Annotated in this window: 39 protein-coding genes and 1 pseudogene (1 of these 40 running past the window's edge); 26 read left to right on the forward strand and 14 right to left on the reverse strand. The window is 46.3% G+C overall.

The annotated features are described in order from the left end of the window. Positions 1–366: 366 nt before the first annotated feature. From QT992_RS10075 to QT992_RS10085, 3 genes are all read left to right on the forward strand, one after another. Positions 367–1,776 (forward strand): adenylate/guanylate cyclase domain-containing protein, encoded by a 1,410-nt coding sequence (locus QT992_RS10075; RefSeq protein ID WP_333342614.1) that lies wholly within the window; start codon positions 367–369, stop codon positions 1,774–1,776. Positions 1,777–2,013: 237 nt separating this feature from the next. Further along, positions 2,014–6,231: a CheR family methyltransferase gene (locus QT992_RS10080; RefSeq protein ID WP_333342617.1), complete on the forward strand. Its 4,218-nt coding sequence runs from the start codon at positions 2,014–2,016 to the stop codon at positions 6,229–6,231. A gap of 519 nt (positions 6,232–6,750) precedes the next feature. After that, positions 6,751–7,491: an HAD family hydrolase gene (locus tag QT992_RS10085; RefSeq protein WP_333342619.1), complete on the forward strand. Its 741-nt coding sequence runs from the start codon at positions 6,751–6,753 to the stop codon at positions 7,489–7,491. A 292-nt stretch (positions 7,492–7,783) separates the two neighbouring features. Here QT992_RS10085 and QT992_RS10090 read toward each other — a convergent pair whose 3' ends face one another. After that, a complete protein-coding gene (locus QT992_RS10090) occupies positions 7,784–8,275 on the reverse strand; it encodes an N-acetyltransferase family protein (protein ID WP_333342624.1) in 492 nt (163 codons plus the stop codon). Between the two features lie 216 nt (positions 8,276–8,491). Beyond that, on the reverse strand, positions 8,492–9,562 hold the full coding sequence (tsaD, locus tag QT992_RS10095; RefSeq protein WP_333342622.1) for a tRNA (adenosine(37)-N6)-threonylcarbamoyltransferase complex transferase subunit TsaD: 1,071 nt from the start codon (positions 9,560–9,562) through the stop codon (positions 8,492–8,494). Positions 9,563–9,892: 330 nt separating this feature from the next. Between tsaD and QT992_RS10100 the strand changes: the two genes are divergently transcribed. The 4 genes from QT992_RS10100 (at position 9,893) to ilvN (ending at position 12,591) form a co-directional block, all read left to right on the forward strand. Continuing rightward, positions 9,893–10,381 carry a Photosystem I reaction center subunit III gene (locus QT992_RS10100; RefSeq protein WP_333138816.1) on the forward strand — a complete coding sequence of 163 codons (489 nt, stop codon included), beginning with the start codon at positions 9,893–9,895 and terminating at the stop codon, positions 10,379–10,381. A 118-nt stretch (positions 10,382–10,499) separates the two neighbouring features. After that, positions 10,500–10,628 (forward strand): photosystem I reaction center subunit IX, encoded by a 129-nt coding sequence (gene psaJ, locus QT992_RS10105; protein ID WP_106151078.1) that lies wholly within the window; start codon positions 10,500–10,502, stop codon positions 10,626–10,628. Between the two features lie 357 nt (positions 10,629–10,985). Then, on the forward strand, positions 10,986–11,798 hold the full coding sequence (locus QT992_RS10110; RefSeq protein ID WP_333322102.1) for a carbon-nitrogen hydrolase family protein: 813 nt from the start codon (positions 10,986–10,988) through the stop codon (positions 11,796–11,798). Positions 11,799–12,072: 274 nt separating this feature from the next. Then, on the forward strand, positions 12,073–12,591 hold the full coding sequence (ilvN, locus tag QT992_RS10120) for an acetolactate synthase small subunit (protein ID WP_041622928.1): 519 nt from the start codon (positions 12,073–12,075) through the stop codon (positions 12,589–12,591). 267 nt (positions 12,592–12,858) lie between these two features. Here ilvN and QT992_RS10125 read toward each other — a convergent pair whose 3' ends face one another. Both QT992_RS10125 and QT992_RS10130 read right to left on the reverse strand, forming a co-directional pair. Next, a complete protein-coding gene (locus QT992_RS10125) occupies positions 12,859–16,404 on the reverse strand; it encodes an EAL domain-containing protein (RefSeq protein WP_333342699.1) in 3,546 nt (1,181 codons plus the stop codon). A gap of 156 nt (positions 16,405–16,560) precedes the next feature. Then, positions 16,561–17,898 carry a transposase gene (locus QT992_RS10130; protein ID WP_333321183.1) on the reverse strand — a complete coding sequence of 446 codons (1,338 nt, stop codon included), beginning with the start codon at positions 17,896–17,898 and terminating at the stop codon, positions 16,561–16,563. 1 nt (position 17,899) lies between these two features. On the opposite strand from QT992_RS10130, the gene QT992_RS10135 reads away from it, so the two are divergent. Then, entirely contained in the window at positions 17,900–18,904 is a 1,005-nt protein-coding gene (locus tag QT992_RS10135; RefSeq protein ID WP_333342712.1) for a zinc-dependent alcohol dehydrogenase family protein, read from the forward strand. Positions 18,905–19,351: 447 nt separating this feature from the next. On the opposite strand, the gene QT992_RS10140 is transcribed toward QT992_RS10135, so the two are convergent. The 7 genes from QT992_RS10140 to QT992_RS10170 form a co-directional block, all read right to left on the reverse strand. Then, positions 19,352–20,107, reverse strand: a complete 756-nt coding sequence (locus QT992_RS10140; RefSeq protein ID WP_333342703.1) for a hypothetical protein — start codon at positions 20,105–20,107, stop codon at positions 19,352–19,354. Between the two features lie 200 nt (positions 20,108–20,307). Next, positions 20,308–22,938: a glycoside hydrolase family 18 protein gene (locus tag QT992_RS10145; RefSeq protein ID WP_333342706.1), complete on the reverse strand. Its 2,631-nt coding sequence runs from the start codon at positions 22,936–22,938 to the stop codon at positions 20,308–20,310. Positions 22,939–23,119: 181 nt separating this feature from the next. Next, positions 23,120–23,779, reverse strand: coding sequence for a CAP domain-containing protein (locus tag QT992_RS10150; RefSeq protein WP_333342709.1), 660 nt, complete (start codon positions 23,777–23,779; stop codon positions 23,120–23,122). A gap of 164 nt (positions 23,780–23,943) precedes the next feature. After that, positions 23,944–24,129, reverse strand: a complete 186-nt coding sequence (locus QT992_RS10155) for a LysM domain-containing protein (protein ID WP_333138832.1) — start codon at positions 24,127–24,129, stop codon at positions 23,944–23,946. A 635-nt stretch (positions 24,130–24,764) separates the two neighbouring features. Further along, on the reverse strand, positions 24,765–26,438 hold the full coding sequence (locus QT992_RS10160) for an asparagine synthase-related protein (protein WP_333338641.1): 1,674 nt from the start codon (positions 26,436–26,438) through the stop codon (positions 24,765–24,767). Positions 26,439–26,755: 317 nt separating this feature from the next. Continuing rightward, positions 26,756–28,216, reverse strand: a complete 1,461-nt coding sequence (locus QT992_RS10165; RefSeq protein WP_333338639.1) for a serine/threonine-protein kinase — start codon at positions 28,214–28,216, stop codon at positions 26,756–26,758. 125 nt (positions 28,217–28,341) lie between these two features. Continuing rightward, complete coding sequence (locus QT992_RS10170) at positions 28,342–29,346, reverse strand: LysR family transcriptional regulator (protein ID WP_015174889.1); 1,005 nt, start codon at positions 29,344–29,346, stop codon at positions 28,342–28,344. Positions 29,347–29,642: 296 nt separating this feature from the next. On the opposite strand from QT992_RS10170, the gene QT992_RS10175 reads away from it, so the two are divergent. The 9 genes and pseudogenes from QT992_RS10175 to QT992_RS10215 all read left to right on the forward strand — a co-directional run bounded on the left by QT992_RS10175 (position 29,643) and on the right by QT992_RS10215 (position 37,381). After that, the gene (locus QT992_RS10175) at positions 29,643–30,356 is read left to right on the forward strand and encodes an NnrU family protein (RefSeq protein WP_333205681.1); all 714 of its coding nucleotides are present in this window, start codon (positions 29,643–29,645) and stop codon (positions 30,354–30,356) included. 44 nt (positions 30,357–30,400) lie between these two features. Beyond that, positions 30,401–30,778, forward strand: coding sequence for a thioredoxin family protein (locus QT992_RS10180; RefSeq protein ID WP_333321188.1), 378 nt, complete (start codon positions 30,401–30,403; stop codon positions 30,776–30,778). A 361-nt stretch (positions 30,779–31,139) separates the two neighbouring features. Continuing rightward, on the forward strand, positions 31,140–33,185 hold the full coding sequence (locus tag QT992_RS10185; protein WP_333338644.1) for an NAD(P)H-quinone oxidoreductase subunit 5: 2,046 nt from the start codon (positions 31,140–31,142) through the stop codon (positions 33,183–33,185). 522 nt (positions 33,186–33,707) lie between these two features. Continuing rightward, complete coding sequence (ndhD1, locus tag QT992_RS10190) at positions 33,708–35,294, forward strand: photosynthetic/respiratory NAD(P)H-quinone oxidoreductase subunit D1 (RefSeq protein WP_445251173.1); 1,587 nt, start codon at positions 33,708–33,710, stop codon at positions 35,292–35,294. Between the two features lie 424 nt (positions 35,295–35,718). After that, positions 35,719–36,165, forward strand: a pseudogene (locus tag QT992_RS10195) (DUF6000 family protein); the annotation flags it as partial. An 84-nt stretch (positions 36,166–36,249) separates the two neighbouring features. Further along, complete coding sequence (locus QT992_RS10200; protein WP_194067340.1) at positions 36,250–36,468, forward strand: hypothetical protein; 219 nt, start codon at positions 36,250–36,252, stop codon at positions 36,466–36,468. Then, positions 36,465–36,734 (forward strand): ParE family toxin-like protein, encoded by a 270-nt coding sequence (locus QT992_RS10205; RefSeq protein ID WP_333321190.1) that lies wholly within the window; start codon positions 36,465–36,467, stop codon positions 36,732–36,734. The genes QT992_RS10200 and QT992_RS10205 overlap by 4 nt, the downstream gene beginning before the upstream one ends. 101 nt (positions 36,735–36,835) lie before the next feature. Then, positions 36,836–37,063: a type II toxin-antitoxin system Phd/YefM family antitoxin gene (locus QT992_RS10210; protein WP_333338635.1), complete on the forward strand. Its 228-nt coding sequence runs from the start codon at positions 36,836–36,838 to the stop codon at positions 37,061–37,063. Positions 37,064–37,069: 6 nt separating this feature from the next. Next, positions 37,070–37,381 (forward strand): type II toxin-antitoxin system VapC family toxin, encoded by a 312-nt coding sequence (locus QT992_RS10215; RefSeq protein ID WP_333338632.1) that lies wholly within the window; start codon positions 37,070–37,072, stop codon positions 37,379–37,381. A gap of 234 nt (positions 37,382–37,615) precedes the next feature. Here the strand turns inward: QT992_RS10215 and QT992_RS10220 are convergent, their stop codons facing one another. Next, positions 37,616–38,365, reverse strand: a complete 750-nt coding sequence (locus tag QT992_RS10220; RefSeq protein ID WP_333338629.1) for a LuxR C-terminal-related transcriptional regulator — start codon at positions 38,363–38,365, stop codon at positions 37,616–37,618. A 178-nt stretch (positions 38,366–38,543) separates the two neighbouring features. Between QT992_RS10220 and QT992_RS10225 the strand changes: the two genes are divergently transcribed. The 5 genes from QT992_RS10225 (at position 38,544) to QT992_RS10245 (ending at position 42,984) form a co-directional block, all read left to right on the forward strand. Then, positions 38,544–38,972, forward strand: coding sequence for a DUF6220 domain-containing protein (locus tag QT992_RS10225; RefSeq protein WP_333321196.1), 429 nt, complete (start codon positions 38,544–38,546; stop codon positions 38,970–38,972). A gap of 9 nt (positions 38,973–38,981) precedes the next feature. After that, positions 38,982–39,416: an MAPEG family protein gene (locus QT992_RS10230; RefSeq protein ID WP_333321198.1), complete on the forward strand. Its 435-nt coding sequence runs from the start codon at positions 38,982–38,984 to the stop codon at positions 39,414–39,416. 506 nt (positions 39,417–39,922) lie between these two features. Beyond that, positions 39,923–40,312 (forward strand): hypothetical protein, encoded by a 390-nt coding sequence (locus QT992_RS10235; protein ID WP_333338625.1) that lies wholly within the window; start codon positions 39,923–39,925, stop codon positions 40,310–40,312. Between the two features lie 336 nt (positions 40,313–40,648). Next, positions 40,649–40,804: a hypothetical protein gene (locus QT992_RS10240; protein WP_333338622.1), complete on the forward strand. Its 156-nt coding sequence runs from the start codon at positions 40,649–40,651 to the stop codon at positions 40,802–40,804. Between the two features lie 185 nt (positions 40,805–40,989). Further along, positions 40,990–42,984, forward strand: a complete 1,995-nt coding sequence (locus QT992_RS10245; RefSeq protein WP_333338620.1) for a bifunctional serine/threonine-protein kinase/formylglycine-generating enzyme family protein — start codon at positions 40,990–40,992, stop codon at positions 42,982–42,984. Positions 42,985–43,147: 163 nt separating this feature from the next. On the opposite strand, the gene QT992_RS10250 is transcribed toward QT992_RS10245, so the two are convergent. Beyond that, positions 43,148–44,920: an EamA family transporter gene (locus QT992_RS10250; protein WP_333338617.1), complete on the reverse strand. Its 1,773-nt coding sequence runs from the start codon at positions 44,918–44,920 to the stop codon at positions 43,148–43,150. Between the two features lie 810 nt (positions 44,921–45,730). On the opposite strand from QT992_RS10250, the gene QT992_RS10255 reads away from it, so the two are divergent. Together QT992_RS10255 and QT992_RS10260 are read left to right on the forward strand one after the other, a co-directional pair. Then, positions 45,731–49,066 (forward strand): amino acid adenylation domain-containing protein, encoded by a 3,336-nt coding sequence (locus QT992_RS10255; RefSeq protein WP_333338615.1) that lies wholly within the window; start codon positions 45,731–45,733, stop codon positions 49,064–49,066. A gap of 407 nt (positions 49,067–49,473) precedes the next feature. Then, on the forward strand, positions 49,474–50,571 hold the full coding sequence (locus tag QT992_RS10260; RefSeq protein ID WP_333338612.1) for a HAMP domain-containing sensor histidine kinase: 1,098 nt from the start codon (positions 49,474–49,476) through the stop codon (positions 50,569–50,571). A gap of 76 nt (positions 50,572–50,647) precedes the next feature. On the opposite strand, the gene QT992_RS10265 is transcribed toward QT992_RS10260, so the two are convergent. Further along, positions 50,648–51,748, reverse strand: coding sequence for an alpha/beta hydrolase (locus QT992_RS10265; protein WP_333338609.1), 1,101 nt, complete (start codon positions 51,746–51,748; stop codon positions 50,648–50,650). Positions 51,749–51,909: 161 nt separating this feature from the next. Between QT992_RS10265 and QT992_RS10270 the strand changes: the two genes are divergently transcribed. Together QT992_RS10270 and QT992_RS10275 are read left to right on the forward strand one after the other, a co-directional pair. Further along, positions 51,910–57,138: an amino acid adenylation domain-containing protein gene (locus QT992_RS10270; RefSeq protein WP_333338606.1), complete on the forward strand. Its 5,229-nt coding sequence runs from the start codon at positions 51,910–51,912 to the stop codon at positions 57,136–57,138. 33 nt (positions 57,139–57,171) lie between these two features. Continuing rightward, on the forward strand, positions 57,172–57,671 hold the 5' end (the start) of the coding sequence (locus QT992_RS10275; RefSeq protein ID WP_333338604.1) for a ParA family protein. Its footprint extends 535 nt past the window's final position; only the first 500 of its 1,035 coding nucleotides appear in the window; the start codon lies at positions 57,172–57,174; its stop codon lies beyond the right edge, outside the window.

Raw genomic sequence — 57,671 nt, forward strand, 5'->3', positions numbered from 1 at the left:
GTCCTTTTTGGACGGGCGGGACGCCCATCCCACAATAACAATTAAAATTGTAAGTTATTTAATTCGCGATCCTTAGTGGTTGACAATTACCAATTACCAATTAGCAATTACCAATTACCAACAATTTAATATGTTCCTGCAGGCAGATGCACCGATCGCACTTTGAATAAAAAAGTGACAGCGCGATCGATCTTCCTAAATAAACCTAGCCTTTATGCTGCTAATTTGTTAAGATTTACAAACATCAGGGACATCCGCACAAGTGCAAACTCATCAGCATTCTCAGGCAAAAACAAACTAGACAAGCAAATTACACAAAATAATACTTAGAAATTTCTTGCCATGAGGCTCAAAGGCAAGTGAGTCATGAAAATCGAACTATTAAAAGAAAAATTAGAACAGCTCAAAAAACGTCCCAATTCGAGCAAAGGAACGATCGACCAAATCGAAAACTGGTTAACCGGTTCCCACATTTTGCAGAGATTGAGAATTAATCCTTACTACGTAGCAGGCGATACAGTCAAGAATGTTAAAAAAATTACTTCCGAATTTCTGCACGGAGTGAAAGCCGGTGCCTTCGACTTGCACTGGGATATTCACTGCCCCCACTGCAACATGATTACAGAAGAATTTAAGGATTTGGCAGACACATCAGAAATGTCTTTTTGCCCGATGTGCGAGCGCGAGTTTAAAATTGATTTGCTCGATCGTGTCGAAGTTACTTTTTCCCTGAACAAAGAAATCGAAGACCCCCAACTGCGGCCCGTCTGCGCTCCCCCTCCCGTACTCCTGAGCAAACTGCAACTGGTGACACCTCTCTACTGCACCGAATCAGAGACTGTTAGCTTAGAAAAAGGTCGATACCGCTACTGCTGTCCCCTGACTTTAGCTAAAGGGATTTTAAAGGTTGAAGGCGCAGAAACAGAAGAGATACAAGAAATTCAACTCCAGCAGTTGGCCGGCCCAGATTTCGACAAAAAAGAGCTTGCCGTGCGTCCGGGAAAACTCAAGATAGAATTAACTAATACCGAACACAATTTGTCGGGGCTGATTTTGCATTCAGATGAATTGCCCGATGAATTGAAAGTAGAACAACTGCCCCTGCGGCTGTCAGGAATCCAACTGCTTCATCACCCGGATTACAAGCGTTTGTTCGGCGATAAAGTAATCTCGGAAAGAGAGCGAGTCAAGATTCGGGCGATTACTATTATGTTTACTGATATTACCGGTTCTACCAGAATGTACGAAACACTGGGAGATACTAAAGCTTACAATATTGTGCGCGATCATTTTGAAATTTTCTTTGAGTCGATCGAGAAATTTGGCGGTAAAGTCATTAAAACCATCGGCGATGCCGTCATGGCTTCTTTTATCAGCAACGAACAAGCCATTATGGCTGCCGCTGGTGCTGTAGCCTGTTTGAGAGAGTATAACTCCACTCGCCAAGCACAAGAGTGGATTCAAGTCAGGATTGGCATTCACCGAGGTACGGCTTTGCTGGTAAATCTTAATAATTCGATCGACTATTTTGGCTCTACAGTCAACAAAGCCGCCCGCATTCAAAATCTTTCTAAAAGTGACGAAGTTTCGTTTTCCGAAGATGTTTACAGCGACGAAGCATTTTTAACAGCATTAAAAACTGCTGGAGTCTCCGAAATTCAAAAACGAGTAGAAGATTTAAAAGGAATACAAGGCGCCCAAGTCGCTTATACTGCTAGAATTAATACTGAATCAGTAATCCCGCTGTCTGCTACACTGGTGAGTGAAAAAAGCTAAGTACAAAAGCTGATATACTACTTGGTTATTGCCAGCCTATTGTTGTACTCGCCCCAACAGCAGATAGAATTTTTCGATCGCCCTCAGCTCATGGCTCCCACAGTGTAGCTCATCCTTAAGGGAGCTTCATAATGCCGATTACTTAAGTAGGCTCTGATACAAATAGTCCGAATTACTTAGCCACACGCTTACCAAATATGTTGGCTTTTAAATAACTGAAGTCGAGGACTTCACATTATGACTTCTCCTCAATTATCTCCAGAAAATACACCCGAATCGATCGCACCAGCCGCCCTCGATTGCGAACAATTAGCCGAAACCGAGGCCCCCTTTCCCATTGTTGGGATTGCCGCCTCAGCAGGAGGTTTGGCAGCATTCACGGGGTTACTGAGCCATTTACCGATTGATACGGGTATGGCGTTTGTGCTGATTCAGCATTTAGATCCCAATCACAAAAGTCTGCTGAGCGAGATTCTCGCGAGAACGACGCAAATGCCTGTTAATGAGGTAAAAGACGGCGTAGCTGTAGAACCCAATCAAGTCTACGTTATTCCGCCCAACACCAAGATGGTGGTATGTAAAGGCGTGCTGCAACTATCACCGCGCGAGAAGATTTATGGCAAATATATGCCGGGAGATGCGTTTTTTACCTCATTGGCGATCGATCGCGGGCACAAAGCAATCGCCGTAGTTTTATCCGGGGGAGACGGAGACGGTTCACTGGGGCTCAAGGCAATCAAAGCAGCCGGAGGCATGACTTTTGCTCAATGTCAAGACACAGCAAAAGTTGATAGTATGCCGAATACCGCTGTTGCGACAGGCAATGTCGATTTCATTCTGCCACCGGAAAAAATTGCCGAGGAACTGGGAAACTATAGTCGCAGTCCCCTTCTGACTGGCCCGCTTCCCCTGACAAAAGTTGAGGAATCGCCCGAACAGGGAGATGCCCTGGCAACTATTTTTGCGCTGCTGAAATCCACCACAGGCGTTGATTTTAGTCACTACAAACCCAACACGATCGCTCGACGCATCCAGCGACGGATGGTGTTGTACAAGCTGGAAACCTTGAATGATTACGCCCAACATCTTCGAGACAATTCGGCTGAAGTCACAGCCCTGTATGAAGAAATCTTGATCCACGTTACCAGTTTCTTCCGCGATCCCGAAGCCTTTGAAAAGTTAAAAGAACTGGTTTTCCCCACGATTACCCAAAATAAATCGGCCGAAACTCCGATTCGGATTTGGGTGGCGGGATGTTCGACAGGTGAAGAAGTTTATTCGATCGCCATTTGCTTGTTAGAGTTTTTGGGCGATCGAGTCATCCAGCCACCGATCCAGATTTTTGCCACAGACATTAGCGAACAGGCGATCGGCAAAGCGAGGTCTGGCGTCTACTCAGAAAACCAGATGGTAGATGTTTCACCAGAACGACGTACTGGCTACTTTATTGCCCAAGAAGAAGGTAGCTATAGAATCAGCAAGGCAGTCCGCGAACTGTGTGTATTTGCCAGACAAGACTTAGGTAGCGACCCGCCTTTTTCCAATCTCGATTTAGTTAGCTGTCGCAATGTACTCATCTACTTGGGAGAGTCTTTGCAAAAAAAAGTGATGCCCATTTTTCACTACAGTCTTAACCCAAATGGCTTTCTCCTGTTAGGCACTTCTGAGAGCACCGGAAAATTCTCAGACTTGTTTACTTCAGTGGATAAAAAATCTAAAATTTATGCCAAAAACTTGACGGCGACTCGTCCGACTTTTTCGTTTACGCCGAGTTCCTATCCCGTAGCTAAAGCACGTGAACGCCAGGGAGTGAAGGAAAATTTGACAAATAGCTTGGATTTACAGCGAGAAACAGACCAACTGATTTTGAATCGCTATGCCCTAGCAGGTGTGGTTGTCAACGAGCTCATGAACATCCTGCAAGTGCGGGGAGACATCAATCCTTACTTGAGACTGGCCTTCGGAACGCCCGACTTAAACTTGCTGACAATGGCAAGGGAAGGCTTGCTGGTTGAGCTTCGCACCGCTATTTATCAGGCACAAACGCAGAACGTGACCGTTAGGAAAGAAGGGGTATCGGTTGTTGAATCGGGCGGACGATCGAGTATCGTCAATTTTGAGGTGATTCCCTTCGGGCCACAGGCGGTCGAAGGACGCTACTTTTTGGTGCTATTTGAACAGGCTTCACCCCCGGTGCTTAACCTCACCACCCTCCCTTCTGAAAGCTTCGAGCACGCTGATTTAGTGCGCGAAATTGAGCTGCTGAGGCAGGCACTTGCAACCGCTTACCAAGACAAAACTGCGGTGCAAGCGCAACTCCAAGCGGTGATCGAGGAACAGGAAAATCTCAACCAAGACATCAAAATTGCCAACGAAGAAATCCTCTCGAGCAACGAGGAGTTGCAAAGCACCAACGAGGAGTTAGAAACGGCCAAAGAAGAGATTCAAGCCACTAACGAGGAACTCACTACCACTAACGAGGAACTTCGCAGCCGAAATATTGAACAAAGCTTGGTCAATAACGATCTGATAAATTTGCTTTCGAGTATCAATATCCCTATCTTAATGCTGACAAACGATTTACAGATTCGACGCTTTACGCCAACGGCACAGCAAATTTTTAGTGTGATTCCCACAGATGTTGGACGACCCTTTAGCGACATCCGCTCAACTCTGAACGTTCCTGACTTGGAACAGATGATTTTGGAGGTGATTGATACTCTCCAGACGAAAGAACAAGAAGTTCAAACTTTATCGGGATATTGGTACAACCTCCGCATTCGTCCTTACCGGACAACGGAAAACCAGATTGACGGTGTGGTGATGGTTTTGCTCGATATCGATGCTCTTAAACGCAGTGCCAGAACCTTGGAGGAAGCCCGAAATTATGCTGAAACCATTGTGGAAACTGTGCAAACGCCTTTAGTCGTCCTAGATGCTAATTTCCGAGTGAATAAAGCAAATCGCTCGTTTTATGAAATGTTTCAGGTGTCACCGTCAGAAACAGCAAAATATTCGCTGTTTGAGCTAGGCAACGGGCAGTGGAATATTCCCCAATTGCGATGGATTTTGGAAGATATTCTGGTGAGTGATGTTAAGCTTGAAAACTTTGAGTTGGAGCACCTGTTTGACCAGATAGGGCAGAAAATCCTGCTGCTGAATGCTTGTAAACTTGAACGAGAAGACCAAGCTTTAATGATTCTGTTGTCGATCGAGGATATCACAGAGCGCAAGCAGTTTGAGACAGTACGATCGCAGTTATTACTGCATGAACAGTTGGCCCGCCACCAGGCAGAAACAGCCAACCGCAGTAAAGATGAATTTCTGGCGAATCTCTCCCACGAATTACGCAATCCCTTGACTCCGATCCTGGGCTGGGCACAAATTCTGCGTTCCGGGAAACTGAAGGAACCAGCCATTACTAAGGCTCTAGAGGTGATCGATCGCAGCGCGAGGGCGCAATCTCAGTTAATCGAAGATATCCTGGATATTTCCCGCATTACCAGTGGCAAGCTTCAACTGTGCATTTGTCCGATCGATCTGCGGTTAGCGGTGGAAGCTGCGCTGGAGGGGGTTGAATTATCAGCCGAGGCAAAAAACATTCAAATTGTTTCGCAGTTGATTTCTACGACTGTTTTAGGGGATGCCCATCGCTTGCAGCAAGTTGTGTGGAATCTTCTGTCTAATTCGATTAAGTTTACTCCGGCGGGGGGACGAGTGGAAATCATCCTATCGGCGATCGAGAATCATGCTCAACTTCGAGTCAGCGATACGGGAAAAGGCATTGGGGCACAATTTTTGCCGTATATTTTCGATCGTTTCCATCAAGGCGATTCCAGCAGCGTTAAAGAGAATCAAGGGCTGGGATTGGGTTTGTCGATCGTGCGTCACCTGATTGAATTGCACGGGGGAACGGTGCAAGCCGAAAGTCCGGGTGAGGAACAAGGAACTACAATGACTGTGAGATTGCCGTTGCGCTCGCTACCTCAAGAGTTGAAATCGGCGATCGATTTAAAGTCAACTGCTTTGGTAGAACCTTTAAACGCCTCTAGCGATCGCGTCCCCTCTCTAAAAGGCTTGCACATCTTAGCCGTAGACGATCAGATAGATACGCGCGACTTCTTACAATTTGTGCTTGAAGGCTACGGGGCTGAGGTTTTGGCAGTTGCATCTGCCAGAAGTGCGATCGCTGCTTTGACTGAAAATCCCGGCAAATATGACGTGCTAATCTCCGATCTCGGAATGCCAGAGGAAGATGGGTTTTCCTTAATTCGAGAAGTGCGAGCTCTTGCTGCGGAAGCCGGAGGAGAAATCCCAGCGGCGGCGCTGACTGCCTATGCGGGCAATAAAGAACGCGAAATGGCGATCGAAGCTGGTTTTCAAAGGCATATTGTTAAGCCGATCGAGCCGGTTGTACTAGGATTAATGGTGGCTAATTTAGTAGGACGATTTTAAATATTTTGTATGATATCATGTCCGGTCGATCGATCCTAATATCCGGCCGGGGCGGGTTTATTGAATTTGGGATTTGTGTTGAAGATCAGGGTGAACCCGCCCCTACAGAAATCATGTCAATTGATCGTGATTCTTTGAGGGGCGGGCGATGCCCTGAGTGTAGTCGAAGGGTTCACCAACAATACCTGCCAATAATTGACAATCTCAAAAACCCGCCTCGGCCACTGATATGATCTCCGGTCATCGAGCGCGATTTTCGTAGGGGCGGGTTCACCAACAATACCTGCCAATAATTGACAATCTCAAAAACCCGCCCCGGCCGCCATATTATGGTTCAATACTCTTCTGTAGGTGGGCTCCGAGCGTAGCGCACCCTCCGTTTCACGGGCCCAACCTACGCACGATCGGTTTTTTTCACACTAACCCAAGCGTATTGTATTATGGTTAATCGATCGCACATGATATTGTAGGGACACAACATTGTTGTGTCCTGATATAAATATTACGGAGTTCAGATTCTTGGTAACTATTAAATGTCGGGGCATTACCTTCTCTAATATCCAAGCCGTAATCTTTGACAAAGACGGCACTCTAGAGGATTCTCAGGAGTTTTTGAGATTGTTGGGGATGAAGCGATCGCGCCTCGCAGACGCTCAAATTCCGGGCGTTGGAGAGCCTTTACAAATGGCTTTCGGCATCGAAGCTGGCAGCATCGACCCCACGGGCTTGCTAGCAGTCGGTAGCCGCAGGGAAAATGAGATTGTGGCGGCGGGATACATCGCCGAAACCGGCAGGGGATGGCTGGAATCTTTAACTATTGCGCGCCGCGCTTTTGACGAAGCTGACGAAATGTTTAAAAATAGTGCTGTTTCTCCTTTATTTGTCGGCAGTTTGGAAGTGCTGAAATATCTTTCGGAAGCTGGTTTAAAACAGGGAATTCTTTCGGCTGCTACAACAGAATCGGTGCAGAAATTTGTGAAACACCACGCATTAAGCGAGTGGATTCAGTTAGAAATGGGAGTTGATTCAACGCTTCATAAACCAGATCCGAAATTGTTTTTGCTAGCTTGTGAGAAACTCGGAGTAAATCCCGCAGCAACTTTGATGGTGGGAGATTCAGCGGGCGATATTCAGATGGGTAAAAATGCGGGCGCGGCTGGCTGTATCGGGATTTGTTGGGGAAAGGCCGAGGTTAGTCATTTGGAAAATGCTGATGTGGCGATCGCATCTTTGGATGAAATTACAATTTTAGCAGATTGAGCAAACATCGCATCAATTCCGGTGGCACCGGAATAGATATCAGTTCCTACAGAGATGTTGCAGCATTGTCAATAATCCTTTTATGAACAGGCATCTTGCCTGTTCCACAAGAGATGAATTTTCTTGTGGAACAGGCATCTTGCCTGTTCTTGAGAATGGTGCAACATCTCATATCGCAGCCTTGTCAATAATCCTTTTATGAACAGGCTTTCCGGCCTGTTCCACAAGAGATGAATTTTCTTGTGGAACAGGCATCTTGCCTGTTCTTAAGAATGGTACAACATCTCAGTTCCTACAGACAACGCAAACCCAGAATTACGACATCTCTTTCAAGGCCGTCAAGTTCGGCAACTTGTGGCAGATATCCCCACCGCTGAAAGCCAAATTTCTCAAACAATCTTACACTCGGCTGATTGTGAGCAAAAATTATTCCTATGAGAGTTTTAAGCTTCAATTCTGGACTCCGCAGAATTGCCGATTGCAATAAATTTTGTCCGATTCCGCAGCGTTGGCGATCGGGTGCGACGTAGATGCTAACTTCTGCTGTATGCTGATAGGCGGCGCGTCCGTAGAAAATCTGCAAACTCAGCCAGCCAACAATATTTTGTTCTGATTCCATTACCCAAATCGGCCAGGAATTGGGGGAGTGTGCTCTGTACCACGGGAGGCGGCTTTCGACTGACACTGGTTTTAAATCTGCTGTGGCCATTCTGCCTGGTATTGCTGCGTTGTATATTTGGACAATTGCTGGCAAATCGCTTTCTTCTGCGTCGCGGATTTTCATCGTTGGGTTGACTGTTAACTGTTGACTGTTGAGCATAGAATCTGATCCCCCCTAACCCCCCTTAATAAGGGGGGGACAAGATTCTTCTCAAAGTCCCCCTTCTTAAGGGGGATTTAGGGGGATCGAGATATGTACAACTTCACATTAAATTGGTATTAACTGTCTTCTGGTTACCAAGCAGAGTCTGGGAACTAGGAGACAAACTTATTTTTACTACTACAAATTGTACAGTTCCATAATATCGCTGACAGCCATTCTTGAATTTGCTCCCAAAGTCAGGGGCGATGTGTGTCCTCGCTGCAAGTGTTCTGCCGCCGCACAGCCAATCATTGCTGCGTTGTCTGTACAATATTTTAATGGCGGAAACAATACCCGCAAGTTGTGTTTTGCTGCGGCTGCTTGTAAGTGTTTTCGGAGTCCGCTGTTTGCTGCAACTCCCCCGCCGACTACAATAGTGGTAAGCCCGAAATTTACCGCACAGTCGATCGCTCTTTTTGTTAAACCCTTAGCTACAGTTTCCTGAAAGCTGGCCGCAATATCATTAATTGTAGAGGCAGGCAAGATGCCTTCCTCACCCACATTGTTATTTTGTTTCTTGAGTTTCTGCACTAATTGCAAAACTGCGGTTTTCAAGCCGCTAAAACTACTGTCGTAAGGATGGTAGCCGCCACCGGGCAAGGAAATTCTGCCTTCTGGTAGAGGGTATGCTTGGGGATTGCCAAGGGCGGCCAATTTGTCAATCAGCGGCCCGCCGGGATATCCTAGCTGCAACAGTCTCGCGACTTTATCAAAAGCTTCGCCGGCGGCGTCGTCGCGTGTTTGTCCTACTGTTTCATAAACGCCGCAATCTTTGACGTAAATGAAGCTAGTGTGTCCCCCGGAAACTAACAAACACAAAAACGGTGGCTGCAAGTCTGGTTCGGTAAGGTAAGAAGCGTAGATGTGCCCTTCGAGGTGGTGGACGCCTAAAAAAGGTTTTTGATGGACTATTGCCAAGCTTTTCGCCGCTGTCAGCCCGACTAACAATGCACCTACTAAACCGGGGGCACAAGTCGCTGCAATGCCGTCAATTTCTGACCAACTCAGGTTTGCTTCACCGAGACACTGGGCAATTACCTGATTGAGCATTTCTAGGTGACTCCGCGAAGCCACTTCGGGCACTACCCCACCAAACTGCTCGTGGATTTTAATTTGTGATGCTACAACATTGCTGCAAACTTGACGATTCTTAACAATTGCTGCTGCTGTTTCGTCACAACTTGTTTCGATTGCGAAAATGGTTGCCATTAACTGCTAATTTTATTTGATAGGTTAGTTATTGCTAGCTTAACTAATTCGGCGCAAGTCCCCCGCTCAACCTGTACTCAGGTTATTGTTAAGGGATTTTTGCCCGATCGACAGGTAAGGCCATCATCTGATGCCATGAAGGAATATCCTCGCGGTATTGCTAGCTCAGCATTGACCTATGAAAACGGGAATCCCTCATTCTATTGGGCTTTGCCGCATTAATGGTGGATACTTTACACTGTCAACAAACACGGTAATCTGGATTCCAGATCGGCAAGTTGAAATGCTTGTACAAAAACTTATTGTTTTGTAACAAAAGGAAACAATTCCATGCGACGATTGTTTGCTGCAATTTTAGTGTTGAGTGTCTGGATCAGTTTTGCTCCAGTTGCTTCGGCTTACAATTTAGTGCCGTGCAAAGACTCTCCCGAATTCAAGGAACTGGCTAAAAATGCACGTTCAACCAATGGCGACCCGGCATCTGCGAAAGCAAGATTCGATCGCTATTCTCAAGCTATGTGCGGCCCGGAAGGATACCCGCACTTAATCGTAGACGGCAACTTGAGCAAAGCAGGGGACTTTTTGATTCCTAGCATACTGTTCTTGTATATGGCAGGTTGGATTGGTTGGGTAGGCCGTTCTTATCTGCAAGTTACCAAAAAATCCGCAACCCCAGAGGAAAAAGAGATTATTATCGACGTTCCTTTGGCAATCAAATGTATGCTGAGCGGCGTTTTATGGCCTCTGGCAGCTCTCACATCAATCACCAGCGGTGAAATGTTTGCCAAGGACGACGAAATTACTGTTTCCCCCCGCTAAAATTGGGAAATGGAGAAAAGCTAATAGCTAACAGTTAAGTAATTAACTAGAAATTAGCAATTAGCGCGCTTACCGATCGGCAATTACCAACTGTCTCGAATTTTCAGGAGCAGAATTCATGCAATATTTTGTCAAGTTTCTTTCGACCGCACCAGTATTGGCTATCCTTTGGCTATCTATTCAAGGCGCGGCTTTAATTGAATTTAACCGCTTTTTCCCCGACCTGCTTTTCCATCCGATGCCTTAAGATTTGAGGCAAATTAGGTTGCAAAACCTAGGAGAAAAAGTTGAGAGTTTTGAGTTTTGAGTGATGAGTTACCGGTTAATTTAAAGCTCAAATATCAAAACTCTCAAACTCTATAGCATTTCTCAGTAACATGAAGCGAGCATAGGGCATAGGGCCTAGGGCATAGGGCATACCTCACAACGGTTGAAAACTTCTATAACAGTTGGGTGAAGACCAGCGCACACTAGGGAAAAAGCCCAGAGTCTCAAATATTTAGTTATTCAATTAGTTTCTAATGACAACTGACAACTGACAACTGACAACTGACAACTGACAACTGACAACTGACAACTGACTAATGACTAATATTTGGAATCGATGAAGTCTTATCTCGCCGCAGCAATTCAAATGACTAGCTTGCCTGACCTGCAAAAAAATTTGGTTCAGGCAGAGGAATTAATCGACCTGGCAGTGCGTCGGGGTGCGGAGTTAGTTTCCTTACCAGAAAATTTCTCGTTTATGGGCGAAGAGGAGGAAAAGATTGCTTCAGCAGAGGCGATCGGGCTCCAAAGCGAAAAATTTCTCAAAACGATGGCCCAACGATTCCAGGTAACGATTCTGGGCGGCGGATTTCCAGTGCCGACGGAGGGGGGGAAGGTATACAATACTTGTTTGCTGGTAGACCCAAACGGCACGGAAGTGGCAAGGTACAGAAAAGTACATTTGTTCGATGTGAATGTGCCAGACGGCATTACTTACAGGGAATCGAACACTGTGAAAGCTGGTGAAGATTTGCCGCCTGTTTATGTGTCGCCGGATTTGGGGACGCTGGGACTTTCGGTGTGCTATGACGTGCGGTTCCCGGAAGTGTACAGGCATTTGTCGTACAAAGGGGCCGATATTTTGTTCGTGCCGGCGGCGTTTACCGCTTACACTGGCAAGGATCACTGGAAGGTTTTGTTGCAAGCTAGGGCGATCGAGAATACTTGTTATACGATCGCCCCTGCACAAACTGGTCGCCACTACGGCCGCCGTCAAACTCACGGTCACGCGATGATTATAGACCCTTGGGGTGCCGTTTTGGCGGATGCTGGAGAGGAACCGGGTGTGGCGATTGCAGAAATTAATCCCGATCGACTAGAACAAGTCCGCCGCCAGATGCCGTCGCTGCAACACCGGGTTTTTCTTTGAAGGAATTTTGAGACCAATTGGTCTCAAAATTTCGGAAATTAATCCCGATCGACTAGAACAAGTCCGCCGCCAAATGCCCTCACTGCAACACCGGGTTTTTCTCTGAAGGATTTTTGAGACCAATTGGTCTCAAAATTTCAGTCCCCGTCAGGGACAACACCTGAAGAATTTTGAGCCAAACATATTGTTTAATGAAGGTTCAATGACCGTGCACTTCTGCTAAAAGGCGAATTGGCGAAAGTAGAATTGCACGAAATGCGTCTTTTTTGAAGAAATGAAACACACTCTTTCGGTTTTAGTTGAAGATGAAGCGGGTGTCCTCACTCGAATTGCTGGTTTGTTTGCCCGTCGGGGTTTTAATATTGAAAGTCTCGCCGTTGGCCCGGCGGAACAAGGGGGAGTGTCTCGGATTACGATGGTTGTACCCGGAGATGACCAAATTATCGAACAGTTGACAAAGCAACTGTACAAGTTGATTAACGTGCTTAAAGTTCAGGATATAACGGAAATTCCCTGTGTGGAACGGGAGTTGATGTTGCTGAAAGTTAATGCTGCTAGCGGGACGCGATCGGAGATAATTGAGTTAGCTCAAATTTTTAGAGCGCGAGTGGTGGATATTGGTGATGATACGCTGACATTAGAAGTTGTCGGAGATCCCGGTAAAATGGTGGCGATCGTCCAGGTTCTGAATAGATTTGGGATTAAGGAAATTGCTCGTACTGGGAAAATTGCCCTGACGCGGGAGTCGGGGGTAAATACTGAGTTTCTCAAGTCTTTGGAAGCGAAAGTTTAAGTCAGGAGTCAGGAGTCATTAGTCATTAGTCATTAGTCATTAGTCAGAAAGGGGAGCATCTGAGTTTTGCATTTACAGTGCGAGCGTCCCCGCTCGCGTATTGTACAATACGCGAGCGGGGACGCTCGCACTACAATAAAAAAAATGCTTTTTACAAAACTGAGATGCTCCCTCAGAAAGAATGTTTTAACTTTTAACTTTCGACTTCTTATTGCCAATTATCAATTACCAATGACTGATGACTAATGACTAATGACTCTTGACTAATTACCATTTAGGTTGACTTTCTATCAAAAGTGTGGCTGCGATACTGTCTATCGGCTTTGAGAAAAAGTATCCTTGTCCGTATTCGCATTGCAGCGCTCTGAGTAAATTAAGCTGTTCGCTGGTTTCGATTCCTTCAGCAATTACATCCATGCCTAAATGACTGGCTAAAATTAAAATAGTCTGTACAATCGCTTCGTTGCCTTCATCTTCAGTCATGCGGCTGACAAAAGCTCGATCGATTTTTAAAGCATCAGTTGGAAAAGTGTGCAGGCGGCTCAAAGAAGAATAGCCAGTGCCGAAATCGTCAATATATAATTGAATTTCTAAATTTTTCAATTCCGCGAGGATAGCGACTGCTGATTCGGAATTCTCCATGATGACGCCTTCAGTAATTTCTACCTTTAAAGTGCGGGGGTCAAGCTGAGTTTCTTGTAAAATTTCGCGAATGCGATCGATTAAATCCGGTTGTTTAAATTGTTGGTTAGAAAGGTTGACGCTGACAGTCAACGGCGGATTTGCTGGGAATTTTTGGTGCCACTCGTGGATCTGACGGCAAGCCGATCGCATCATCCACCAGCCCATAGGTATAATCAATCTAGTTTCTTCAGCTACTAAAATAAACTCGCCAGGAGATACGACACCCCGCTGCGGGTGATACCACCGCATCAGCGCTTCAAAACCGCTGATTCTACCAGTAACTAGAGAGACGATGGGCTGATAGTAAAGCTGAAATTCCTGGGAGTCTAAAGCGCGTCGCAGGTCGTTTTCCAGTTGCAAAAGGGCGACGGCGCGAGTGTGCATACTTAAGTCAAAAACTTCGTGGCGAGCTTTGCCCAATCCCTTAGCATGATACATGGCAGCATCTGCATCTCGGAGCAGTTCTTCAGGCCGATCGTACAATATTGGGAACGGGGCATTGGGAACAGGAGAGTCAGAAGATAAGCAAGACAAAGAAGTTTCCCGATCGATATTTCCGAGATTTTCGGGACTCGACAGTTTGCTGGTTTCCCTTGGATACCGAGGAAAACCAGAACAAACAATCCCAATGCTAGCACTGGTAAAAACTTGATACTCGTTAAGGTAAAAAGGCTCTGCCAGTTCCGCCTGCACTCGTTCGGCAATCTGGATCGCATCCTCGGTGCTTTTGATATCTTCCAGCAAAATAGCGAATTCGTCGCCGCCGAGACGGGCAACGGTATCTCCAGCGCGCAAACAGATTCCCAGGCGCTGCGCGATCGCGATCAGCAACCGATCGCCCACTAAATGCCCCAAACTGTCGTTAACAACCTTAAAGCGATCGAGATCGATAAACAGCACCGCAAACAAAATCTCGGGGCGGCGTTTTGAAAGATCGATCGCGTGCCCCAAGCGATCCATAAATAAAGATCGGTTGGGCAAACCGGTTAGCATATCGTGCAAAGCATCGTGTACTAACTTATCTTCGGCTATTTTGCGGAGGGTAATATCTTCGACAGTGCCTTCGTAGTAAAGTAAATTTCCGTCAGGATCGCGAACTGCCCGGCCGTTCTCGGAAACCCAGATAGTAGTGCCGTCAGCGCGGTAAACTTGGGACTCGAACTCAGACACAAAACCGTGTTTTTCGATCGCGCGCAAAAACTCGACACGGCGGATGGGATCGAGGTAAAGTTGGCGGTCTATGTCTTGGATATTCGCGATCAATTCGGCGGCCGACTCGTAGCCGTAAATTCTCGCCAAAGCAGGGTTAGCGCTGAGGTAGCGTCCGTCGGGCGTTGTCTGGAAAATGCCTTCGATCGCATTTTCAAAGATACTGCGGTATTTCTCTTCCGCCTGTTGCAGCGCGAATTCTGCCTGCTTGCGATCGGTGATATCGGTCAACGTGCCGAGATAGCCTAGAACTTCCCCGCTTTGGGTAATTTCTGGCACTGCTTGCCAAAATACCCAGGTTGTGAAGTCACCGTTGCAAAAGCGGAACTCTAACTTACAGGGCAACTTGTCTGTGACAGCGCGATACCACTGGCTCAAAACACGATCGCGGTCTTCGGGATGCAAACTTTGGGCCCAACCTTGGCCTAGTGCCTTTGGCGCAGTCAATCCCGCCATCTCCAAAAATCGCTCATTGACGTACAAGCAATCTCCAGCAGCGTCGGCGCGGAAAATCCCGACAGGCAGTATTTTTGCCAAGGTGTAATAGCGGTATTCGCTTTCTAGCAGCGCGCTGGCAGCTACTTTAGTCTCGGTGATGTCAAACATTGCGCCTTGAAGGATAACAGACTTGCTTGCTTCATCGCGAACTGCGGTCGCTCGATCGCGGAACCAGACGACTCGGCCGTTGCGGGCGATCGCCCGGTATTCTGAAACCAGCGACCCCTCGCAGAAGATATCTTCTCCCTCGCTGAATTTCTGTGTGGCGTTTTCCACTAACACGCGGTCACGGTCTTCTGGGTGAACGAGTTTCAGCCACAGGTCGGGATCTGCTCTCCATTCAGCTACAGAATAACCTAGAAAAGTCTCGATTTGCGGGCTGATGTAAAGTTTGGCAGCCTTGCGGTTGAGAGGAGAAATGTAGGTGACAGCGGGCATTTGTTCTACCAGGGCGCAGTATTTCGCTTCTACAGTGGAGAGTGCGGCTTCTAGGCGCTGCCGCTCTAATTCGGCGGCGGCCCGTCCGGCAAAGATGCTGAGAATTAATCGGAATTTGGCAAGATGTGCTTCCACCAGGGGTCGATCGTGGAAAATACAAATAATGCCTAAAGGTTCGCCGTAAGAGTTTTTCAGCAAGACTCCCAGGAAACTGCGCGCACCTGTAACTACCGGTCTGCGGTCTTCTGGAAAGGTTTCCCCAAGGTAGTCTGGACAGGAATACATTCCCCCCTCCAGCACCCGCGCTTCGGGAGTATTGGCGGTGTCGTACTCAAAGTTTGGCTGCTGCTGTCCGTCGCTCCAAAAACTGATAAGTTGCAATCTATCGGCAGCAGCATCGGTGCGTGCCTTCGACTTAATCGATTTGGCAGCGACGGCGGTGCGAACTCCGAGTGCTGAGGCTAAGTGGCCAACTAAAGCATCAAAGAATTCTGCTCCCCCCGGCGACTCAGTACCTGCTAGGATTTCGCCCAGCAAATCTTCCTCTAATTGCTCGGAAGCAGTAACTTTGGGAGGATTCTCGGCATTCGGGCGATCGAGATTTTCCCCCATCGAACCCGAAATGCTCAGACTTAGGGTTTTGCAGGTTCCAGGCCCCACAAGAGGCGAAGACTTCACACTTAGGCGCTGTTGCTTCGCCAAGAATACAGCGCGGCCAATACCTAAAACTTTACCCAAGAAGCTGTCAGTTGGCGGCCACCGATTTGATTTGGGGAAAATCAAAAAGTTTTTCCGCATTTTTAATCCCGCAGATAAATCGTCGGGCTTTAATTCTGCCAACTGCCGTTGCTCTTGGGCTAGCGGTAGACTAGATGGCCTTCGCTGCCACTTGAGATAAATCGCGGACACCACGGCTAAAGTCGCCGATAATCCCAGAAGATATGCAAGAATCTCAAAGTAAAAAAATAAATCTAGATCGAACATCGATTAACACCGCTCGAAAATTGTTGTAGTTATCTGAAGCCAATCTATTTAAAAATAACTAAGTATCGCCACGGATGGGTAACGAATACAAGGTCAGATCGCCGTGAAGGCGACAAGAGAGTTAACAGTTGACAAAAAACCGGGCAATACTTGACATTACCCAACTTTTTGTGGTTCTTTTCGTACAGGCTCAACCCGTACAGGTGACACTGCAAACCCATCTATACGGTTGTGGCACTCCTCTAAGGGTGAGTTTACGTTTACTTTTATAATCATATTTAACGCTGCATTCACATCAGCATTAATCCGACTGTCATTCAAAGACCGAAACCACCCACGTTTACCTCCCTTACCCTGGTAAGACTCTTGCTTACCGATCGGCTCTAAATCCAAAAATCTGCACTTATTTGTATAAGATGCTTGTGTAACTATTACCTTGATCCCGACTAACTCAGTTTTGTAAGTAATAAATTTTAGGAGATGGGTATGAGGAATTACTACAAAAGTCTGATGCTCTTTTGGTGATTTTATATTTTGTTTATTCCTCACATTTGTGCCAATAATTAACAGGATTATTTTCTCATACACCAACCGCTTGACCATCAAACTGGTTTGATGAAGGTAGTTTTCTAATCGCTTGTTTCGATTAAAGGTGATTTGCTGGATTTGGCGCGTCGTAGATTTTCCCGGATCAAGTTTTGACACTAAAAATGCTCGGCGCTGATTGAAACCTTGAGGGATTGATTTGAGATGTTTTTTATCATAGATAGTTGGAATAAATGTTGGCTTATTAGATGCCAAAGCGACGAGGCGATCGATCCCTAAATCTATACCTGCTATGAGGTGAGAATTTAAATCCACCAACGTTACAAGCTTTTGATGGGCAGCCTCAACAAAGTAGAGCGCTGTTTCAAGACCTATCCTTACCTTGATGACCTTTTGGGATTTTGTAGAAATTATTATGTCACTTTGAGATAAATGAAGTAGTCCATTATTTTTGTCACCTCCCCTTTTTTCTATCGATTGGTTATCCTGACTTAACCAGTTACGTCCCCAGATTGTATGTTTGTAGTGGGGGATGCTGGGGAGGAATAAAAATCGAGGTAGATATCGGTCAGAAGCTATTCTTGACTTTTGGCAATCCTCCCAATCGTGAACAACTTGTTTGAGAACTTGATTGCTAATTTTAGCAGGGAATGATTGAGAGCCTTCTGTAGGTTTTAATAGTGCAGATAACTGTCTGATAATTCTGGTATTAGCAACTTTAGAGCCAGAAGTAAAAAAGGGTTTCCTCATATAATATTTACCACGATCGGATAGATTTCGGGACAGAAACGATAAGTCATCAAACTGTTTATAAAACTGATGCTGCCGAGCTATGTAATGCCTTTCAACAACCCTCATAATTTTGGGGAGAAACGAAAAGTTTTTTGTTGCTTTGCTAAGCAAGATACAATAAAGTCTAGGGATTATCTGATCTAGTGTAACACCCATGATGAAAGCTATCGTTTTTCAAACCCCCGGAAGCCCGTCCGTATTGAAACTGCAAGATATCCCCGCCCCTACTATACAAACAGAAACTGAAGTTTTGGTACGGTTGCGAGCGGCAGGTATCAATCCGATAGATACTAAGTTGCGATCGCGCGGCACTTTTTACCCGGACAAAACTCCTCACGTTTTGGGGTGCGACGGTGCAGGAGTCGTAGAGGCTGTCGGTGCAGGTGTGCAAAGTTTCCAAGTGGGAGACGAGGTTTTTTTCTGCAATGGCGGTTTGGGCGGGTCGATCGGTACTTATGCCGAGTTTGCCGTTGTAGACGAACGTTTTCTCGCCCTCAAGCCTGCTGCTTTAAGTTTTGCTGAGGCGGCGGCGGCACCGTTAGTTTTAATTACAGCTTGGGAATCGCTGTACGATCGAGGGCGCTTGCAAGCCGGTCAAAAAGTCCTGGTTCAAGCTGGTGCCGGCGGTGTCGGCCACGTCGCGGTACAGTTGGCAAAATTGCAGGGTGCAGAGGTTTGCACAACTGTTAGTTCTGAGGAAAAAGCCAATTTTGTCAAGCACTTAGGTGCAGATTCAGTTATTTTATACAAAAACACCAATGTTGTCGATGAGGTTTTGACTTGGACTCAAGGACAAGGAGTTGATTTGGCTTTCGATACAGTCGGGGGAGAAACTTTTTACCAAACTATTCCGACTGTGAAAATTTATGGAGATTTGGTAACAATTTTGGAACCCGATCCGGCTTTGGGCAATTTGAAAACAGCGAGAATGCGGAATCTGAGAATTAGTCTGGAATTAATGTTGACACCGATGCTGGAAGGTTTGGTGGAGGAACAGGAACAGCAGGCTCATATTCTGCAGAAGTGTGCTCGTTTGTGCGATCGCAACTTGCTAAAAATTCACGTCAGCAAAACTTTCCCTCTCGAAGAAGCGCAAGCCGCTCACGAACTGTTAGAAACAGGCTCAGTAACTGGTAAAATAGTGCTTGAAATTGGGGGTTAAAAATACGGATTGTTAAATTTGCGGGTTGAAGAATCGCGGGCGATCGCCTCAAGCGACGGGGCCATCCGTTCCATTGTCAATCGGAACACTTTTGGGCTTGGGGGCAGTTGGGGAAAGCGATCCACTCAAGCGATGGACTCTACCTCAAGCTGGGATTCGTGAAGTTGCCACGACTCGAACATGAACTATCGGCGGCAGAATGGCTCCCAGACTGAACCCAAGCTAGATGGTCTTCGGATAGAGCGAGTTTGAGCGGATGAGGCGTGGCTGTAGACGGAGCGAGGCGATTCACTCGTGAGAACCTGCGATATACCTCCATCGTGGGACTAATTCGGTAAGTCAGCGACATCTGGAATGGAATCTAATAGCACGGATGCACCCGAAATGTGAAATTTCTTACCTGTATACAAGATCAGGCTAAAAGTTGAGCAATCAAGCTCTTTGTCATTAAGCAGCAATCACATTACCAGCCTGATCAATCTCATTACCATCCCGATCAATCACCTTACCAGCCTGATCAATCCATATACCGTTGCTCAATCGCTCAATATGATTTCTGGTATTTGAATAAAGAGCATTATATATGATAGAATTATCCTCTATAATCTCATAAAAAATATTACATTTTATGGGAAATAGTTGTATATGAATAGAGTTAGGAACAATAAGTTCCGTAACGCTCGGCCAAGGAGCATTTTCAATCTCTACTACATACTTAAATCCATAAACCTTGTCATAATCTGGATGATCTGATTTGTTGCGATTGTAAAAGTTGTCAAAATCATGTAAAGCATTTTTAAGTGGTTCTTCTGCGAACTTGTTGTGCTTCATATTTGCTGCATGGGTTAGGGGGATAAGATTTTTGGTTACTCCTGGACCACCCAGCACGTGATTCCACATATGTCCTTTGATGAAAAGGTGCTGTGAATATTTTGTTTGCAAGAATGTTGTAATTGGTTCAAGTTGATCTTGTCCAGGTACCGTACCTAGTTGCTTAAAAGCTCGGGGCAAAAGTATCACTGATACTTTATCACTCATAAGACCGGTATTTGTGTTACCATTACTATCGGTAAATTCGTATGATCTTGTTAAGAATTCCTCGTTAAAGTAGGAAGAAAATCTATCTAACGGTGGTCGTGTCCGCCTAGGACAAAGGTTTCTTTGTGCATTTTGGACATTCTGATTAATTTGATTGAATACCATGATAAATTCTCCTGCCTAGCGATCTAAATTTATTTGCGCGAACATACTCAGTTTTCTTGTTTCTTTTGGGGATAATGGAGTTTGATGCACTATTCAGTCCAGCAACTTTAGCAAACAGGACTAAATCACCGAATCGAAACCCCCGAAACCTTTATTCCCCAGTTACCCACTGAACGGGTACATTCAATCAGATACGTTACCTATAAAAGGGGATTGATCCCGAAGTATTCTTGAAACTTCGGGAACAAATCTTCTGATATATCTCCTTGGTAGTAGATTTGCCCATTTCGCTTGGACACAAACAGCATTTCATTATGAGCCCAGCTACCTCCAGCAGCTCCATAGACAAATAAGCGATCGCCAACTTGATAAGTCCAGTCTCCGAATAAATCATTGAAGTCTTCGTTTGAATCAGCGATCGCCAGCAACCCCCTAGTCAGACGGAGTATCCAACCGCCAGGACCAAGGAAAAAAGATGCCAAAAATGTTTCCGCTTCCTTTAACTCTCGCAGTGCCTCCATCGCCATGTTGCAGCCTTCTTGGCTTTGTATTTCATATACTGTAAATACTTGTGCAGATACACCATTTCTGATAATTTCCTGCTTTTTGCTAATAATCCTATGGCCATTGGGTGAATCCTTTAGTGCTGCATTGAATAAACCATTTGCAAAATTAACAATTGAGGTTGAGGGTAAACGAATTGGCGTTTTTGGTGGTTGTGTAGGCGCATCAGGCTCGTCAGGCTTAGTAGGGGTTGGGATACCTAAGACCGATCCTATATCTCCTAAATCCTTTGTGGGCCATTTATCAAGAGCACCTTTCAACACATCTATGGCTCGCTGTATTTGCTGTGAAACCTCATCAGCTTCACGCTCACATTCTTTTTGTTTCTCATCATCATTGTCAGTATCTACATCTCGACCTTCTGAAGGATTTTGTCGTACAAATCCTTCCAGCAAAATATGTGTCTGGAACAAAGTAATCATTGAGAAGAACGGTACAGATAGCCAACCAGCCATTCCCCCGATCATCGATGCAACCAGCCCGACCAATACGGCGACTTTACCCTTGAGCTCTGTTAAGACACTTAGAGCATCTGGACTATTTACCCTATATCTTTTTGCGGATTCCTCTATCTCAATCCACAATCCAATTATTCTATCTTTATCGTCCTTTGGGATTTCTTCGCCCTCTGTTTTTCCAGCTTCATCAAAAAATTGTGAGATTGCTTCTACCAAAGTTGGCTCGACAAGGAAGCCTAATCGAGATGTTTCTTTTTCCTTTCCTTGTGCTATCTCAGCCGCGAACTCATTTGTGTAGCTTCCGATACGTTCGATGAGCGGGGTGAGTATATCGCTTGGCACAGGTGTTTTTCTACTTGAAGGCAATGCCGGTCTGGTTTCTGGGTTGCCAGAGTTTTGGTAAAGTGCCTTAATGATACTCTTGCCCTCTTCCCAAACATCGTTGGAAAGTTCCCAGATAATCACTCCCTGCGCTCCGACATCCTTTAAGAAATTCAACTTGGTAACGGCAGTCTCTGGAGTTTCAAAGTAGATATTGTGAGTATAGAGGTAATCACCTGAAGCAGAGATAAAAGGAGGTCTTGGCGTACTTCCCAACACTTTAATATTGCCATTGGCAGCCGTATGAGCATCGGGAAATTGAGCCAGGATATCTTTGTACCGAATAGATTTATACCCTGGAGGAACTTGACCACTCAGGTCATCTGGATCTTTCCCGTAGGCAAAATCATAGCCATAGATCGGAACTCCTGCGGCGATCTTATCTCTGGGTATATTTTGTCCTGCACCCTGCCAGTTCACAAATAATGGATTCGTCCAGTACCAAAGCGTGTCTTCCACTGAAAGAATAGGATTATTTACAATCCCACGATTAGGCCACTCTCCCTGTTGTTCTTCAACATAAGACTCCTGATAAGAATCCTGAGTGCGTATATTAGAGGACTCCTGATTGCGTATCTTATACAGGGTTGTATGTGGCCCCACTGGAGACGCATTCCAAGAGCCAGTGAGATCGTAGGTCATAATTCCGAGCCAATCTACATAATCTGCTAATTTTGGGTCATAGTTATTTCCATAATATGAGGTGCCAAAAATAGCTGCGGAAACCAATTTATCAGGAATAGCTTGCTTTAATTTTTGAGCAAACAAAGTCAAAGCAGATCCAGCCGGATGAGGTCCATCACCTTTTGGTCTTCCTCCCTGATCCTGTTCACCAGGTTTGCCCCACCAGCACTCTAAATCCAGGTCTACGCCATCTAGATGGTTTGAATTGACAAAATTGACTACATTTTGTACAGCGCGATCCAGAAGTGGATTATCGGGATTATTTCCTATATCAGTCATCAACTTGAGGAATCCATAATCAACTGCACCTCCCAGCGCAATTAAGATTCTGGTGCCGTTTCGATGTCCGGTGTTGACCACATCTGAGAGGATTGCCTTAACGTCATCCAAGGACTTTGGTTCAAACTCACCGAGATTTACCTCACTAAACATGAGAAACGAGACGATGCCGTGGGTGATGTATCGATACATCTCATCATTGGCATAGTTAAATCCCTCTTTCTTTCTCCAAGTAGGAATATAGGCAATGATTTTAGCTTGTGCGGTCGGCGTGTGAGGTGTTTGATCGTACAACTCATCGTAAAACCGCCAACCATTATGATCTGCATCCCCTACCCCTGGTTCTGAAGCCCAGAAGTTGGCATAAAAGATGTTGCCATTGTATTTGACCATCGATCCGGTCGGGTACCCTTCGGGTTTAGCTACCCAGTCAGGAACGTTTGAGTAATCTGTAGAAATTCCCATTTTTCAACTTCTTTCGCTAAAGATAGATCCAGGGGTTGGTATTAATTACAGAAGGTTAGTTTGAGTTACTAACCTTCTGTATCCTCAATAACTGCAATTAAAATCAGCTATTCCTACGGCGATTCAGGTTTATGGAATTTGAGGTGTTTGCCCAACTTGTAATTGATCGGGCTATCGAGCGTTACTGGGGTGTGCCAAACACCTGAGTCCAGTAATGCTTGTAGTTGACGCTACCCTGATCGTTTTCCAAAAAGTAGTAACCGACCCCAAGCTCTCGATAGTTAGAATTCAGAATGTTGTCACGATGTCCTGAGCTATTCATCCAGCCTTTAATGGCATCCTCTGGTGTAGAGTTGCCAGCGCTAATGTTTTCCCCCACTCGTGAGTAATGATAACCTTCCGCTCTGACCCGCTCCCCCATTTGGCGGTGATCAAAAAAGTCCTGCATTGCCATGCTCCGGCTGTGTTGCTGTGCAGCAGCAGTCAGTTTGGAATTAAGTGTGAGCGGAGATAAACCCACTTTACCACGCTCATTGTTTGTAAGGTCTAGGATTCTTTTCAGAACATCATTATCTGAACCAGTTGAATCACCTACTGCCACTTTTTTAAATGACGAGATGGTATCATTAACTTCATTGTTGAAGCTGGGATATTCGCCTGGTCCAAGTCGGAGGCTTCGTCCCTGGAATTTTGAATGTTCAAAAAAGTCCCAAGTGCCGGAGTAAACTTTTATCGAGGATATTTTGTCGTTCCAAAAATCTCCAATCCAGGAAGAGTCCTGCTCAAGAGAACCTGATTTGGTTCCAGAGAAATTGGAATCTGTAAAAATTTCGACTGACATAATTAACGCTCCAAAAATTGAAAAATAGTTATCTCTGGCTTCTTCGGGTCAATATAAATCCCTTTGCAAGTGTTAGTTGCAGAAGGTCAGTTTGATTGGCTAACCTTCTGCACTCTTAATAACTGCTATTAGCAGTGGTTAGTTTGACAAGCTTTCCAAATCTGTTAAGCAGGAATTTGAAGTTTCTGACCAATTTGCAAACTTGTAGGGGAAACGCCAGGATTTGCACCTGCAATTTTGTTCGCGTTCGCATCGCTACCATCACCATAGTAGGCAAGTGCAAGATTGGAAAATGTATCTCCAGACTCTACAGTATGTTGACAGGGGGGTTGACCTTGTTTACTGGACATATTTTTTTCCTTGAAAGATTATTGACGTAGTTGTGTTAGATAAGTAGTTAGACAGAATTAACTACACAAATACATAAATGCAATCATCCTAAATTAGCGACGGGTGCATCTACTAATTTAGTCTTTCGCCTCACAGCACCTCTTTCAGGACACTTTGGCAGAATTTAGGAGAATTTGTGGCGAGGGCGGGCGATTGACAAAAAAAACCCGGCCAAAATTGGTCGGGAGTTAGATCCCGTCTCTGGATTCAATTTAAATGCGTAGCAGCTTATATACAGCGTATTCCAGGTTTATGAAATACACTGTATATCAAATCCGTTGGCATCGGAATGATTCATCTGTCTCTTCCGTTTCTCTGTATCCTCTGCGCCCTCTGCGGTTTAATTCGGTTCTATAAACAAGAGCGAAAACCGCATAGGAAAAATGCCGCTGTCGATCGAGAAATTTGGGCGTCAACTGCTGAAGTTGACACCACGAAAGGCACGGCGCCGTATCCTAATGTTGGATAACTAAGGAATGAGAATTAAATAACTTCCACAAGTTTGTGGGATGGGCGTCCCGCCCGTCCAAAAAAGACGGGCGGGACGCCCATCCCACAATAACAATTAAAATTGTAAGTTATTTAATTCGCGAGCCTAACGGCGATTTACTTGTAACCAAATTTCTAGCGTCACCAGCAGCCACAGCTTCAGCCCATAGCGGGGAAAAACTTCGCCACGATAGTTTAGCCACTCGCGGATTAGTGTTCGATCGAGGTAAGGCGCGATCGCCGCATGACGATTCAGCAACAACGATCGCGCTTGCCGCTGCCAATCCCTCAAAAACCACTGCTGCATCGACATCACCATGCCAGTTTTCGGACGGTTGACAATCACATCGGGCAGCAAATCCGCCACAGCAGCTTTGAGAACCGCTTTTTCCTGCGCGCCCGAAAGCTTATATTCTGGCGGAATTTGCAAACTCAGTGCCACCATCCGCGAATCAAACAAAGGCGATCGAGCTTTTAGTCCCGCCGCAGCCGTGAGATTATTCACCTTAGTCAAAATGTAATCGGCTCCTTTAAACTCAATGTTGAGCCGCATCAGCCGATTCAAAAACGTCGTTTCTGTCTGTTGCAATTCCTCAGCAAAGACGGAAGGCGCATTCTTCACCTTTTCCCAAACCTCCGGCTTCAGCAAACGTGGCAAATCCACATAGCATTTTTGAAACGAAGTCAAGTAAGCTGCGATCGGATCGGCTTTAACCTGAACCGAACCGTACAAACTATTCAGCAGCATCGGCTTATTTTTCGGCCCGCCAAAGCACGGATCGCCACCTTCGCCATTCAGTACCACGTCTGCGAATTGCTTTGCCGATCGCCCCAACAGCAAATTGGGAACCGTCAAGCCTTCCCCCACCGGATCGTCCATCGCCGCCAGCGTTTCCGGTAGCAACTCCCAAATTTGCTTTGGCGAAACTTCCAAAACGTGGTGCTCAGTGCCACAATGTGCTGCGACGATGTTGGCAAATTCAATCTCGCTGGGATATTGAGCACCAAAGTGCATCGAAAAAGTGTGCACCGGACGATCGTGCAGCCTTGTGGCGATCGCGGCGACGCAACTTGAGTCAATACCACCCGAAAGATATGCTGCGACTGGTTCTCCCGCTGGTAGCGCTTCCTGCACCAGTTGTTCCAAAAGCGATCGCACTTGTTGACTATGCCATTCCAAAGGGCGATCGGCGTTAGTAATTTGCTCCTGTGGCTGCCAGTATCTCTGCGCCTCAATATCCGGTAAGTACAGGTAGCTACCGGGCCGCAACTCTCGCACCGCTTCCCACAGCGTTTGTGATCCGGGTACAAAGGCACAGCACAAGTAGTCGCGCAAAGCAACTAAATCAAGTTCTCGATCGTGATACGGATTGAGCGATCGCAGTCGAGGCGCAATATGGCGAGTCGTTCCCGTGCGAGTGTAATACAGCGTTTTTGCTCCCACGCGATCGCGCCCCAGACACAAGGTTTGCTCGTCTCGATCCCACACAGCAAGGGCAAATTGTCCTTCCAATAAGCTCAAAGTTTGAGGGCCGGATGTTTCCCATAACTGTCCGACGATCGCCAAATCGGTCAATCCATCAGTATCAATTTGTTGTTTGACTAGCAAAGTGCGATCGAAGCAGCAGTCACCAATCAGCACAAATCGCTGATTGGGGCTGAAGGTGGGTTCAGCTCCGATTATGGCAAAATCGGAAGTTTCCCAAGTTGCAGGGTGCGATCGGGCTTCTGGGCCCCAAGCAATGACCCAATTAGGGTAGATAGACTTCTGATTTTCCATTGATTTATTAACCTTTTTATGGACGGGCAGGATGCCCATCCCACAATAAATTCACTCTTTGTGGAACAGGCCGAAAAGCCTGTTGCGGGCAGGATGCCCATCCCACAATAAATTCACTCTTTGTGGAACAGGCCGAAAAGCCTGTTGCTGACGCCAGTAATCGGAGAATTGGGATAAATCGCAAGTGCCGCCGTCTGTAAAACCGGGAAAAACAATTGATTTATTAAGCTTTTTATGGACGGGCAGGATGCCCATCCCACAATAAATTCACTCTTTGTGGAACAGGCCGAAAAGCCTGTTGCTGACAGTGGTGCAAGTTAAAAAATGTTTGAAAGTAACTTATAAATCAATCTAAAAATAGCTGTTCCAGCGATCGCACCCAAAGCACCCAACCATCCCACAAACAACACGCCAGCGATCGGAGAATTAGGATAAATCGCAAGTGCCGCCGTCTGTAAAACCGGGAAAAACCACAGCAAAGCCAGAGTACCTGCACCAATAATCAACATCTCAGTTTGTTCGATCGCCCTGCGGTACTGGCCGTAAATCAAACCCGCCACAATCATCCCCAACAATCCGATACTCAAGCCAGGAGAGGGCAGCAAACTCGTCAGGGCGATCGCCAGCACTCCCGCCTCAAAACCCGTAAACGCCGCCCCCGACAAAACCTCCCAAATCGAAAAAGTCGCTCTCTGCGAAGGTTGCAGCCCTCCGGGAGGTGTAGCAGGAACAGGTACAGGAGGCTGCTGAGTCGGTGGTAGCTGCTGAGTCGGTAGGGGAGTCGGAGTCCGTAGGGTCGGTGGCTGCACGACGATGTTAGGCTGTTGAGGCCGAGACATCAGAGCAGCTTCCACCTCCGCTGCAGATTGAAAACGCTGGCTGGGAGCTGATAATAACATTCGATCGAGAACATGACCCAAACGCGAACTTACCTGCACCCGCGACTGCCAATTCCATTCGTTTCTGTAACTATCAAAAAGCTCCGTCGGCTGCAAACCGCTCAGCAAAGTAATACAAGTCACAGCCAAAGCATACAAATCGGTTGCCGGATAAACTTCTTGCCCGCTCATCTGTTCTGGCGGAGCGTAACCCAAAGAATAAATACCAGTCGAAGCTTTTGCACTCCCAACACTTTGTGTTACTTGTTTAACAGCCCCAAAATCTAATAAATAAAGCCGACCGTTTTTACCCCGCATAATATTAGCAGGTTTAATATCCCGGTGAATCGAACCGCGAGAGTGCACAAAATCGAGAACCTTCAAAATTTCCCGCAGCACCTCCACGGTTTCGGCCTCCGAAAACCTGCCTTTAACAGCTAGTTCATCCTCCAAATTTATACCGTCAATAAATTCTTGAACCAGATAGAAAAACTGATCGTTTTTTCCCGGCTGCAAACTCGTAACAGTCAGCTCAAAAAAAGCCAGCAAACTCGGAATTTGGGAATGTTCGTTTCCCAGTTCTTCCAGCACCGCCGCTTCCCGTTCAAACAGAGTTTGAGCGATTTTTAGCTGGGGCGGAGTCAGACTTACCGACGGCTGCAAAAGTTTAGCAACGCACTGCCGCATCGCGGGAGTATAGCGGTCTCTGGCCAAAAATGCCGCCCCAAAACCGCCTTGACCCAACAACCTCACGGGCAAATAGCGCCCGCTCAAAATCATGGGCATCCCGCAAGCGGTGCAAAACTTTTGCTGCACCGTTTTCAGCCGCGAACTGTCATCGAGGTCGGGAAAATAGTTTTGAGGGCGCGGGCAGCCCGGTCGGGTGCAGTAAACTTCCATTTTTGTTTGCTAAGAAGAAGGAAGAGGAAAGAAGGAAAAGGGAAGAACGAAGAAAAAGTGATGGTTAAACCAGATTTCGATTTCTCAACTAACCGCGAACTGCTAACTGCCAGCGACCTAAGAGATTAACTTCCCGCCGAGTTGGGAGTTGCTATTTCTATGAATCCCAAATCGAGCGCCGGGGGTTCTTTCTTCTCCAGGATGGTCGAATAAGTGGCAAACTGGGGCAAAATTTCATTGCTGAAAGCCTCTGCTGCTTTAGAACGGTAGCGGTTGGGGTTGTAAATCAGCGACAAAATGCGAGTTACCAAAACTTCGTCCATTTGAGATTTGTGCAAGACGCCCATTAGCAACTCTTTTTCGATCGCCGAAACCGACACAAAAGCAGCTCCCAGCCCCGACTGAACGGCATTTTTAATGGCTTCGATCGAATTTAGCTCCATCTCTATTTTCAAGCGGCGCGTGTCTATGCCGCAGCGAGTCAGTACCTGATCGATTACTTTGCGGATCGTAGACTGCGAATCGAGGGATATAAACTGCAATTTGTAAAGGTCTTCTTTTTGGATAGTTTCTTGTTGTACCATCGGGTGAGATGGAGGGAGAATCAGAGCCAGTTCGTCCTCAGCGTAAGGAACAATTTCTAAAGCTTCTACAAGTTCGGTAGGAATTTCTCCGCCAACAATTGCCAAATCGATTTGCCCGTTGGCTACACTCCAGGCCGTGCGGCGGGTCGAGTGAACGTGAAGCTGTACTGCTACATCCGGATACTTTTGGCGAAACATCCCAATCATCCGGGGCAGCAAATAGGTTCCCGTTGTTTGAGAAGCGCCGACGATCAAAGTACCGCCTTGGAGATTTTGCAAGTCTTCCAGAGCTCGACAAGTTTCCTGACAAAGCGATAAAATTTTCTCGCCGTAACTCAGCAGCAAGTGTCCGGCTTCGGTCAGTTGAGCTCGCCGCCCCCCCCGGTCAAACAACGGCACGTCCAATTGTCTCTCTAAGTTTTGCACTTGCAAGCTAACTGCTGGCTGGGATACATAGAGGCTGTCCGCAGCGCGTTTGAAGCTTCCTTCAGAGGCGATCGCCTTGAGAATGCGTAACTGGTCTAAAGTGAAAGGAAGGTCAGACATATATCTAAATTGTCAGTAGGTTTAGGGGCGGGTCTTCTGTCAATCTCTGCGGTCAATCGACAAGCTGGTTCGATTTGGTGTGCAAAAGTCGGAGTTGACTTGGATGCCAGTCATTTGGCTGCAACACACGCAACCTTAAAGTCAGTTGTACTCGTCCTCTGTCTTCGGTCTTTAGTTGCTATTGGCTCACTAATGACTGATGACTGATGAGTGATGACTGATAACCGCTGAATGCTCCCATAGATACTTTGTGACACAAATTGGCCGAGAATCAATAACTTTTCTTAATATTTGCAATGACGATCGACTTGGCGCTCGACTCCCACTTAGTTATTCTGGGTCTGTTACTGGTTTTTGCGATCGCCCACAGCGGTTTAGCAGCCCTCCGGCCCAAAGGTGAAAAGCTGATCGGGCCGAGACTTTACCGCGTTTTGTTTGCCCTTGTCAGTTTGCCGCTAGCCGTCATTCTGATTGTCTACTTTTTCAACCACCGCTACGACGGCGTACAGCTTTGGCAAGTACAGGGAGTACCCGGAGTTAAACCTGCAGTTTGGATACTTTCGGCAATTTCCTTTCTGTTTCTGTACCCAGCAACTTTCAACCTCCTAGAAATTGCCGCCGTCCAAAAGCCCCAAGTTCACCTCTACGAAACGGGCATCATTCGTATCACCCGTCACCCGCAAATGGTGGGACAGGTGATTTGGTGCGTCGCCCACACCCTGTGGATTGGCACTAGCTTTACCCTCGTCACTTCCATCGGTTTGGTACTTCACCACCTGTTCGGAGTGTGGCACGGCGACAGGCGACTTCAGGCTCGTTTTGGAGAATCCTTTGAAACCATCAAATCTCGAACCTCAATCATGCCTTTTTTGGCAATCCTACAAAAGCGTCAAACCCTTGATTTGCTTGAGTTTCTGCGCCCTTCCTATCTAGGTGTAGTCATTTTTACGGGCCTGCTGTGGGAAATTCATCCTTTTTTGATGCGTGTCACTAGGAACATATACTGGTAGCATGATCCCTAGGATAGAAAAAAATTATTAAATTTTGAGGGCTCATGGTGTTGTCGGTTAGCGAACGCACTTTTGCACAAGAGGTGTTTCAAGCCTCTACCCCCGTTTTAGTTCACTTTTCCGCCCCCTGGTGCGGTTTGTGCCGCGCGATCGACCCCACGCTTAAGAGTTTTGAGGCACAGTGGGCAGAAAAAGTCAAGCTTGTAGGGGTGAATGCCGATCAATGTTTCAAGTTGGCCCATACTTATCGGCTGACAAGTCTGCCCACGCTGATTTTGTTTGAGGGCGATAAAGTTCGATTTAGATTTGAAGACTACCAAGGACGCGAGGAACTGCGGCGGACTCTGGACTCCTGGATGCTCGCGGCTCAGGTAGCTTCCCCATCTCAACGGCTGCAACTTCAGGAAGTAGCCAAGAGGTAACGGTTCCAAGGCTTTCGGCTCTTGTGTACAATGCCTTCGGCTTTTAGGTCGGAAGCAGAAGGCATTCCCCATTTGTCCCTCAACCATGCCACACCAAAATAAATCTCGCCGTCTTGAAGGTACAGGACTGTGAGATTTGTCGTATAGTTTTCGTTTGCACCGGAATAATTTTCGGCGTTTAGTGCGATAGTCTCGCCCGCGATGAAAAAAGTAGTGCGATCGTCTCGCTCGCGATCGCATTCGGCTATAGCAATACTTAAAGAATTGGATCAAGTATTTTGGCCTAGTCGCGCAGGCGTGTGCCACAATTTGTAAAGAATTGTGGCAATATCTAGTAGAAACTTTAAACTACCTATCAGTCATGGAACTGCTTTATCAATACGCTTGGCTGATCCCAGTCCTGCCACTGGCAGGCGCAATGCTAGTAGGTCTAGGCTTAATCACCTTTAACCAGGCAACCAACAAACTCCGACAAGCGAATGCGATATTAATCGTCTCCACACTCGGAGGGTCAATGGTACTCTCTTTCGCATTGCTGTGGAGTCAACTACAGGGCCACGCACCCTACACCCGCAGTATTCAGTGGGCTTCTGCGGGCGACTTCTCGCTGAATATGGGCTATATCATTGACCCCCTGACGGCGGTAATGCTGGCGATCGTCACTACGGTCGCCTTTTTGGTGATGATTTACACCGACGGCTACATGGCTCACGATGACGGGTACGTGCGCTTTTACGCCTACCTGAGCATCTTCAGCGCGTCGATGTTGGGTCTCGTAATCAGCCCGAACATCGTTCAGATTTACATTTTTTGGGAACTCGTAGGTATGTGTTCGTACCTGCTAGTCGGATTTTGGTACGATCGCAAACCCGCTGCTGACGCTTGCCAAAAAGCTTTTGTCACCAACCGCGTCGGCGACTTCGGCCTGCTGCTGGGCATCCTCGGCATTTACTGGGCCACCGGCAGCTTTGAATTTGAGGTGATGGGCGAACGCCTGCACTCATTAGTCGAATCCGGCGCTCTTTCGGCGACTCTGGCGACAATCTTCGGCGTCCTGATATTTTTGGGCCCAGCAGCCAAATCCGCTCAATTCCCCCTCCACGTCTGGCTCCCAGACGCAATGGAAGGCCCGACACCGATTTCGGCCTTAATCCACGCCGCGACAATGGTAGCCGCCGGCGTATTCCTGATCGCTCGGATGTACCCAGTGTTTGAAGGGCTGCCTGCAGTCATGAATTTGATCGCCTGCACCGGCTGTTTTACGGCATTTATGGGTGCTTCGATCGCGATTACCCAAAATGACATCAAAAAAGGCTTAGCCTACTCCACCATCTCCCAACTCGGCTACATGGTGATGGCAATGGGCGTCGGCGCATACAGTGCCGGACTTTTCCACTTGATGACTCACGCTTATTTCAAAGCAATGCTGTTCCTGTGTTCAGGTTCAGTGATTCACGGGATGGAAGCAGTTGTAGGCCACAACCCCGCACTCGCTCAAGATATGCGAGTCATGGGCGGCTTGCGGAAATATATGCCGATTACCGCTTCTTGCTTTTTAATCGGAAATTTGGCAATCTGCGGAATTCCGCCCTTTGCTGGTTTTTGGTCAAAAGACGAAATCCTCGCCAGCGCCTTCGCAGCCAATCCCGCTCTGTGGGCTGTTAGCTGGCTGACTGCCGGGATGACCGCGTTTTATATGTTCCGAATGTATTTCAGCACCTTTGAGGGCGAATTCCGGGGCAATGACAGCGCCATCAAGCAGCAACTCTTGCAACCCGGTCTTGTTTTTGGCCCCGGAGCGATGAACGTTAAGGAATTGGCATCAACTGGCGACAGTCACGATGAGCACGACCATTTGCCTCACGAATCTCCTCTGACAATGGCTCTGCCGTTAGTGTTGCTGGCAGTACCTTCTGTGTTTATCGGTTTTCTCGGTACGCCGTTTGCCAATTATTTCGAGCAGTTTGTTCGCGCGCCAGGCGAGTCTCTCGAAGAAGTTTTGGAACACGCTGCTGAGTTCAATTTGACGGAATTTCTGATTATGGGCGGAAGCTCTGTAGGTATTGCTTTGCTGGGCATTACTTTGGCTTCTCTGATGTATTTGAGCCGTAAAATTGACGCAAGTGCGATCGCCCAAAAAATCAAACCGCTTTACGAGTTCTCCCTCAACAAGTGGTATCTCGACGATATCAACGATTTTCTCTTTGTCAAAGGCAGCCGCCGTTTAGCGCGGCAAGTCATGGAAGTGGATTTGCGAGTCGTCGATGGTGTAGTCAACCTGACCGGTTTGGTCACGCTGATTACGGGCGAAGGTTTGAAATACTTTGAGAGCGGTCGCGCTCAGTTTTATGCCCTGATTGTGTTTGTCGCAGTTCTGGGTTTTGCGATCGTGTCTGGAGTCAGTTAAATCGGTAGGGACACGGCCTTGTCCATTGGTGTCAACAAACAGGTAAAACCGATAGTCCGACAGTCCGACAGGGAATGAATTCCCTGTCTCAAAGCTAAAGTCCTCTCAAGAGGACTGAAGAACTCCTTCAAACTCTTATTGTGGAACAGGCATCTTGCCAGTTCAATACTGGCTTTTTTGGAGATATCTATTAGTCCTCATAGCGAGGACTTTCGCTATTAGCCAGGGGTTTCAACCCCTGGCGGACTCGCGGACTTGCAGATGTTCGGCTTAAGTTTACACGCTTTGGGCATTGCCGTATCCCCAGTAGGAGATATTTGAAGAAATGGTATTATCTCAATAACTCACCATTGACAATTAGCCAATAGAAATAAATCTTTCATTAAAATTCACTGTTGCGATCGCATAAATTGTCCAAATAATAGCAAAAAAAAATGTTCCGTCTAAAGAAAGTATAAAATTTCGGCTAAAATTGGCAAAATGTGTTTAAACCTAATAACTGATGGATCATTTTAAAACGCAATGGATACAGCTAACTTTCCCTGGTTAACAACAACAATTCTGTTTCCCATTGCTGCGTCCTTGCTGATTCCTTTAATTCCCGATAAGGATGGCAAGACGGTGCGGTGGTATGCCCTAATTGTCGGTTTGATCGATTTTGCCCTACTTGTTTACGCTTTTTACACTCAGTACGACTTCAGCAATCCAGATTTGCAACTGGTAGAAAGCTATACTTGGGTGCAGCAACTCGATTTGAATTGGTCTGTGGGTGCTGACGGTTTATCGATGCCGCTGATTTTGCTGACTGGTTTTATTACTACGCTGGCTACTTTAGCAGCTTGGCCGGTCACATTTAAACCGAAGCTTTTTTACTTTTTGATGCTGACAATGTACGGTGGTCAAATCGCAGTTTTTGCCGTACAGGATATGTTGCTGTTTTTCCTAGTTTGGGAACTGGAATTAGTCCCGATTTACCTGATTTTGTCCATCTGGGGCGGCAAAAAGCGGCTCTACGCAGCAACTAAGTTTATCCTTTACACCGCAGGCGGTTCGCTGTTTATTTTGCTGGGCGCGCTGACGATGGCGTTTTACGGGGATACGGTGACTTTTGATATGCGGGCGATCGCAGCTAAAGATTACGCCCCCAATGTAGAATTGCTCCTGTACACAGGTTTCTTAATAGCTTACGGCGTCAAACTGCCGATTTTTCCGCTGCACACTTGGCTCCCTGACGCTCACGGCGAAGCAACCGCACCCGCCCACATGTTGCTAGCAGGAATTCTCCTAAAAATGGGCGGCTATGCTTTACTGCGGATGAATGCGGGAATGCTCCCGGATGCTCACGCTGTCTTCGCACCCATCTTGGTAATTTTGGGCGTGGTTAACATTGTTTACGCCGCCTTAACTTCTTTTGCTCAGCGCAATTTGAAGCGAAAAATTGCTTATTCTTCGATTTCGCACATGGGGTTTGTGCTGATTGGGATAGCTTCGTTTACCGATTTGGGAATTAGCGGTGCAATGCTGCAAATGGTTTCCCACGGTTTAATCGGGGCGAGTTTGTTCTTTATGGTGGGCTGCACTTACGATCGCACTCACACGCTCATGCTCGACGAAATGGGCGGTGTAGGACAGAAAATGCGTAAGGTTTTTGCGATGTGGACTGCTTGTTCTATGGCTTCTTTGGCTTTGCCGGGAATGAGCGGTTTTGTAGCAGAATTGATGGTGTTTGTGGGTTTTGCAACCAGCGATGCTTACAATCCTGTGTTTAAGGTTTGTGTGGTATTTCTAGCTGCTGTCGGGGTGATTTTGACTCCGATTTATCTCCTGTCAATGCTGCGTGAAATCTTCTACGGGCCTGAAAATAAGGAATTGTCGGAACACGAGGAATTGGTGGATGCGGAACCGCGAGAAGTGTTTATTATTGCGGCTCTGTTAGTGCCTATTATTGGCATTGGTTTGTATCCTAAGATGCTGACTCAGGTTTACGATGCGACTACTGTACAGTTGACTGCAAAGTTGCGCGATTCTGTGCCGTCGCTTGTGGCTAAGGCTGCTACGGATAAAACTGTGTCTTTGCGCGCACCGGCGATCGAGCCGAGTAAGTTGTGATTTGAACGAGATTTAGGAATAAAACCCCCAAACCCGATTTTAAAATCGGGTTTGGGGGTTTTATATTTTTTTGGGGCTGGAGCTTGTCTATTAGGCGTTGCTTAATACAGGTATGAATTCAATATTTCCCAATTGCTATAAGCCCAGTATGGTGAGTTTTGTAACTTCAAGCGAAAAGTTGATTCATACCGTGAATCAGCAACGCCTTAGAGGTTCGCATCCATTTGCGATGATGTTATATTTGAGATGTTCCGTCTTAACAATTTGATACTCAAAGAGAATGACAGAATATAATATTTTAAAGCATTATGTCCAGCCACTTTATCTCAACGTTTTACACGGTAACTTTTTACGACGGATTGACAAAGAAGATGTAGATGCGTTTGTGGACTCGACAAGAGTTGCTTGATATGAAGTAACTGACAAAGAACTTATCCAGATGTATAATGGTTGTTGGAGACATACAATTACTGCAAGTTGGCTTTGTGGAATTGGGCGCTTTCCACACCATCTCAAGAAAATTGAAAGTTTGCTGATTCCAAGTCAAACTTGTTATGCAGGACAATTTCATTGTTTTGCATTAGCTCGTTTTGATGATGCTGAGTCGGTAAGAGTTTTGCGATCGTATCTCGACACATACTTACCCGTTGGTGAGCGACAATACGACCAAGAATGGGCTATTGGAGCCTTACGGTGGTTAGATCGCAGGCATGGAACAGATTATGCACAGGTTTATCTAAAAAACTCCGATAATTGGAAACTTAGATATCTAGACCACGAGTATGGGACACTAAGGCCAGAGGAAGGAATTCTCCACTTTCAAAAGGTTATGGACTTTGTAGACAAGTATTTCCCAGAATTTGCGACGTAGATAGCTCGGCTTCCTAGATATCGATTTGCCTAGAATAAGCGATAATAAATAATATGCCATTTTCATTGTAAGAGTGTGCTAGCCATGACTGAGTTACTGGAGCGTGCGATCGCTAAGTTGAAAACCTTGTCTGCAAGTGAGCAAGATGCGATCGCCTCAATGATTTTGGAAGAACTTCAAGACGATCTAAGATGGGATCGAGCATTTGCGAGTTCTCCCGATGTTCTTGCTAAACTTGCAGCCTCCGCAATGGCTGAGTATCACGCAGGTAAAACCCAAGAACTCGATCCAGAAACATTGTGAAGTCCCGTACTACAGCCGAATTCCGTAAATCTTTTGCGGCACTGCCAAAACAAGTTCAAGAGCAAACACGCGAGGCATATCGCCAGTTCCAGGAAAACCCAAGTTATCCCAGTCTGCGTTTCAAAAAAGTGCATCCAGAGTTACCAATCTACTCTGCTAGAATCAGCAACAACTATCGAGCCGTTGGTCAGTTGGATGGAGATACTGTGATTTGGTTTTGGGTTGGTTCACACGCAGAGTACGACAGGTTGCTATCTCAGTTATAATGGTTATTTCATCTACTTTAGTTTAACTTTATCAGAACGTTCACTGCGGTTGTTGAAAAAGACCATGAAACTGCTTTTGAGCTTTATACTGAGGCATTTTTATGTTGAACGTGACAGTTGACGAAATTCAGCGCGATCCTTCAAAGTATATCCGTCAAGTGGAAGCAGGTGCAACTTTTGTTATCCTGCAAGCAGATAAGCCGATCGCCGAACTGAGACCTATTTCTAGCAGCAAGCAATTACGACCATTCGGTTTGTGTGCAGGGGAATTTACTGTTCCAGATGATTTCGATGATCCTTTGCCGGAAGATATCCGAGCGTGCATTTGAAGGTAATTGAAGATTCTGCTAGATACGCACATCTTTTTATGGTTCATCAGTGGTGACGCCCACTTATCAACAGATGTTCGAGAGGTAATTCGCGATCCAGATAATGAGGTTTATTTGAGTGCAGTTTCAGTCTGGGAAGCAATTGTCAAGTACCAGTTGGGTAAGTTACCTCTGCCGGAGCATCCCGAAACATATTTACCCAAACAGCGCGATCTTCATCAAATTGTCAGTCTTTCTCTTGATGAAAGTAGCGTAGCTCAACTGGCTAAACTGCCACCCTTACATCGCGATCCATTTGACAGAATGCTTATCTGTTAAGCTTTAGAGAATGGTCTGACTATTGCGACAGTAGATGGGGCAATTCGTGCCTACTCGGTCAGCGTTATGTAGCAGTTCACGCTTATTTGCCGTCGCACAACTTCATGACGCCATTCACGATCGCAATACTCCATACCCAATACTTCAAAATTACCAGTGAGTCGATCGCTCTTCAATTAAGTGCGTTAGCGAAGCCCTCGAAGAGGATAGCTCTTGGGGTTTCTAGCGTTAAGTTTATTGGTGGGTGTTCTGCATCAAGTTGGATGGAGACATTTTTACAGTTGGCAAATTATATTTTGTCGCTGAAAGCTGTGCAACCATTTCTGCACGAGACGAAACCTCAAGCTTACGGAACATTCGCTTCAAAGCTTGCTTCACTGAATTCTCAGTGATCCAAAGTTCCCTCCCGATTGCTGCGTTGGTTCGCCCCAAAGCAACCAATTCGGCAATTTGCAATTCACGAGGCGTTAGGCGTGAGGTCTTCAAAGGTTGGTGTTGCGATTCCCTACGGGATAGCTTCGCCGCGCGTACTGTTGCAGCCCAAACAGACAAATGCAAACAGATCGCACTCAAATCGGCTAGATTTTCTGTATCGAAAGCGGGCATGGATCGATCGCGCGTACAACCCACTACACCCATTAATTGACCGCGACTGACAATCGGCCCCGCCATCACGTGCCAATGATCGGGTCGGGGACAAATTATTGTCCAAACCTTGGGTGATGCCACCAATGCTTCATGGACAGGAGCATGACGTTCCGCTAAATAACGCACAACAGGATTGTGCTCGATCGATAGCCCAACTTTCAGTATTTTCTGAAGATTACTATCTACCAAGGGCAGTTGATCGAAGAAAAAGATTCCAGATCGCTTAGCTGCAAAATACTCACCGATTTTAGGCACGACTTGCGATCGCAAATCTTGTTCGTCCTTTACCTGGTCGAGCGCTTCAAATAAAAGCTGCAAGGGACTTTTCCTGGTCATGGTGTCAACCGATTTTAGATTTTAGATTTTAGATTTTAGATTTTAGAATTGACCCCACGGATGAATCCGGGCGCTTGTAACCAAATTGCTTGATTGTGAAAAAGAGTACCCGATCGAGGTCTAGAAGCATTGCAATACTCGAATTATATTACCCTTGTAATCTCAAAAGCAACTTAACATGACAACCAGTTTGGAAACCGAGCCCGATCGCACTCCCACACGTGGGATACTCATCAGCTTTTATGTGACTTCAATCATCTTTAATGTCTGTTTGATTGCTCAGTTATTAACGGTTGGAGTTGCCTACTTCAATAATCCTGCATGGTGGAATATTCATGTTTGGCTAGTGCGAGGATACTGTGGGCTGTCATTAGTATTACTGGGATGGTCGTTTATCGCCCCATTCTCACGCAGAATACGACATCTCGCCGCAAGTTTGCCAATCCTGCTTGGACTACAATTTTCCAGCATTCATCTTAAAAGTCCTCTTCACCTAGAGATACTGCATCCTCTAATTGGATTTACGTTACTCTATGTTTCTTCAAGCCTTGTACATCGCCTATCGTCTACTTTATCGTTCCGCAACTATCAAAATAATCAACTTTGAGAGGTATAAATGACGCAAGATGCAATCTTCACTCCCTTCTTTGCCACAGTGTTTCTAACACTCCTAGTCTGGGTGTATATGTACATCCGCCGTATCAGTTTTATCAACAGTATAAAGCTTGCCCCGAATGAACTTGCTGTACCGGGCGCACTGGCACAAATTTCGCCCCCCAGCGTATCCAATCCATCGGATAACCTAAAAAACCTGTTCGAGATTCCGGTACTTTTCTATGCGCTTGTCCTATACCTGTTCATCACAAAGCAGGTGGATACAGTGTATGTGAACGCCGCCTGGGTCTTTGTTGTGTTTCGCACATTGCATAGTGCTGTCCATTGCACATTCAATCTCATCATACTTCGGTTCTACCTTTACCTATTTGCCACGCTCGCGGTGTGGTTCATCGCGATCCGCGCAGCACTTATTCACTTTGGCACAATCAATTAACGTCGTTCAAATGAGGTAGAAGTTATCAACAGTCGCCGAACAATGAGCGTGCAGCGGAAAGTCCACCCTGTTTCTGCGTGTGTGTTTGGGGTCTTGCGGGGCGGTCTGCCACTGAACCGAGTCGTTAGGTCGCGATCGCAATACCCAATACTTTAAAATTACCAGTAGAGCGATCGCCCTTCCATTCGGTGCGATCGCGCTTTTAGTCTTTACCCTTAATTCTTCTAGTTTCTATACTTACTAGAATAAAATCGAATAAGCTGTTGTGCATCTAATTTGACAGTCAATTTTTCTAGAATTATTGTGGGACGGGCAGGAGAGCCCGTCTCTGTATTCAATTTAGATGCGTAGCAGCTTACTAACCGGACTGCAACTCATCCTAAAAACCATCAAAGGCATTTGCATCACTTGCCAAACAATCCTATGATGGTTCATCATGATCTTGATGATTGTTTCATTCTTATAAATCAGTTAATATGCGATCGCTTGTCTTGAGTCTAGCTCTCATGTGTTTAGCCACCCCCGCTGTTGCCACAACCTGCGAGGAAAGCTTTCAAAAAAAGGGGGACTTTTTGAATGGTGCCGCCTTTTCTGCACGTGTTCAGGTTGAGGGGTTATCGATAGAGAGAGCATTTTCCCAATTACGACCAATTTTGGCGCGCGAGGGCATCAAGACTCTCAGCACGGATCTGAACTTAGGTGTAATGAAAGCCGAAAATCCCGCAACAGCATTTCAGCGTGCTTTGCCAATTGACATATTTGCCTCACTGGACGGCAATCTATTAAATGTTGAAATGATCTTTACCCTTCCGAGTGGGGTGGGTGCAAGTAAAGACACGGTGAAGGGATACTTGTGTGGCGCACTAAATCAATTGTTGCCCCCAACTACAAAGTAATATGTAATCATTCATTTGATGAATTGTAGTTTCCCAAACTCGATCGCCCTACCGAATATTTCACAATTACCTGGGCGCGATCGATCTTGGGGTTTCTAGCCTGATTGTTATACGGAGAGTGCGATCGCTCTTTGGTTTGGGCGATCGCCGAGTTGTACTATACTGGCCTTTGTGAAGAGATTACTGATTCCCCCAATTGCGATGAATTTAGATAGATCGGCCGATCGCAGTTTACTCCCAATTTAACGGCGTATTAAACCGAATGTGGCAGGTGTCTGGAACTCACGGAAATATCCATGCCAAAAGTGCGATCGGGATTTATCTTTAAATATCTTGATGCCTGCTTCCCAACATTTAGCAGATAATTATAGCGTTTTTGGTTTGATCCGGGATGCAGCAGATGTCATCTGCTTAACCCGATGTTTAAGAAATCGAGGGATTGATATCAGTCGATTGGCGACTGTGGCGAGGAATATCGGCGTTAAAGAATAATGAACGAGTCAGTAAGTTATAATTCCCAAGTCAGAATATATTCGGAACGCACAAATGAGGGGGAATACCCACCGATTAACGATTAACGATTAAGGATTACCGATTACCAATTACCAGCCGAGGATCAATTAACAAATCAACCCGACATGATATCATAACCTTAACCGGATCATTTCTTCCCAGATATGTTCTACTGTTCTAATCCCACGTGTTCTCATCCTTTCAATCCCGACAACTCTAAATTTTGTCAAAGTTGCGGATCGCAAGGCCTCACGCCTCTCTTCAGAAACCGCTACCGCGTGATTCAACTGTTGGGCGAAGGGGGATTTGGCAGAACTTACGAAGCGGTAGATACGGATCGCATGGACGATCCGTGCGTAATCAAGCAGTTTGTACCCCAATTTCAAGGAACCTCAGCACTTGAAAAAGCCTCACAATTGTTTAAAGAAGAAGCGAAACGACTTTACGAACTCGGTGAACATCCCCAAATTCCTCGATTAATTGCTTATTTTGAACAAGACAAGCGACTTTATTTAGTACAAGAGTTGATTGAGGGGCAAACTTTACTAGCAGAATTAACTCAGCAGGGTGCTTTTAGCGAAGAAAAAATTTGGCAGTTGCTGGCAGATGTACTGCCGATTTTGAAATTTGTGCACGATCGCCAGGTCATTCACAGAGACATCAAACTTGAGAATATCATGCGGCGCCGCACCTCTGTTAACTCCTCGCTGCCAAAGGCGGGAAATTTTCGGAATTCAGCTTTCCGAAGGGGAGGGCGGGGAGAGTTAGTTTTGATAGATTTCGGCATTTCCAAACAAGTGACGGGCTCCCTGATGAGCAAAGTAGGCACGACGGTAGGAACGCCCGGATATTCGCCGATAGAACAAATGCGCGGTCAAGTTTTCCCCGGCAGCGATTTGTACAGTTTGGGAATAACTTGCCTGAGACTGCTAACTCAATGTTTGCCAAAAATTGACGGTTCCGATGACCTTTATGACCCGATAAACGGCGGCTGGATTTGGAGAGAACGGTTGCCAGCCGGCACAAAAATCAGCAGCGAGTTGGCAAATGTTTTAGACAAATTAATTCAAGATTATCTCAAAAATAGATATCAATCTGCTGATGAAGTAATCAAAGCTTTAAATCTCTATTCTTTACCTCCCCAACCCCATTGTGCCAAGGGAGGACAACTTGCTCTAAATTCTTTTCGGACAAAGGGAGGACAACTTGCCATCAATACCCCGCTCAATCAAAGCGGGCAAATCAACAGCAATATCTCTGTCAATCCGAGGAAAAAATCCAACACTACTCCGCCATTGAACAAGGCTTCGCAGAGAATTGCTGCTGTCAAAAGCACTTTTGAATTTCAGGTGGTGACAGTAGACAAGCGCGGGAAGCAAATTAATGTTAACAGCGGCAAAGCGCGTTTTTTTGAAGAACCTCTTGGTAGCAGTACACTGCTGGAAATGGTATCTGTTCCTGGCGGTACTTTCCTCATGGGTTCTCCAAAAGAGCGGGGAGACAGCGACGAAAAACCGCAGCACCCAGTAACTTTAGGCTCTTTCTATATTAGCAAATTTCCAGTCACTCAGGCCCAGTGGACAGCAGTTGCGGCGCTGCCGGAAATTAAAATATTTCTCAATCCCGATGCAGCCCGTTTTAAAGGGGGAAATCGACCTGTAGAAAATGTATCTTGGTACGAGGCAGTGGAGTTTTGCGATCGACTTTCTCGCAAAACGGGTAAGAATTATCGCTTGCCTAGCGAAGCCCAATGGGAATATGCTTGCCGGGGGCAAACTACGGGGCCGTTTCACTTTGGGGAAACGATTACCAGCGAGTTAGCAAATTACAACGGAAATTCTAATTACGCTGACGCGCCGAAGGGAGTTTATCGCTTTCAAACAACAGATGTTGGCAGTTTTAAACCTAATGCTTTCGGATTGTACGATTTCCACGGAAATGTTTGGGAATGGTGCGCGGATTGTTGGCACAATAATTATAACGGTGCGCCTGCGGATGGTAGCGTTTGGGAGTCTGATGGGGAATCTTCGCTGAGGTTGTTGCGGGGGGGTTCTTGGAACGATCATCCTCCGAATTGTCGCAGCGCGTGTCGCCTCAGATATCAGCCGGATTGCAAGGCTAGTATTGTGGGTTTTCGAGTGGTTCTTTCTGTTGTTTAAACTCCAATTGTAGGCATTCCTTCTCCTATCTTGAAATGCCTCTACGGTTTCCCTATTAATCAAAGATTTATGCAATAAGCCTATTGATCTTGTCTCGGCATTGAGAAACCCGGTTTCTTGAATAAACCGGGTTTGGGAATGGCCGATCGCCCAAATTCAAGCCTTAACTAGCTTTCTTCTGAGGAGCCATTATGCGTTCCACACTCATAGCAGCCACACTCAAAGTCACCACAGCCATGCCGAGAATTGCCACAGGCTGCAAATTCTCATTGATAATTATAAACGCAAAAAGTGCCGTCATCGCCGGCCCCAAAGTGCCAATTACTGACGCTAATGCGGCCCCCGCAAACCGGATGGCAAAATTATTCAAAAGATAGCTAAACAGGGTCAGCACCCCTAAAACAACGCCTCCTATAATCAAACCAGGCCAAACATTTTGGTCGATTTTAGGAGAAAAATTTTCCGACAGCGGCACCCACAAACTCAGGGAGGAAAATACAAAAATCGCGGCGAAATTAACTAAACTAAAAGGAATTGGGTGCAGCTTGCCCGCGGCCATTTGCGTCAGCAATACGTAACCTGCAAAGGTAATCCCAGAAGCCAGTGCCGCCGTGACTCCCACCCCGACATTGCCGCCGCCCGGAGCTGGGGCCGCAAAACTCGGCCAGCCAGCTAAAATCAGACCTGCGGTAATCCCGACGATCGCCAAAAAGCCGACTCTGCTAGGGCGAGAGCCAAACAAGATCCAAGAACCCAGTACGGTGACGATCGGGTAAATAAAGAAAATCGTAATCGCAATCCCCGCTGGAATATTGCCGATCGCCAAATAAATCAAAACCTGAGACAAAAACAGAAAAAATGCGCTTCCTAAAACCTTGCTCCACAAAGCTCGATCGCCCGACTGGAACAACCGTCTAATATCTTTCCACACAGAAGGATACAGAAATGTCGCCAATATCGGCATCAAAGCCATCACCACAATCAGTCGCATCAACAAAATCAACAAAGAATTGCCAAAACCGGGAGTCACCACCCCCGGAAATTCAAACAAGCCAAAAACCACCCGAGGATTTCTGCCTTTAATCAGAATTCTCAAACAAACATTAAATAGTGACAATACCACCGCCGAAGACAAAGCCAGCACCAAACCTGTCTGTACAGAAGGTGCTTTAGCGGTTGCAGCAGGCGCTGAAGAGGGTGCCGGTACGGATTCCCGCGGCCTTTCCACAGGTGTTGGCTGCAGAAGTTGCGGGCGGACAGAATTAACAGAATTAGTTGATTCTTCGACATAGGAATCTTGAGCATCGAAAGGATTCTCAAGATATGCTTCTTCTGATTCGAGTTCTTCCCTGATGCGGTTTACGAGATTTTGTAACAGCTCTTCCCCTTGCAGTTCCAGGGTTTTCATGTTGTTGAGCCGCACGGAAAGCTCGCTTTCGTAACTGGTTAAATCTTGTTCCAGCATCTGGAAACTGCGATCGATCCTTTCATCCAGCGCCGCCAGCAACTGCGAGGCGCGTTCGTCGTAGTTGCTTGGCGGCAGGGGTATCGGGAACTCGCCGCTGGGAATAGGGCTGCTGAGAGAATTTCCAGAGTTAGCGCTGAGTTCGTTGAACCGCTGCACCAACAAATCCTGCAAATTGTGAGCCAAAACTTGAGCCAACTGCTTCAGCCACAATTGCTGCTGCTGAATGTATCGCCCCGACAGAGATTCCATTTGCTGAGACTGCAATTTGCGATATTGCTCCCGCAGGTCTTCAATATCCTCAATCAGGTGATTTTTTTCATTTTGCAGCCGAGTAATGTCTTGATTTAACTGACCTTTGACATTTTGATGCAAAGCGTCCAGTTCTTGCATTACTGAGTGGAGGACTTCTTCTGCTGATTGTACTTCCTCTGGCTCGTCCTTTGACGAGTATACGTTCCGCTGCGCCATTAGCCTATAACCTCTAATTTAAACTGCACGTTCACTGTTCTTAAGTATTTTGCCAAATCAGGCCGCAAGTTCTAGTGAGTTGATCTAAGAAATTGCGGACACTGTTGAATCAATAGTAGTCGCTAAGCTACAAATGTGAGAAAATTGCGTGAAGCAAAGCTATCCCGCTCTTAATCCCCCCAAGAACACTTTGTGCAATTAGAAATCATACTATAGCAATCCTCGCATCAGTTGTAAAAATATGTAGGGGTAGTGCTAAGAGTGCCTACCCCAGCCTGCATCGGGGCAACCGGGCGTGGGTTTCGCCCCTACAAGAATTACACAAATCATTGAGGATTGCTATACAGCTTGACCTCTCCACGAATTGCTCCCGGTAATTCTCGCATATAACTCACCCGATTGCACCCGACTCACAAACCTAAGAGCCCGTTCCGCGACTAAATTTGATTGGGGGGTGGCACTCCTAGCCCCTCAATGGATAACTCGATCCAGCAGGCAGAAACCCCGTTTCTTTTGCCCGCGTCTCTCCGGCACTCCCGCACCCAGATTTATTATATTAAAGGTTCCGATCTTTTGCTCGCGAAAGTTTTAAGAGGCGATCGCACCGTCAATCGATTTTAGATTTTAGATTTTAGATTTTAGAATTGAAGCCTTGACCCCACGGATAAATTCGGGGGGCAAGTTTCTCGGATACAGGTTTTTTATTTCTGGACGGATGAATCCGCGGGCTTGTATCCTGGATGCTGTCGGTCAAAAAACAACCCCACGCCTCAAAAAATTAACACATCCCATCCCCTAAGAGCAACAGATATGGCCTCCGAAATTTATGACAATTCCTTTACAAAGGATATACAAAAACTGAATATTTCCTCAGAAGCCGAAGTGTTTGTCTTTCCGGCATCATTTGCCCAGCAGCGCTTGTGGTTTCTCGACCAATTCGCACCGGAAAACCCTTTCTATAATGTAGTAACAGCGCTGCGCTTAACTGGTTCCCTCAACTTAACAGCCTTAGAGCAAACCTTCAACGAAATAGTACAGCGCCACGAAACTTTGCGAACCACTTTTGCAGCGGTATCAGGCCAACCAGTGCAGATAATCTCTCCCGCTTTTAAGACTAATTTAAAAGTATTAGACTTGCAAGATTTGCCGCAACAAGAACGGCAAACAGAAGCAAAGAAACTCTCTGCAGCAGAATCTCTTCGCCCTTTCAATTTATCCACCGGGCCGCTGATGCGAGTCACCATCCTGCGGCTGACAGAAACCGAGCATATTCTCTTGGTAAATATGCACCACATAGCCTCCGATGATTGGTCGATCGGGGTACTAATTCGAGAACTGGAGGTTATCTATACAGCTTTGATAAATCAACAGCCATCTCCCCTCCCAGAATTATCACTTCAATATGCCGACTTTGCCGAGTGGCAGCGCGAATGGCTGCAAGGTGAAGTATTAGAAACTCAGCTTGCTTATTGGCGGCAGCAATTGCACGGGATTTCTGTGTTAAATTTGCCCACAGATCGCCCTGCACCAGCTAGGCAAAATTATCGGGGAAAAACTCAATATTTAGAACTGCCTAAAAAGCTGAAGGACGCACTTTTAGCGCTCTCGCAGCGAGAAGGAGCGACTTTATTTATGACAGTGCTCGCAGCATTTCAAACATTACTTTACCGCTACTCGCAGCAAGAAGATATTGTTGTCGGTTCGCCGATCGCCAATCGCAACCGCAGCGAAATTGAAGCATTAATCGGTTTTTTTGTCAATACTTTAGTGCTGCGAACAGACTGTTCGGGAAACCCGACATTTCGAGATTTTTTGGGCCGGGTGCGGGAAGTAACCCTGGGAGCTTACGCTCACCAAGATTTGCCTTTTGAGAAGCTAGTCGAGGAATTGCACCCAGAGCGATCGTTGAATCGCCACCCGCTGTTTCAGGTGGTATTCGGGCTGCAAAATGGGCCTGTGGACGAGCTAGAATTGCCAGAATTAAAGTTGAGTTCTTTTCATTTGGAGACTCTAACAACCCGCTTTGATTTAGAGCTGCATTTGTGGGAAGCTTCGGATAAGTTTAGGAACAGATACGGCGAAAAGTGGGAAGATGCGGAAGGGCTCAGAGGATTAGCTGTATACAATACAGATTTATTTGATGAAGTTACGATCGCCCGAATGCTGAGGCATTTTAAAACGCTGCTGGAAAGCATTGTTGCTAATCCAGAACAAGGAATTGCTAACTTACCTTTATTGAGCGAGGATGAAGTGAATCAATTATTCAGAGAATGGAACGATACTCGGACAGATTATCCTCAAAATAAGTGCATTCATCAGTTATTTGAAGAGCGAGCCCGGCAGCATCTGGAGGATGTCGCCCTAACTTTCGACAGCCAAAACCTCACTTACAGAGAACTCAACAGTCGCAGCAACCAACTGGCGCGCTACTTACAAAAACTGGGCGTGGGGGCGGAGGTTTTAGTGGGGCTTTGTGCAGAGCGATCGATCGACCTAATTGTCGGGATGTTGGCTATACTGAAAGCGGGAGGAGCTTACCTACCGTTAGATCCGAGCTATCCGCGCGATCGGCTAAACTTGATGCTGGAAGATGCTCAAGTTAAAGTCTTGCTAATTCAGGATAAATTGATTGAGAATTTCCGAGACTTCTCAAACTCGGTGATTTACTTCGATCGCGACTGGGAAGACATAGCCAAAGAAAGCGCCGAAAATCCCGCCAACACAGTAACAGCAGACAACCTAGCTTACGTTATTTACACATCTGGCTCAACAGGAAAACCCAAGGGAGTTGCTGTCACCCACAAAGCAGTAAATCGGCTGGTACTCAACACCAACTATATAAAAATAGAACCTACCGATAAAATGGCCCAAGCATCAAACGCTTCATTCGATGCAGCCACATTCGAGATTTGGGGAGCCTTGCTTAACGGCGCTCAACTCGTGGGAATTAGCACAAATATTACCCTTTCGCCTCACGATTTAGCCTTAGAACTGCGCCAACAAGGCATCACACTTTTGTTTTTAACAACAGCCTTATTTCAACAAATTGCTAGAGTTTTACCGCAAGCTTTTAATTCGCTGCGCTGCTTGCTGTTTGGCGGAGAAGCGGTCGATATGAGATGGGTTAAAAAACTTCTCAAACAAAAGTCAACCACTAAATTAATTCACGTTTACGGCCCGACAGAAAATACCACCTTTTCGGCTTATTATTGCGTGCAAGATGTACCCGAAACCGCAACATCTATCCCCATCGGCCGCCCGATCGCCAACACGCAAATTTATCTCCTCGATGCGGATTTGCAGCCGGTGGCGATCGGTGTTATAGGTCAATTGTACGTCGGCGGTGACGGATTGGCGAAAGGCTACCTCAACCAGCCTGATTTAACTGCTGCTGCTTTCATTCCTAATCCTTTTAGCAATAAATCTGGTTCGTGTCTTTATAAAACAGGTGATTTAGGTCGCTATTTAGCTGACGGCAATATCGAGTTTTTAGGCCGCGTTGACGACCAAGTAAAAATTCGCGGCTACCGCATCGAATTGGGAGAAATTGAAGCCGCTTTGTGCCAGCATCCACAAGTGGGCGAAGCAGTAGTAATTGTGAGGGAAGACATCCCCGACGATAAACATTTGGTAGCTTATGTTATTCCTGACGGTATTAATAAAAACTTAGAAGTTCCCAATCTTAAGTCAAGTGACTTGCGCCAATTTTTGAAAGAAAAGTTACCAGGATATATGGTTCCTGCAACTTATGCAGTGTTGGAGAATATGCCGCTGACTCCTAATGGCAAAGTAGACCGCCGCGCCTTGCCTGATATAGATACAGAGAGCGAGGATATAACAGAAAATTATGTAGCACCTCGGACTGATCTCGAAAAGGCGATCGGGAAAATTTGGGCTAAAGTTTTGGGAAAACAGCAGGTTAGTATCTACGATAATTTCTTTGAGCTAGGCGGGCATTCCCTGCTAGCAACTCAGTTGATTTCTCGCATCCGAGACGCTTTGCAAGTCGAGTTATCGGTCAGCAGTTTGTTTGAGGCTCCGACTGTGGCTAGTCTGGCAAAATACATTGAGACAATGCGCTGGGCTGCGACTGGTTTGGATACTCCCAGAACTGACGAAAATGAGCGCGAAGATGTGGAATTTTAAAGCCTTATACCAATTTTTTATGAGGCCCCGTAGAATCCGATCCCCCCTAGCCCCCCTTAATAAGGGGGAGTAGGGGGTGGACAAGAGCTTGGTCAAAGTCAACCCCTACTCCCCAACAATCAGGGGGATTTAGGGGGATCGAGATATGTGCAACTTCACATTAAATTGGTATTACATAATTGCGGGAGGATTTTGATTGTTGTGTGAAATTGGCATTTGTCTGTCGGTAGAAATTACCGCAATGGGAACTGATATTCAAGCCTGTTTCACGAGGAGATTTAGACCTGTTACTTGTTAACCTCCTAAAGGCTGAGGTTGCCTATATACTTGCAAGATTGCTTGCGGGGCATTATAAATAAGGGAGAAAATCTTCTCTCAACAGCCACTCATCCAGAAAATCAGAAACGATGTCCAACGAAGCGTCTGACCGTCTTAAACAAAATTCTGAAAAAATTATGCGGATGTGGGAGAAGCGGGCGCGCGATGAAGTCGGTGCATCAACGCATCAAGACTCTCTTGTCTTGCAAGATTCGCTACCTCTGTACTTAAACCAACTGGTAGATGAACTCTCAAACAGAATTGACAGGACACCTGCCCGAATCACAGCCGACGAGGTAGAAAGCACCAGGATTGGCAAGAAGCACGGGCATGAACGGGCGGGATATGCTGACTACTCTATGAGTCAACTCATTTTCGAGTATCAGATCCTCCGTCAAGTAATATTTCAAGTTTTAGAGGAAGAAGCACCTTTAGGAGTGCGGGATCGAGACATTATTATCGGCTCCATTGAGCAAGCCGTTAATGACGCGGCCACTCAATTCTCCGAAACGCTGCGAGATATTCAAGAACTATTTATGGTGACGCTAACTCACGACCTCAGAAATCCCATCAATGTCGTAAAAATGGGAACTCAACTGATGCTGCGGCGGCTGGAACGAGGAGATACCCACATGGATGTGGCGGCGAGGATGCTCGGTGCGATCAATCGGCTGGATTCGATGATTCAAAATCTGCTGGATGCGAGTCGGCTGCGGGCAGGGCAGAGCTTAAAGATTGAATTTGAAGAATGCGATTTTGTGATGCTAGTCCAAGAGGTAGTAGAAGATTTGATCTTCACCTATGGAGAGCGGTTTGTTGTGGTCTGTGATTCTGATATCACGAGCTATTGCAGTCGAAAAGAAATACGGCGGGTGATTGAAAATTTAACAATTAACGCTGTGAAATATGGTGCGCCTAGTACGCCGATTACACTCACGCTCCAGGAAACCCAAACGCAGATCGGCCTGACTATCCATAATGAAGGCGAGCCGATCGCCCTAGATGCTCAATCCATCCTATTTCAACAATTTCGTCGAACCATTTCTGCTGAGGAGCAAACCGGCTGGGGATTAGGATTATTTTTAGCAAAAAATATTACTGAGGCGCATAAAGGGACACTTGCGGTTGAAAGTGCAGAGGGCAAGGGGACAAGCTTTATTATCAACTTACCTAAAGTTCTTCTTTAGTTTGGGACATTAAGACTAAGAAAAAAAATAGGGTATCCCCAGCCAGAACCTACAGGATTTTAACTCACATTTTTGGTCAGGAAATTTCAGTGCAGAATGCCCTGACAGCATCTGCAAACTGCTGGTTATGCTCGATTAATGCCATGTGTCCTCCTTTCTGTATAGTAACTAGCTCTGCTTGAGGTAATTCTGCTTTCATTCGCAGGCTAGCTGGGGGGGTAGTCGCTATATCTGAATCGCCGCATATCACCAACACAGGAATGTCAATTGATGGCAAAGTTTTTGTTTCGTCAAATTTGAGCATTCCCAGTGTGCCGCGAGCGAGAACGCCGGGAGAGCCCAAGGCTGATAAGAAAGCTGAGAACTCTAATTGACCGCGCGTTTCAGTGCCTTTAAATCCCGATAATTCTACACTGATGTGCAGTGAACCATTGAGATAGCTCAGCCAAGTCATTCCCCACATAATGGGTTCAAGAGCTATGGTGAGATAGAGCATAGGTTGGAGCAGCGGCTTCTGCAAAGCGCGTAATAAACCGCTAAAAATAGCGGTTTTGAGAGGATTAGTATAAGTCGTATTTACCAGAATTAAACCAGCTACTCGACTACCGAGAAGTTCTGGAAAAAGCCGACTGAATGTTAGAGTAATCATGCCGCCGATGCTGTGTCCGAGTAGGATAACAGGTTTAGTTCCTGCTATGGCAATGACGGCTTCAAGATCGCGGGCAAATTTTTCTAGGGAGTAGTCGCTGTTTTTTGGCCGAGTGGATTTTCCCAAACCGGGAAGATCCCAAACAATCACTCGGAAGCGATCGGTTAGTTGCCGTTTCGCGTAATACCAAACCATACTGTTGGGCCCCCAACCGTGCGAGAGGATAATCGGCTGTCCGTCCTCTGGGCCGTAGAATTCTACTTGTAAAATAGTGCCATCAGGCCTCTCTACCCGCTGCACCGTACCCGTCCGCGTCGGCTTGGGTTCGTCAGCACCGGGGCGGCGGAACAGCGGCAAACTGATAAAGCGGCCGCCAACAGACCAAAGAAGCATCAAGACTCCGCTGACTAAGTAGGAAATCCCTACCAGTGCGCCCATGTACCATTCGTAAATAATGTATATACCTCCGCCAAGAACCCCGACGGACAGCAGTCCCACCAGCCATAGAAACAGGAAATTGAAGGGCATGAACGGCATAAGCTGAAACCTTGGGTAGGATTTTGGTTGCGGATTTAAACAGAATCATACTCAGGTTAGGCCACAGTAAGCAAGCGATCGGTTAAGCTCTTAATTTGTGCGCTGGTAGAATTTCTTTTATATTTGCAAAAATAATCACAGGATGACTCAAAATGCCCGATCAAAAAATATCGAGTTCATCGCCAAATGCAAGAGATTCGGTCACGGTTGAGTTAGTTGAGTTTTTATCTTACCTTCGCAGTCTAGATATTAATATTTTTGTTGAGGGCGAGCGCCTGCGCTGCAACGCTCCCGAAGGAATTATTACACCAGAACTCCGGGCCGAAATTTCTCATAAAAAAGCCGAAATAGTTTCATTTTTAAAAGCAGCTAATCGTACTTCTAGTTTAACTTTTACACCGATTGTTTCTATGGGGCGGGACGGAAATCTACCGCTTTCCTTTGCACAGCAGCGCTTGTGGTTTCTCGACCAATTAGTACCGAACAATCCTTTTTATAATGTTCCCGCAGCATTGCGTTTGACAGGTTCGCTCAATTTTTCGGCGCTGCAACAAACCTTCAATGAAATTGTGCGCCGCCACGAAGCTTTACGCACGACTTTAGCAGTAGTTTCGGGCCAACCTGTTCAGAGAATAGCTGCTGCTTTCCACCTCCCGATTAATGTAGTGGACTTGCGAAATTTGCCAAAGGAATCTCGACAAACTGAAGCAAACAGGCTCACCGCCCAAGAAGCTCAACGCTCTTTCAATTTGTCCAATGACTTGTTGCTGCGAGTCACATTGTTGCAGTTAGATGATGCCGAATATTTACTAATGCTGAATATGCACCACATTGTCTCCGATGGTTGGTCTATCGGAGTGCTAATTCAGGAATTAGGCGCACTTTACACGGCATTTGCTAGCGAAAAACCTTCGCCTTTACCGGCTTTGTCGATCCAGTATGCTGATTTTGCCAAATGGCAGCGCGAATGGCTGCAAGGGGAAGTTTTAGAAACGCAGCTTGCTTACTGGCGGCAGCAGTTAAACGGCATTTCTATGCTAAATTTGTCTGCGGATCGACCCAGGCCAGCAATTCAAAGTTACCGAGGCAAAAGGCAATTTTTGCAACTGCCAAAACAACTGAGCGAGGCTTTAGAAACGTTGAGCCAGCGCGAAGGAGTGACGCTGTTTATGACAATGCTGGCAGCTTTTAAAACGTTGCTTTACCATTACGCCCAGCAAGAAGATATTGTTGTAGGTTCGCCGATCGCCAATCGCAACCGCAGTGAAATTGAAGCATTAATCGGGTTTTTTGTCAACAGTTTGGTGCTGCGTACAGATTTGTCGGGAAATCCAACTTTTCGGGAACTTTTAAACCGAGTCAAAGAGGTAGCATTAGGAGCTTACGCTCACCAAGATTTGCCGTTTGAGAAGTTAGTGGAAGAACTGCACCCCGATCGCGCGTTGAACCAAAATCCCTTATTTCAGGTGGCGTTTGCGCTGCAAAACGCGCCGGGGAATCAGTTAGAATTGCCAGAATTAACACTCAGCCCGCAGCAGTTAGATGTGGGTACAGCGCGGTTTGATTTGGAGTTTCATTTGTGGGAGCGATCGCCCAACAGCTCGGGAAGCAACCAATCGCCCAGCAATAAGCTGTGGGTTGATAGCTCCGAGGGCATCAGCGGCATGGTTATTTACAGCGCCGATTTATTTGATGAAGCTACGATTACCCGCATGATCGAGCATTTTCAAACCTTGTTAGAAAGCATTGTGACAAATCCCGAACAGCGAATTGCCACAATGCAATATTTGAGCGCCCAAGAGCGTTATCATTTGTTAGTTGAATGCAACAAAACTCAGGCAGATTATCCGCAAGATTTGTGCATCCATCAGCTATTTGAAATGCAGGCCGATCGGACACCGGATGCGGTGGCGCTGGTATTTGGAGAGGAGCAAGTCACCTATCGAGAGCTAAATCTCCGCAGCAACCAACTAGCACGTTATCTGCAAAAAATGGGGGTTGGGGCGGAAGTTTTAGTCGGGCTTTGCTGCGGGCGATCGCTCGATCTGATCGTGGGGATGTTGGGTATCCTGAAAGCGGGAGGAGCTTACCTAATTTTAGATCCGAGTTATCCTGTTGAGCGATCGAGCTTTATGCTAAAAGATGCTCAATTATCTGTTGTGTTAACTCAGCAGCAATGGATAGAGAATTTGCGTGAAGCGAAGCTATCCCGCAGGGAATCGCCCAATTTACAGATTGTTTGTTTAGACACAGACTGGGAGATGATTTCCCAAGAAATCGCCGACAATCCCACCAGCGCAGTCACAGCCGAAAATCTGGTTTACGCGATTTACACCTCCGGATCGACGGGAAAGCCGAAAGGAGTTGAAATTGAGCACGGGAGCTTGTTAAATCTCGTTTTTTGGCATCAAAGAGAGTTTGGGGTGTCAGCGGGCGATCGAGCAACGCAAATTGCTGCGATCGGCTTTGATGCTTGCGGGTGGGAAATTTGGCCTTATCTCGCCGCGGGAGCTAGCATCTACTTTCCAGAAGATGACATGAGGCGAGATCCTGAAAAACTGCAAAACTGGTTAGTATCAAAAGCAATTACAATTAGCTTTTTGCCAACACCTTTAGCCGAGAAAGTTTTGCTATTAGATTGGCCTCAAACAACAGCGTTGCGAATCTTGCTCGCAGGCGGCGAAAAACTGCAACAACATCCTTTAAAATCCCATCCATTTAAGCTAGTAAATAACTACGGCCCAACCGAAAACACCGTCGTCACAACTTCCGGTTATATTCCTGTAACAGAGCAAACAGACATCGCCCCGACAATTGGTCGCCCCATTGCTAACACTCAAATCTACATATTAGACAAATATTTGCAGCCCGTACCAATGGGGGTTGTTGGCGAATTGTACATCGGCGGAAACGGACTCGCTCGCGGCTACCTCAACCGCCCCGATTTAACCGCAGAACGCTTTATTTCCAATCCTTTTAAATCAAATTCAGACACCATTCTCAATGACTTGTTTAGGAACAGGCAAGATGCCTGTTCCACAAGAGATGAATTTTATTGTGGAACAGGCATCTTGCCTGTTCTCGATAATAATGCCCACCCCACTCTTTGTGGAACAGGCATCTTGCCTGTTCTTGATAATGATGCCCACCCCACTCTTTGTGGAACAGGCATCTTGCCTGTTCTAGATAATGGTACAACATCTGAGTTTAAACCAAATTCAGGAGAGCGAATTTACAAAACCGGCGACTTAGTGCGCTACAGAGGCGATCGCAACCTGGAATTTTTAGGACGCATTGACGAACAAGTAAAAATTCGCGGTTTCCGCATCGAATTAGGAGAAATCGAGACAGTATTAACTCAACATCCGGCCGTGCAGCAAACTGTAGCAATAGCTTCGGAAGATGGACAGGGAGATAAACGTTTAGTAGCTTATATTGCCCTGAATCCTGAATATAGCAGTGCCCGCGAAAAAAACCAAATAATGCAATTGCAGGACGAACAGGTTTTGCAGTGGCAAATGCTCTACAATGAAACTTACAATCAACCTGCTGTTGACTCAGATCCAACCTTTAATATTGTCGGCTGGAATAGCAGTTATACTAATCAGCCAATCCCAGCAGAACAGATGCGCGACTGGGCAAACAATCAAGCCGCCCAAATTTTAGCTTTGCAGCCGAGCCGAGTGTTAGAAATTGGCTGCGGCACAGGTTTGTTGCTGTTCCAAATTGCCTCTCGCTGCACTCAATATTGCGGAACAGACTTTTCACCTATTTCGCTCAACTATATTCAGCAGCACTTGGCAAATCAACAGTTAGCTAATGTAACGCTGCTTCAGAAAATGGCGACAGACTTTGAAGGAGTAGAGACAGCAGCTTTTGACGCAGTGATTCTCAACTCTGTCGTGCAATATTTCCCGAATATCGACTATCTCGTGCAAGTGCTAGAAGGTGCTGTGAAAGCAACTGCTCCCGGCGGCTTTATATTCATCGGAGATGTCCGCAGCTTGCCGTTGCTGGCAGCTTTTCACGCTTCGGTACAACTGTATCAAGCCGAACCTTCTCTCGCGGGCGAACAGTTGCAGCAGCGAGTACAAATGCAAATTTTTCAAGAAACAGAGTTAGTTATCGATCCAGATTTTTTTAGCGCATTAAAGCACCGCTTTCCGCAGATTGGCGGCGTAGAGATTCAATTAATTCGCGGTAGTTATCACAATGAGTTAACTGATTTTCGGTACAATGCTATTCTGCATATTGCGTCGGAAACAGATCCCCCCCAATCCCCAGGGCGGTTTCATTCTCACGAAAATCAGGCTTTTGTAGGGGCGGTGCCCCCGTGCCCGCCCCCACCCACAGACGATTTCACAGGCGTTTGGGACATGGGGGCAACCACAGGGGGATTGCCCCTACCGAGAATGAAACCGCCCTGCCCCCAATCCCCGGCACAAGGGGGGCAGGGGGGATCAAAACTGCTGGATTGGTCGGCTAAAAATCAGAATCTGACTGTTACCAATGTGGAACAAATATTATTGCAAAATCAACTCGATGTTTTAAGAATTGCTAATGTGCCTAATGCGCGGGTAACTGCTGCGGTGAAAGCGGCAGAATTGCTGTTTGTTGTCGATAAATTTCCAACAGCAGGTCAGTTGCAGAAAGCCGTGGAAAAAATCGAGGATTTAGGAGTAGATCCCGAAGCGTGGTATGCTTTGGAAGTTCCGTATAATGTTAATATTAGTTGGTCTAATTCCGACAGTCAAGGGCGCTACGATGTAGTGTTTGCACGGGGAAAAACCAGAGATTTTGTGCGAGAAACTAGAAGCGATAACTTGCGTCCTTGGCGCTCTTATGCTAACAATCCCTTACAAGCTAAAGCAGCGCGTAAATTAGTGCCGCAGTTGCAGGCTTATCTAGCAGAAAAACTGCCGGAATATATGATTCCGTCGGCTTTTGTGGTGCTGGAGTCGCTACCGGTGACGGCTAACGGAAAGGTCGATCGCCTCGCTTTGCCTGCACCGCAGCCGATTAAGTTAGAATGGGCTGGCGGTTATGTTGCGCCTCAGAGTTCTATTGAGGAAGTTTTAGTGAAAATTTGGGCTGAGGTTTTGGGGATAAAGCGAGTGGGTATCCGGGACAATTTCTTTGAATTGGGAGGCCATTCGCTGCTGGCGACTCAGCTTGTTTCGAGAGTGCGAGATGCTTTCGGAGTAGAGTTGCCTTTGCGCCGGGTTTTTGAAGCGCCGACAATCGGAGAATTATCTAAGATTGTGGAGAGTTTAAAAGAGAGCGATGCTAAAATTAAAGCTCCTGCTTTAGTGCCTGTTTCTCGCGAGAATCGTCGCGTGAAGCTGTCATCGCTGAACAGAGAAAGTAAAGAGAGAGGATGAAAATTTTATTGTCCCTTCCAAGAAATACACCCAATGAGTTCATACGCTTTCTGGAACAATAAAGGCGGCGTCGGCAAAAGCTTCCTTTGCTTTGCAGCAGCTTCCGAATATGCTCACCGTCACCCCGATACAGATGTCTATGTAATTGATTTATGTCCGCAGGCGAATGTGTCAGAAATGCTACTTGGCGGATATTTCACTAGCCCAGATGCGCTGCATTTTTTAATGAGCCAAACTCCGCGCGCCACAGTAGCAGGCTATCTAGAAGCGCGTCTGAATTCTCCATTTCGGATGGTTGCAGACGTATCCCCATATCTATGCGAACCGAGAGAATTCAATCAGAATATACCAGAGAATCTAAGACTTGTATGCGGGGACAATTACCTGGAAATAATTTCTGAAGCAATCCGACAAACATCCCAGTTGGAAATACCTTATGACTCGTGGAAACAGGTGCTAACTTGGGGACGAGACCTGACGGTTGCCCTGCGTTCATATAGCGGCGATCGCGATACCATATTCTTCATAGACTG

It is taken from the genome of Microcoleus sp. T3_D1 (assembly GCF_036700405.1).
Classification (GTDB): domain Bacteria; phylum Cyanobacteriota; class Cyanobacteriia; order Cyanobacteriales; family Microcoleaceae; genus Microcoleus.

Coding starts and splice junctions, on each gene's coding strand:
- QT992_RS10075 (WP_333342614.1), top strand. CDS start 367: ATGAAAATCGAACTATTAAAAGAAAAATTAGAACAGCTCAAAAAACGT.
- QT992_RS10080 (WP_333342617.1), top strand. CDS start 2,014: ATGACTTCTCCTCAATTATCTCCAGAAAATACACCCGAATCGATCGCA.
- QT992_RS10090 (WP_333342624.1), bottom strand. CDS start 8,275: ATGAAAATCCGCGACGCAGAAGAAAGCGATTTGCCAGCAATTGTCCAA.
- tsaD (WP_333342622.1), bottom strand. CDS start 9,562: ATGGCAACCATTTTCGCAATCGAAACAAGTTGTGACGAAACAGCAGCA.
- QT992_RS10100 (WP_333138816.1), top strand. CDS start 9,893: ATGCGACGATTGTTTGCTGCAATTTTAGTGTTGAGTGTCTGGATCAGT.
- psaJ (WP_106151078.1), top strand. CDS start 10,500: ATGCAATATTTTGTCAAGTTTCTTTCGACCGCACCAGTATTGGCTATC.
- QT992_RS10110 (WP_333322102.1), top strand. CDS start 10,986: ATGAAGTCTTATCTCGCCGCAGCAATTCAAATGACTAGCTTGCCTGAC.
- ilvN (WP_041622928.1), top strand. CDS start 12,073: ATGAAACACACTCTTTCGGTTTTAGTTGAAGATGAAGCGGGTGTCCTC.
- QT992_RS10125 (WP_333342699.1), bottom strand. CDS start 16,404: ATGTTCGATCTAGATTTATTTTTTTACTTTGAGATTCTTGCATATCTT.
- QT992_RS10130 (WP_333321183.1), bottom strand. CDS start 17,898: ATGGGTGTTACACTAGATCAGATAATCCCTAGACTTTATTGTATCTTG.
- QT992_RS10135 (WP_333342712.1), top strand. CDS start 17,900: ATGAAAGCTATCGTTTTTCAAACCCCCGGAAGCCCGTCCGTATTGAAA.
- QT992_RS10140 (WP_333342703.1), bottom strand. CDS start 20,107: ATGGTATTCAATCAAATTAATCAGAATGTCCAAAATGCACAAAGAAAC.
- QT992_RS10145 (WP_333342706.1), bottom strand. CDS start 22,938: ATGGGAATTTCTACAGATTACTCAAACGTTCCTGACTGGGTAGCTAAA.
- QT992_RS10150 (WP_333342709.1), bottom strand. CDS start 23,779: ATGTCAGTCGAAATTTTTACAGATTCCAATTTCTCTGGAACCAAATCA.
- QT992_RS10155 (WP_333138832.1), bottom strand. CDS start 24,129: ATGTCCAGTAAACAAGGTCAACCCCCCTGTCAACATACTGTAGAGTCT.
- QT992_RS10160 (WP_333338641.1), bottom strand. CDS start 26,438: ATGGAAAATCAGAAGTCTATCTACCCTAATTGGGTCATTGCTTGGGGC.
- QT992_RS10165 (WP_333338639.1), bottom strand. CDS start 28,216: ATGGAAGTTTACTGCACCCGACCGGGCTGCCCGCGCCCTCAAAACTAT.
- QT992_RS10170 (WP_015174889.1), bottom strand. CDS start 29,346: ATGTCTGACCTTCCTTTCACTTTAGACCAGTTACGCATTCTCAAGGCG.
- QT992_RS10175 (WP_333205681.1), top strand. CDS start 29,643: ATGACGATCGACTTGGCGCTCGACTCCCACTTAGTTATTCTGGGTCTG.
- QT992_RS10180 (WP_333321188.1), top strand. CDS start 30,401: ATGGTGTTGTCGGTTAGCGAACGCACTTTTGCACAAGAGGTGTTTCAA.
- QT992_RS10185 (WP_333338644.1), top strand. CDS start 31,140: ATGGAACTGCTTTATCAATACGCTTGGCTGATCCCAGTCCTGCCACTG.
- ndhD1 (WP_445251173.1), top strand. CDS start 33,708: ATGGATACAGCTAACTTTCCCTGGTTAACAACAACAATTCTGTTTCCC.
- QT992_RS10200 (WP_194067340.1), top strand. CDS start 36,250: ATGACTGAGTTACTGGAGCGTGCGATCGCTAAGTTGAAAACCTTGTCT.
- QT992_RS10210 (WP_333338635.1), top strand. CDS start 36,836: ATGTTGAACGTGACAGTTGACGAAATTCAGCGCGATCCTTCAAAGTAT.
- QT992_RS10220 (WP_333338629.1), bottom strand. CDS start 38,365: ATGACCAGGAAAAGTCCCTTGCAGCTTTTATTTGAAGCGCTCGACCAG.
- QT992_RS10225 (WP_333321196.1), top strand. CDS start 38,544: ATGACAACCAGTTTGGAAACCGAGCCCGATCGCACTCCCACACGTGGG.
- QT992_RS10230 (WP_333321198.1), top strand. CDS start 38,982: ATGACGCAAGATGCAATCTTCACTCCCTTCTTTGCCACAGTGTTTCTA.
- QT992_RS10235 (WP_333338625.1), top strand. CDS start 39,923: ATGTGTTTAGCCACCCCCGCTGTTGCCACAACCTGCGAGGAAAGCTTT.
- QT992_RS10240 (WP_333338622.1), top strand. CDS start 40,649: ATGCCTGCTTCCCAACATTTAGCAGATAATTATAGCGTTTTTGGTTTG.
- QT992_RS10245 (WP_333338620.1), top strand. CDS start 40,990: ATGTTCTACTGTTCTAATCCCACGTGTTCTCATCCTTTCAATCCCGAC.
- QT992_RS10250 (WP_333338617.1), bottom strand. CDS start 44,920: ATGGCGCAGCGGAACGTATACTCGTCAAAGGACGAGCCAGAGGAAGTA.
- QT992_RS10255 (WP_333338615.1), top strand. CDS start 45,731: ATGGCCTCCGAAATTTATGACAATTCCTTTACAAAGGATATACAAAAA.
- QT992_RS10260 (WP_333338612.1), top strand. CDS start 49,474: ATGTCCAACGAAGCGTCTGACCGTCTTAAACAAAATTCTGAAAAAATT.
- QT992_RS10265 (WP_333338609.1), bottom strand. CDS start 51,748: ATGCCCTTCAATTTCCTGTTTCTATGGCTGGTGGGACTGCTGTCCGTC.
- QT992_RS10270 (WP_333338606.1), top strand. CDS start 51,910: ATGCCCGATCAAAAAATATCGAGTTCATCGCCAAATGCAAGAGATTCG.